This is a genomic window from Ruegeria sp. F11 (assembly GCF_056533855.1).
In genome coordinates, this window is record NZ_JBQFOW010000006.1 from 222016 (window position 1) to 278827 (window position 56812).

Genomic DNA, 56812 nt, shown 5'->3' on the forward strand with positions numbered 1-56812 from the left:
ACGCGCTATGCGTATGAGGATGTCGAAATCTTCGGGCATGAATTCAAGCGTGGGGACGAGGTTGCGTTGCTTCTGGGGGCTGCGAACCGCGACCCCGCAGTCTGGCCCGATCCGCACAGATTCGATCCCACGCGTCCGATCCAGACCAATAGCAGCTTTGGCGGTGGCCTGCATTTCTGCGTCGGCGCGCCTTTGGCACGGCTTGAGATGCGCATTGCCTTGCCCATGCTGTTTGAAAGATGCCCTGACCTGCGGCTGGCTGAGTCGCCCGAGTATTCAGACACCTACCATTTTCATGGGCTCACACGGCTGATGGCCGAAATCTGACCCTGCTTACCCCTCGACCAACGCGTTCAGGGGCAGCATTGTCGTGGATTTGATCTCTTCCATCGACAGCAGGGCCGTCACGTTGTGCACCCGCACCTCTGAGATTAGCGATTGGTAGAACTGGTCATAGGCCCGCGCGTTCTTGACCCGGACTTTCAGAATATAGTCGATGTCACCGGCCAGGCGGTGCGCCTCTTGCACTTCGGGGTGGTCGCGCAGGGCTTTTAGGAATCTTCGCTGCCAGTCCGCCTCATGCTCAGAGGTCCGGATTAGGACGAAAAATGTAGCCTCGAACCCCAGCGCCTCGGCGTCCAGCAAAACGGTCTGCTGGCCGATGATTCCGGCCCCTTTCAGCTTGCGGATACGATTCCAGACAGGTGTCTTGGAACTACCCACCCGAGCCGCTATTTCGTCCAGCGACTGACTGGCGTCACGCTGCAGTTCGGCCAGAATTTTCCGATCTGTGTCATCTATCCGCACCGCCATTCCAATTTCCTTTCCGTTTTGAAACCCATGTTCCATTTGGTGGATCTTTTGGAACAAATGTTCTTATTTATCCACATATATGGCGTGATACCGGGAATATTTCCTATATTGCAAGTCAAATAACACCACGTCTGCAACAAACATACTGCTGACGTATTCAATAAGGAGCTCGCCTGATGGCCCGCGCATTCACACCCAAAGTCGTGACGGCAAATGACCTGCTGGAAGGTGACGTGATCTACCAGACCGAGGATGATCGCTGGTCGCGCGACCTGTCGGACGCGGAATTGATCACGGACGAGGCCCATGCGCAGGTGCGTCTGCTGGATGCCGCGCGTCAGGCGAACAAGATCGTGGGGGCCTATCTGGCCGACGCCATCGCAGGCAAAAACGGCCCCGAGCCGACCCATTTCCGCGAGGATTTTCGCCGCAACGGGCCATCGAACTATGCCCACGGCAAGCAGGAAACAGAAACGCAGCCCCGGGCCTGACCTCTGGTCCTCTCTCTCCCCTTCAAGGCCCCATAGTTCGGGGCTGCAATTAAGGACAGCTAATCATGTATCGCTACTCCGAGTTCGACACAGCGTTTTTGGCAGAGCGCAACGCGCAGTTCCGTGCCCAGGTCGAGCGCCGCATTGACGGCTCGCTGACCGAGGATGAATTCAAACCCCTGCGCCTGATGAACGGCCTGTATCTGCAACTGCACGCGTACATGCTCCGGGTCGCAATCCCCTATGGCACCCTGTCAAGCGCGCAGATGCGCCAACTGGCCTTGCTGGCTGAGAAGTGGGACAAGGGTTATGGCCATTTCACCACCCGTCAGAACATCCAGTACAACTGGCCGAAGCTGAACGACGTGCCGGACATGCTGGACGCGCTGGCCGAGGTTGGTATGCATGCCATCCAGACCTCGGGCAACACCATTCGCAACGTGACCGCCGACCATTTCGCAGGGGCCGCAGCCGATGAGGTCGCCGACCCTCGCCCCTATGCCGAACTGCTGCGTCAGTGGTCGACCGACCACCCGGAATTCCAGTTCATGCCGCGCAAGTTCAAGATCGCCATCACCGGGTCCGAAAACGACCGTGCGGTGATCAAGGCGCATGACATCGGCCTGCAACTGGTTGAGCGTGACGGCGTTCTGGGTGCCCGCGTGATCGTTGGTGGCGGTCTGGGCCGTACGCCAATGATCGGCAAGGAACTGTCTGAATTCGTCGCCTTTGACGATCTGCTGGCCTATCTTGAGGCCACCGTGTCGGTCTGGAATCAGATCGGCCGCCGTGACAACAAGTACAAGGCGCGCATCAAGATCACCGTGCATGAGCACGGCATCGACGCCATCCGCGCCAAGGTCAACGAGCGTTTCCTGCAGGTTCGCCCGCAGTTCAAAGGCGCTGACATGGCCCTGTTGGACGAGATCAAGACGCACTTTGCCGCGCCCGATTTCCGCGAAGGCTCGGTCGCGTCGTTTGAAAGCGCCTATACCAACGATCCGGTTTTCCGTTCGTGGGTCGACACCAACATCGCACCGCACAAGAACGCGGACCACGCGATTGTCACGATCTCGATCAAGAAACACGGTGCAACGCCGGGTGATGCGACCGCTGAACAGATGCGCGTGATGGCCGGTCTGGCCGAAGAGTTCGCCTATGACGAACTGCGCATCAGCCACGAGCAGAACGTGATCCTGCCGCATGTCCACAAATCGGACCTGCCCGCGATCCACGCGAAGCTGAAGGAATACGAACTGGCCACTGCCAATATCGGCCTGATCAGCGACATCATTGCCTGCCCCGGCATGGATTACTGCGCGCTGGCGACAGCTCGCTCGATCCCGGTTGCGCAGGAAATCGCGACCCGGTTCGAGGACCTGAAGCTGGAGCACGATATCGGCCACCTGAAGATCAAGATCTCGGGCTGCATCAACGCGTGTGGTCACCACCACGTGGGCCATATCGGCATTCTCGGTCTGGATCGCGCAGGCGTCGAGAACTACCAGATCACGCTGGGCGGCGACGGCACCGAAAACGCAGCCATCGGCGACCGCACTGGTCCGGGCTTTGCCTATGACGAAATCGTGCCTGCCGTGGAACGCATCGTGGACACCTACCTGCAACAGCGTGATAGCGCTCAGGAAGAATTCCTGCAGACCTACCGCCGCGTCGGCATGGCCCCGTTCAAGGCGGCCCTCTACCCCGAGGCTCAGGCGAATGCCGCTTGACCTGATCCAGACGGAACTGGGCAAAGACCGCAGCGAACTGACCGAGAAGGTCGAAGCGCTGAACGCTCGGTTCCGGCACCACAGCGCGCATGATGTGATGCACGGTGCCATTGAAGAGATCGACGAATTGGCTCTGGTGTCCAGCTTTGGGGCGGAATCGGTGGTGTTGCTGCACATGGCCGCAGTGGTCGACAAGATGACCCCGGTGCTGTTCATCGACACCCAGATGCTGTTCACCGAAACGCTGGAATACCAGCAAGAGGTCAGCGAGCGTCTGGGACTGCGCAACGTCAAAATCATCCGCGCAGATGACGAAGACGTGCAGCGCGATGACCCCTATGGCGCGCTGCGTCTGCGGGACATGGATGCGTGCTGCAACCTGCGCAAGACGTTTCCGTTGCAGCAGGCTCTGGCCGGGTACGACGGCTGGATCACCGGGCGTAAACGATTTCAGGCTGGCAGTCGCGCCGCGCTTGATTTCTTCGAGGTCGAGGACGGCACAGGCCGGATCAAGGTCAATCCGCTGGCCCATTGGGCACCCGAGGACGTGCGCGCCTATATGGAAGAAAACAACCTGCCCCGGCACCCGCTGGTGGCCAAAGGGTATCCCTCGATCGGCTGTGCGCCCTGCACCTCGCCGGTCAAGGAAGGCGAAGACCCCCGCGCCGGACGCTGGCGCGATCAGAACAAGGAAGAATGCGGCATCCATTTTGTCGATGGCAAGATGGTGCGCGTTGGAGAGAAAACATGAACGTAATCGTATCGGATACCGGGTTCGCGCCCGATGACTGGACCGACGGCTTTGTCACGCTGGACGACGCCGCCAATGATGTGGTCGCGCTGGATGTGGCGTCGGACACGGACCCGGATGAATTGGTTGAACGGCTGGGCAGCGCGCAGATGGTGCGGGTGGACTTCCCGTCCTCGGCAGATGGGCGCGGTTTCACCATCGCCCGCGTTCTGCGCCTGAAAGGCTTTACTGGCCGCCTGCGGGCCAAGGGACATGTTCTGGCCGACCAATACGCGATGGCCCGGCGCAGCGGGTTTGATGAGGTTGAAATCGACGATGAACTAGCGACTCGCCAGCCCGAAGATCAGTGGCTGGCCCGCGCAAACTGGAAAGAAAACAACTATCAAGCCCGCTTGCGCGGCTGAAACCGCAATCGCCAGCTTGTGGAACAAAGGGGGCGATCTGTCCCCTTTTCATGACTTGAATCAAAGCTTAAACGGAGATGTCGGTTTACCAAGCCGACAGTGAAACGATGACAGAGATGACACCCGTGACCGAAGCAACCGCCGTTAAGGCCCCCGTTCTGCCGGACGCTCAGACCGTAACCGACGTAAAGCACTGGACCGACAGCCTGTTTTCCTTCAAGGTCTCGCGCCCTGCGTCGCTGCGGTTCCGCTCGGGTGAGTTCGTGATGATCGGTCTGCTGGGCGACAATGGCAAGCCGTTGCTGCGCGCCTATTCGATTGCCTCGCCGTCGTGGGATGAGGAGCTGGAGTTCTACTCGATCAAGGTGCAGGACGGCCCTCTGACCTCGAAACTGCAGCACATCAAGCCCGGCGATCAGATCATCCTGCGGCCTAAACCGGTCGGTACGCTCGTGCATGACGCGCTGCTGCCCGGCAAGCGCCTGTGGTTCTTCGCCACCGGTACCGGCTTTGCGCCCTTCGCCTCGCTGCTGCGCGAACCGCAGACCTATGAGGATTATGACGAGGTCATCATCACCCATACCTGCCGCGAAGTGGCGGAACTGGAATACGGTCGCCAGCTGATCGAAAACATCCGTCAGGATGAATTGCTGGCCGAACTGATTGGCCAAGGCTTTGCCGACAAGATCCGCTACTATCCGACCACCACACGGGAAGAAAGCCCGAAGATGGGCCGCATCACCGACCTGTTGAACGACGGCTCGGTCTTTGCCGAACTGGGCATCGAAGGTGGCATCAAGCCTGAAACCGACCGCGCGATGGTCTGCGGCTCGCTTGCCTTCAATCTGGATATCAAGGAAATCCTCGAAGGGTTTGGCCTGCGCGAAGGTGCCAATTCTGAGCCCAAGGAATTCGTGATCGAAAAGGCTTTTGTCGGCTGATCCCTAAAGCTGGCCGGGATTTCACACCCCGGTCAGCGATTTCCCGTCATAAATCAGGCTTTTTCATGTTTCCCTGAGCTTATGCTGCTTGAAACGCTCTGCGCACCGGTCTAAATTCCGGGCTCGAAATTCTGCAATCATCAAAGGAATGAACCCATAGCCCGCAGACCCCACAACGCGCCGCCGCAAAGAGATACCGGACCGCGCGTCAATGACAAAATCCGTGCCCCCGAAATTCGCCTGATCGGCGCTGAAGGTGAAAATGTCGGGGTGGTTCATCCCGCCAAAGCCATGCAACTTGCCGCAGATGCCGGCCTCGATCTGGTCGAGATTTCGCCCAACGCGAACCCGCCGGTCTGCAAGATCATGGACTTTGGCAAATACAAGTACGAACAGCAGAAACGCGAAAGCGAAGCCCGCAAGAAGCAAAAAGTCATCGAGGTGAAAGAGGTCAAATTCCGGCCCAACACCGACACCCATGACTATGACGTGAAGATGAAGAACGTCTTCAAGTTTCTGGAAAAGGGCGACAAGGTCAAAGTCACTCTGCGCTTCCGTGGTCGTGAGATGGCGCACCAGAATCTGGGCCGCGAGTTGCTGGAACGTGTGGCCGAAGACATCAAGGATCTGGGCAAGGTCGAGAACATGCCCAAGATGGAAGGCCGTCAGATGATCATGATGATCGGCCCGCTGCCGCAGAAGTAATCTGTTATCTCAGCGTGTTTGAAGGCTCCGCCGCTTTGGTCGGGGCCTTTTTCATGCACGGTCGTGTTTGTACCAATGGGCCGCATCACGGAAGTCAAACGCCAGCGAGATCAGGTCGACCACAAGCAGGATAGTCAGAGCGGCAGCATAGCCCGGGCTCAACTCTACGCCGCCCCGCAACAGAAAGGCCACCAACACCACCAGAGGCACCCAGAACACCAGATGCGGTAAAGACATCGCACGCGTCATCCCGCGCGCGGCGACCATGATGGGAATATTCGGCACCATTCCCATCAAGGAAAGCCCGGCCACCCACCAGCCGAAGGGCTGACCGACAAATGCCAGCGGCATGAGGTTCACCGGTACCAGAACGACGGCGACCCAGATTTGTACCCAAAGGGGCAGATCCCGGAAACTGCTCCAGATATCCCGCACCATGATCTTGACCTTCCGACCGTTGTTGCGCCCCAACCCTAGCGAGGTTGTTCCGCGCCGAAAGGTCAGTCACAGGATTGTCAGACCACGCTGTCAATTGCGCGGCCGAGTTTTGTGATCAGTTCGGCGATCTGCGCATCTTCAATGATGAATGGCGGGGCCAGCAGAATGTGGTCCCCATGTTTGCCATCCCGCGTGCCGGACATCGGATAGCAGATCAACCCTTCGGCGAAGGCCGCTTTCTTGATCTTGCCTGCAATACCGCGCGCAGGGTCAAACGGTGCCTTGCTATCCCGGTCCGCGACCAGTTCGATGCCTCGAAACAGACCTCGACCCCGAATGTCGCCCACATTCGGATGCTGGCCGAATGCGGATTCCAAAGCGGATTGCAGCTTTTCCCCCATCACACCCGCACGCGCAGGCAAATCGCGCCCGGTCAGTTCCCGCACCACCGCCAGCGCGGCGGCGGTCGCCACGGGATGGCCGATATAGGTGTGTCCGTGCTGGAAGAACCCCGAGCCGCTTTTGATCGCGTCGTAGATTTTCCCGGTGCACAGCATCGCCCCAATCGGCTGATAACCAGCCCCCAACCCCTTGGCGATGCACAGAATATCCGGTGCAACGCCATCATGATCGCAGGCAAACAAATGACCGGTACGCCCCATGCCGCACATGACTTCGTCCAGAATCAGCAGCACGCCGTACTGATCGCAGATTTCACGAATACGTTTGAAATACCCCTCAACCGCCGGAACAGCGCCCAGAGTTGCACCCACCACCGGCTCCGCCATGAAGGCCATGACTGTGTCGGGGCCCAGCCGCAGAATCTCGTCCTCCAACTCGTTGGCGACGCGTTGGCCGTAGTCAAAGCTGCTCTCGCCCTCGGGCTTTTCGGCGTATTCGTAGCATGGCGCGATATGGGTCATCTCGATCAGCATCGGCGCGAACTGCGCCCTGCGCCACGCGTTTCCCCCCGCCGACAAGGCCCCCAATGTATTGCCATGATAGCTCTGCCGTCGTGCGATCACATGCCGCCGCTCGGGCTGGCCGATCTCCAGAAAATACTGCCGCGCCAGCTTGATCGCCGCCTCGGTTGCCTCGGACCCGCCCGAGACGAAATACACCCGGTCCAAATCGCCGGGCGCATGTTCGATTAGCAAATCAGCCAACCCCTCGGCCGGTTCTGAGGTCATGAACCCGGTATGGGCAAAGGCGATTTGCCCGACCTGGTCCTGCACAGCGTGGATCACGGCGGGGTTGGAATGCCCCAGACAGGACACCGCCGCGTCGCCACAATCCAGATAGCGCTTGCCCTGCGCGTCAATCAGGTAACAGCCATCCCCCGCTGTCGCGACAGGCAGTTCAGATTTTGTATGACGCGGAAACACATGGCTCATTTCATCGTCCTTTCCAGAAGAGAGACCAAAGCGGCCACCGACGCCGCATTATCGACCCACGGCTGACCGTCGGGACCGGTCAGACTGTTTTCGAACCCTACGCGCACGTCCCCGCCACGCAAGGCGGCCTCGGCCAGACACAGATGTTCCTGCGGCCCAAAGGCGCAAACCATCCAAGGCGACGTTGACTGCTGGAACAGGTCAATATCCTGCGGCGCGGACTGCTGATTGGCCGTATATCGCCCCAGAACCAGCAGCCGATCTGTCTGATCGCTGCGCACTATCCCTGCTGTCTGCCAGTCGTCCAGCAATGCAGCATCGCTGGCATCATAGAGGATATGCTGAACCCGCGTCCCCTGCTCGGCGCACAGCCCATAGACCCGATCCGCCATGTCGGGCTGCCGCGCAACCTCGCGCACCGAGATCGACGCCCACTCAGGCCGCACGCCCTGCAGACACTGGAACTGAGCCTGCACCTCAAAGACACCAGCAGCCTCGGTCGTGATCTGCACATCTATCGCGGGGACGGCAGACTGTACCGCCGCGATTGTTTCCAGATACTGCCCAGCGTCCAGCGAATGCCGCCCCTGCGCATTGCGGATATGCAGATGCAGCCCGTTCGCGCCCGCCTCAGAGCAGCTTTGCGCCGCTTTCACAATTTCATCCAAAGAGATTGGAAGCGCCGCATGATCCGCATGCCCCCGCCGCGCCCCGTTCGGAGCGACCAGCACATATGGGCGGGTTCCAGTCTTCATTTGAGTCTCATCAGGGTCCGGCATGTGCCAATCTCCAGTTGCCTACGCCCATCTATCCGCCCCAGCCATGTTTTCTACTTGCCAAATTGAAAACATATGTTTTTCTTTAACCATGCCCACGACACCCAACCAGCTCACCGACCAGTTGCGGCGCGTCATTGATACCATGCCCGCCCAACTTCAGGCCGCCGCCAAATACATCGTCGACCACCCCGGCGATTTTGGCATGGACCCGATCCGTACCACAGCCAGCAAAATTGGCGTCAGCTCGAACGTCCTCGTCCGCCTGGCCCAGCGATTGGGGTTCGACAGTTTCGACGCGTTTCGCCGTCCGTTCCGAGCCGCCCTTGTCACCGACAGCGAAGACCGTCTTAGGCAGGACTGGATAACGCGCCTACGGTCCGAAAGCCCCTTTGGCGCGACACAGGCGGATTTCGCCCAGAACGAACTAAATGTGGTCGCCCGGTCGCTTCGGCAAATTGAACCGGACAAGCTGCAGCAAGCGATTGAGTGCATTCTCAACGCTCGCCGCTGCTTCGTTACTGCCACCCGCGCCAGCTATGCGCTGGCCTATTACTTTCACTACGCCGGCCGCATGGCCCACCCCGGATTGCACCTGATCCCCCGGCATATGGGCTCCGCAATTGACGACCTGCTGCAGGCGGACGAACAGGATTGCCTGCTGGCAGTCACGGTCAGCCCCTACTCTGCCGATACCATCCGGTCCATTCGATTCGCACGGGAGAAAGGTGCACAGATCATCTTGATCTCAGACAGCGACGTCATCGCGCCGGGCACCAAGGCCGACATCTCGTTCCAGATCAGCACACGGTCGCGGCATCACTTTTCAAGCTTCTCTGGTGCAATGGCCGTTCTGGAATGTATGCTGGGCCATCTCTTCGTTGCCGGGGGCGCAGAGGCGCGCGACCGTGTCGAGGACTACCAGAAAGCGCGCGAAGATACCGGGGCCTATTGGCAGCCGAGCAAGCCACCGCGGGTACGTCGCAAGTAAAAAGCCCTGGCTTGCCGGGGCTTTTTGACGATTGCCGTTGCGACTTACAAGCAAGCTTCAACCGCCCGCTTGGTCATGACACTGACCAAATGCGCGCGATAGTCCTTGCTGCCATGCAGGTCGCCGATCATGTTGGCGGAGTTAATGCTCAGCCCCATCAAAGCGTCAGCGCGGAACTCCGTGTTCAGTGCCTGCTCTGCCTCGGACCAGCGGAACACACCGTCCTCGCTGGCCCCTGTCACGGCCACACGCACGCCATCGGCAAAGCGCGCCACGTAAACACCCACCAATGCAAAGCGCGAAGCAGGCTGCAGGAACTTCTGATAGCTCGCCGCCTGCGGCACCGGGAAGCGGACCCAGGTGATGATCTCGCCCTCATCCAGCGCGGTCGAGAACATGCCCTCAAAGAATTCATCCGCCGCAATCTCGCGCTTGTTGGTCACGATAGTCGCGCCCGAGCCCAACACGCCCGCAGGATAACAGGCCGCCGGATCATTATTGGCCACCGAGCCGCCAATGGTGCCGCGGTTGCGCACCGCCGGATCGCCGATCTGCCCCGCCAAAGCCGCCAGCGCCGGATAAGACCTCGCTGCCTCACGCGCCACCGTTGCATGGGTCGTCGCCCCGCCCACCGAGACCGAGCCGTCATCCTCAACACAGACCCCGATCATCTCGGCAATCCCGCTCACGCTGACCAGCACTGATGGTGCCGCCAACCTCTGTTTCAGCGTCGGAATCAGCGTCTGACCGCCCCCCAACGCCTGCGCATCCTCCGACCCCAACGCGGCAACTGCGTCCGCAATGGTCGAGGGCTTCTCAAACTCGAAACTGTACATTTCGCATTTCCTTTCCGAAGAACAAGGATCCGTTCTTCATCTGGCTACAAATATCCCGGGGGTACGTGGGCTGGCCCCCGGTCCTCCCTATCCAACTCAGCTGTTCATCGCTGCCCAGACGCGCGACGGGCTCACCGGCATGTCGATGTGATCCACCGCCTTGCCGCCCGAGTTCAGCGCATCCAGCACCGCATTGACCACCGCAGGCGGTGAGCCAATGGCCCCGGCCTCACCACAGCCCTTCACACCCAAGGGGTTGTGCGTACACGGCGTCTGGCTGGAATGATCGACCCCATAGAAGGGCACATCATCGGCACGCGGCATGGCGTAATCCATGAACGACGCGCTCAGCAGTTGGCCATTCTCGTCATAGGCGCAGTTCTCCAGCATCGCCTGACCGATGCCCTGACCGATGCCGCCATGCACCTGGCCGTCCACGATCATCGGATTGACGATGTTGCCAAAGTCATCCGCCGCGGTGAACGCCTCGATGCTGACTTGACCGGTTTCCGGGTCGACCTCGACCTCGCAGGCATATGCCCCAGCCGGGAAGGTAAAGTTGGCCGGGTCGTAAAACGCGGTCTCCTCCAGCCCCGGCTCGACCTCCAGCGGGTAGTTGTGCGGCACATAGGCCGTCAGGGTCACATCACCCCAGGCCACCGACTTGTCAGTGCCCGCCACGCTGAACTGACCGTCCTTCAGCTCGATATCGGCCTCGGACGCCTCCAGCAGGTGGGCGGCGATCTTCTTGGCCTTGTCTATCACCTTCTCGGTCGCCTTCACCATGGCCGAGCCACAGACCGCCAGTGAGCGCGAGCCATAGGTGCCCATGCCAAACGGGATCTTCGAGGTGTCGCCATGCACGATCTCAACCATCGACTCGTCGATGCCAATCATGTCGGCCACAACCTGCGGGAAGGCGGTCTCATGCCCTTGCCCGTGGCTGTGCGCGCCTACCATGACGCTGATCGAGCCGGTGGCATTCACCCGCACGGTCGCCGCATCGTAAAGACCCGCACGGGCCCCCAGCATGCCAACGATGTTCGAGGGCGCAATGCCACACGCCTCGATATAGCAGTTGATGCCCAGACCTCGCAGCTTGCCCTTGGCCTCGCTTTCCGCACGGCGCGCGGAAAAGCCTGCCAAATCCGCGGCGGCCTCCAGCTTGTCCATCGTCCCGTTATAGTCGCCGGTGTCATAGGTCAGCGCCACCGGCGTGTCATAGGGGAACTGCGTGACAAAGTTCTGGCGGCGCAGGGCAATCGGATCGACGCCCAACTCGCGCGCGGCTTTATCTACGACACGCTCCAGCTGGAACGTCGCCTCGGGCCGGCCCGCGCCGCGATAGGCGTCCACCGGCACCGTGTTGGTGAACATCGCCTTCACATTCACCTGAATGACCGGCGTCTTGTAATTGCCCGCCATCAGCGTGCCGTGCAGCCATGTGGGCACGGAGCTTGAGAAGGTCGACAGATACGCCCCCAGATTGGCAAAGGTGTTGGTCCGCAGCCCGATGAAGTTATTGTCCGCATCCAGCGCTAGTTCGATTTTGCTAACATGATCCCGGCCATGGGCGTCCGACATGAACGCCTCGGACCGGCTGGAGGTCCACTTCACCGGCCGGTTGCAGGCCTTGGCGGCGAAGGTACAGAACGCCTCTTCCGCATAGTGGAAGATCTTGGTGCCAAAACCGCCGCCTACATCCGGGGCCACCACGCGGACCTTGTGCTCGGGCAGGCCCAGAACAAAGGCGCACATCAGCAGGCGGATCACATGCGGGTTCTGCGAGGTGGTAAAGAGCGTGTACTCATCCGTCCCACGCTTGTATTCCCCAACCGCCACGCGCGGCTCCATCGGGTTGGCGACCAGACGGTTGTTCACCAGATCCAGCGTGGTCACATGGGCCGCATTGGCGAAGACCTCGTTGACCTTGGCGTCATCGGCCTCACCCAGCTGCCAATCATAGCAGATGTTGTTCTTCAGATCGTCATGCACCAGCGTCGCGCCCTCTTGGGCTGCGGCCTTCATGTCGATCACTGCGGGCAGTTCTTCGATGTCCACCTCGATCGCCTCGGCCGCATCGCGCGCCTGTTCCAGGCTGTCGGCCACAACGGCGGCAATGGGATCGCCCACATGACGCACTTTACCCTGCGCCAGAATGGGATGCGGAGGCTCCTGCATCGGCGCGCCGTGCTTGTCCGTCACTTCCCAGCCGCAGGGCATGCCCCCCACGCCTTCAAAATCTTTGCCGGTGAACACCTTGACCACGCCCGGCATGGCTTCCGCCGCCGAGGTGTCTACGTTTTTCAAACGGCCATGCGCGATATCCGAGCGCAGGAAATGCACATAGGCCTGTCCGGCCACGTTGATGTCGTCGGTATAGTTGCCTGCTCCGGTCAGAAAGCGCACGTCCTCGCGCCGCTTGGAACTGGCTCCGATGCCACTGTCTTTGGGCATTGCTTGTTCTCCTCCCTGTGGATGCGCGTGCATCCTGTGTCAACCCACGGGCGTCTCCCCCGACGCCCGCAGCGGCATCATTCGGCAGCGATGCTGCCTACGTCCTGACCCGATGCGGCCATGATCGCCTTGACGATATTGTGGTAGCCCGTGCAACGGCACAGGTTGCCTTCCAGATACTTCCGGATTTCCGCTTCCGTCGGGCGCGGGTTATCTTTCAGCAGCGCCGCCGCACTCATCACCATGCCCGGCGTGCAGAACCCGCATTGAAGCCCGTGATGATCCTGAAATGCCTGCTGGATCACATTGAGCGAGCCATCGGCATTCGCTTGTCCTTCAATCGTGCCAACATCGGCCCCGTCGGCCTCGAGCGCCAGCATGTTGCAGGACTTCACTGCTTCGCCGTTCACGTGCACAACGCATGCACCGCATTGCGCCGTGTCACAGCCCACATGCGTCCCTGTCAGCGAAAGGTGGTCGCGCAGAAAGCTGGACAGCAACGTCCGGCCTTCGACATCACCGCTCACGGACTGGCCGTTCACGGTCATTGAGACCTGTGTCATAAGTTCCTCCCATTTCGTGTTTTTGCTTGCCCCGAGTTAAACACGGGAATTTTCGTTTGAGAACAGAAAATTTTGTTTGTTTTTCTTAAGGTTCACGCAACCAACCCCGACCATGTAGCGTACCAAGGCGTTACGGCAATTTGTTGGTGGATTACTTCCTTCTTTGGGCCCGAGGCTGCGGTCTGGTCGGTATCTCCTTTAGCAAACCACCCACGCCCATGCCCGCGATATCGATGGCGGTCGTTTCGATTCCGCACGCGACACGGGACAAAACCCAATCCGCGCCGTTCAAAGCCGGAGACCGCGCGCAGCCCGGCAAACCGATCACAGGGCGATCCGCAAGCTGGCCCAGAAACAACAGGTTCCCCGGGTCAACCGGCATGCCGAACCGATCCACGCGACCTCCGGCCAGACGGACCGCAGCGGGCGCGACATCGTTGACATCCGATGTTGCAGAGCCGGTTAAGATCATCGTCAGATCGCCGCTTGTGTCCGCGACAGCAGCCGACAGTGCATCGGTTCTGTGCGGTACGATTTTGACGTCGCTCAGCTCCATACCCAGCGCCTCTACCCGGCCCCGAATGGCGGCGATTCCCTTTTCATTGGGCGGCCCGCCGGGAATGTCGGTCACGATCAGACCGGCAGTCTGGTAGACCGGGCGGACAAGGCGAACTGAATCGCGGGCAAGCTCTGCGGCGCGCTGAACGTCGTCCTTTGGGACGGCATAGGAGATCACCTTGATCGTCGCGACCATACCCCCAGCACTCATCTGTTGGTACTGGGGGACCGTCGCGACCGTGATCATCGGGTTCACCTGATTGAACCGCTCGATTGCATCCACGTCGAAAACCGAGACGCCCGGCCCGTCGGCCAGCAGGTTTACCCTGCCTGTGAACGCTTCGGTCACGCGCAGATTGGCTGATGCGGCGTCGGGTGTCAGTGCTTCGGCCAGCAGGCGCGCGGCCTCATCCTCATGGCAATCGCCGGGTTCCAGCCGCGCCACTGTGACCTCGGCAATACCGGCATCTGAAAGATGCGCCACATGTTCAGGCGAAAGAGTCAGCCCCTTGCGCAGTTTCTTCCCACCCGCCGTCACCGAATGCGCGAGGATCGCGCCACCGGCATCTGCGACCGGCACCGGACCGAACTTCATGCCTTACCCCGCAGCACTGCCGTCATCTGCGCCAGAATGGCCACTGCAATCTCGGACGGGTCAGCGGCCCCGATGTCCAACCCGATGGGACCATGAATGCGCGCGATTTGGGCGTCACTGAACCCGGCGGATTTCATCCGATCCACACGCTTGGCATGGGTTCGGGTCGACCCCAGCGCGCCGATGTAGAACACGCCTGCCCCCAAAGCCGCCTGCAACGCAGGGTCGTCGAGCTTGGGATCGTGGGTCAGCAAGACCAGCGCCGTTCGCGTGTCCAAACCCAGGCGGGCAACGGCCTCATCCGGCCAGTCGGTCAGGATTTTCTCACCCGGAAACCGGTCATCCGACGCGAATGCTTCGCGCGGGTCCACGATGGCGGGATCATATCCGGCGATCCGCGCCATGGGCACCAAGGCTTGCGCGATATGAACCGCGCCGACGACGATCAGTCGCAGCGGAGGGTTATGTACGGCGACAAAGGTCTGCCCATCCTCTTCAAAACCGGACCGATCCATGCGCAGCCGGTCCTTGTAGGCGTTGCGCCGCAAAGCGCGATGGCCGGTTTCGATATTTACCTCATAGGCCAGAGGCTCGCGCGCCGCCCGCGCTTTGACGAGTTCAGCCAGCATCGGTTCGGGCAGAACCATTCCCACGGGCTCAACAAGCACGCGGATCGTCCCGCCACAGGCCAAACCCACGGCAAACGCGTCTTCGTCGCTGACGCCAAACTCCAACAAGCGCGCCTCACCCTCGTCGATGGCTTCCAGCGCCTCGACAATCACCGCGCCTTCGACGCATCCGCCCGAGACGGACCCTTCGATCCGGCCATCGCCGCCAATCACCAGTTGCGCGCCCACACGCCGTGGCGCACTGCCCCAGGTTTCAACCACGGTGGCAAGGGCAGCATCGCGCCCGGCGCGATACCAGTTCAACGCCGTTTCCGGACTGTTATCGAATCGTTCCATTGAACTCTCCCCGAGTCTTCCGATCCAACATAGGCAGGATTAACGCAATGAAAAGCGGACCAAGGTCCAGGCCGGGCAAACAAGGCCAGTGAATTCGGCGGCAAACGGCCCTTTTCACATTCACATACGCAAAGGATTGATTGTCACCTCACCCGGTTCTAGCCTGCGCTGGCAGCCGGATGATTACCGGACGCGCGCAAAGATCCCCCTTAATCGGAGACAAGACATTGAAACGCATTCTGACACTGGGAACGGCGATTGGCCTTGTGGCCTCGACCACCGCATGGGCTGACACATTCGAACGTTATGGTGAGGTCGAAGGCTGGAAAGTGTTCATCGACAACGAAAAGAAATCCTGCCTTATCGAGGCGGTGGACGATTCTGAAAACGTGGTGCAGATGGGCCTGACCGAAGATCGCGGCGTTGGCTATGTCGGCGTGTTCACCAAGGCCGAAACCAACATCAAGCGCGGCGAGAAAGAGGCCGTGGCGATCCTGCTGGGCGACAACATCTACGTCGGTGAGGCAACGGGGATGAAGGGCAACATAACCAAGGGCTATTCCGGCGGCTATGTGCTGTCAGATGACCCTCAGTTCGCGGATGACATTGCCAACAAGAAGGTGATGATCGTGTTTCCCGAGAAAGAGTTTGCGTTCACCGTTGATCTGACGGGTACCAAGAAAGCCATGGCCATGGCGCGTGAGTGCAACGAAAAGCAGCTTGGCTGAAGTTCAGGCAGAAAGCGCGGAGATCAGCCGCGCTTTCTCGCCCACGTCGTCGGTCCGCGAGATTACGGTCGCGAGATCTTCGAGCGATGCGATCGAGTGACCGGCGCGGAAGCTATCCACATGGGGCAGCATCGCCATCACGCCCTGCGCCTTTGGCGCGAAACCGTCCCAGCGCAGCAAGGGGTTGAGCCAGATCAGTCGGCGAGACGACAGGTACAGGCGCTCCATTGCCTTCGCCAGCGCCTCCGGCTCGCCCCGGTCCAGACCGTCTGAGATCAACAAGACGACCGCGCCCTGCCCCATGACACGCCGCGACCAGTCGCGGTTGAAGGCGTGCAGGCATTCGCCGATGCGGGTACCGCCCTCCCAATCCTGCGCTTCAGCCCCGGCGGCGGCCAACGCGGCATCCACGTCGCGCTGTTGCAGATGGCGGGTGATGTTGGTCAGGCGGGTGCCGAAGGTAAAGGCGTGCACCTTGGCCCAGCCCGCGCCCTTGGCATTCGAGACCGTATGCAGGAAATGCAGGATCAGGCGGCTGTACTGGCTCATTGATCCCGAGATGTCGCAAAGGACGACCAGATTGGGCCAGCGCGGTTTCGGCTTTTGCCGGGCGATATCCCGCAACTCTCCGCCCTGCCGCATGGCAGATCTCAGGGTGCGGGCACGGTCAATGCGATGGCCCAGATGGCTGGCTTGTCCCCTGCGCGACTCGATGGGCTTCACCGGCAGACTCAGTCGCGCTAAAAGGCGTTTGGCCTGCGCGATTTCCGCCGTGCTCATCTGTTCGAAGTCCAGACTGCGCAAGCGTTCCTCGGACGAGGCGGTTTGCAACGCGTCGATGTCCAGTTCTGTACCGCCTTCGTCTTCCGAGGGTTCGGGCAGGTCGCGCTCGACCCCGTCCAGCAACGCTTCGGCGGCGCGTTTTTCGCCAGCGTCGGCTTTACGTTCCTCCTGCACGCCGCGGATGGCGGGCAGCATCATGGACATCATGTGTTCCAGGTAGCGCGGGTCGCGCCAGTAGAGGCGAAAGACCTGCGAAAACACCGTGCGGTGTTCGGGGCGGTTCACGAAACAGGCGTGCAGGGTCCAGTAGAAGTCCCGCTTTTTGGTGAAACCTGCAGCTTGAACGGCGCGGATGGCGTCGACAACGCGGCCCGTGCCGATGGGAAGTCCGGCTTTGCGCAGAGCCCGTGCGAAATGGGTGATGTTTTGCGCCAGCTTCGGGTTGACGGGGATATCGAGCGGGAGTTGTTCTGCCATCAACCGTCATGGGGGCTCTGCCCCCATACCCCCGAAGTATTTTTGAACAGAAGAAGCATCAGGCGGGTTCGAGGTCAGCTTTGGCCTGATCCAGAATGCGTTTGGCCTCGGACCCTTGCAGTTTCTGGATGTCGTCCTGGTATTTGAGGATGGCACCCAGCGTGTCGCCGATCACCTCGGGGCTTAGGTTGATCACGTCGAGCGCCAGCAGGCATTTGGCCCAGTCGATCGTTTCGGCAACGCCGGGTTTCTTGAACAGGTCCTCGGTGCGCAAACGCTGGACAAAGGCGACCACCTCGCGGCTGAGCGCTTCAGCGGCTTCCGGCGCGCGGGCGTGGAGGATTTCGATCTCGCGGTCGAAATCGGGGTAGTCGACCCAATGATAAAGGCAGCGGCGTTTGAGAGCGTCGTGCACCTCGCGTGTGCGATTAGAGGTGACGATAACGACGGGCGGTTCCGGGGCTTTGACGGTGCCCAGTTCGGGGATCGTGACCTGAAAATCGCTGAGCGCTTCCAGCAGGAAGGCCTCAAACGGTTCATCGGTGCGGTCGAGCTCGTCGATCAGCAGGACAGGCGCGCCGTTTTCGTCGGGGCGCATGGCTTGCAGCAAGGGGCGTTCGATCAGGTAGTCGTCCGAGAAAAGTTCGGTTTGCAGCTTGCCGCGATCAGCCCCGCCCGAGGCCTCGGCGGTTCGGATCGCCACCATCTGCGCCGGAAAGTTCCATTCATAGACCGCCGAGGATGCATCCAACCCCTCGTAGCATTGCAGGCGGATCAGGCGGCGGTTCAGGCCGGCGGCCAGAGCTTTGGCTATCTCGGTTTTGCCGACGCCCGCCTCACCTTCTAGAAACAGCGGCCGCCCGAGTTTCAGTGACAGGAATACGACCGTCGCCAGCGCACGCCCGCAGACATAGCCTTGCGCACCCAGCATGGTTTGAACGGCGTCGATGGTGTTTGGCTGCGTCATGATGCTCTCCTCGGGCACAACAGGTCACGATGGCGCGCGCGCGTCAAGACCGGGCCTTTGCAGGGACTTACGACGTTCCGGTCGGTTGACAAGGGGCCGGGTTGAATTCAAGGCCTTTCACCACTGACCGCGCTGTGCTAGCCGGGGGCCATGACCGATACCCTGACGATCCGCCGCCCCGACGACTGGCACTTGCACCTGCGCGACGGCGCGATGTTGCAGGCCGTCCTGCCCGAAACCGCGCGTCATTTCGCCCGCGCGATCATCATGCCGAACCTTGTGCCCCCTGTTGTGACAGGTGCGCAGGCCGCGGCCTATCGCGAGCGTATCATGGCCGCTCTGCCCGACGGAATGACGTTCGAGCCGCTGATGACCCTGTATCTGACTGAAGACACCGACCCCGGTGACATGGCCGCCGCCCATGCCAGCGGTCTGGTCAAGGCGGTCAAGCTGTATCCGGCTGGAGCCACGACAAATTCACATTCGGGTGTGCGGGATTTCGACATGGTGCGGCCGGTGCTTGAGAAGATGGCCGAGATCGGCTTGCCGCTGTGCGTGCATGGTGAGGTCACGGATCTGGAGATCGACATCTTTGATCGCGAGGCGGTGTTCATCGACCGTGTGCTGGACCCAATCCGCAAGGCCACGCCGGGTCTGCGGGTGGTGATGGAGCACATCACGACCCGCGACGGGGTTGAGTACGTCAAAGCCAACGACACCGACCTAGGCGCGACGATCACGGCGCATCACCTGATCATCAACCGCAACCACATTCTGGTCGGTGGGATCAAACCGCACTACTACTGCCTGCCGGTCGCCAAGCGGGAAGAGCATCGGCTTGCGTTGCTGGCCGCTGCGACCGCGGGCGATGCAAGGTATTTCCTGGGCACGGACAGCGCGCCGCATACGGATGAAAACAAGGAAATGGCCTGTGGATGTGCCGGTTGTTTTACGGCGACCAACACCATGTCATTGCTGGCCGAGATGTTCGACCGAGAGGGCGCGTTGGACAAGTTGGAAGGCTTTGCCTCGCTGAACGGTCCGGAGTTTTATCGCATGCCAGTGAACGACGAGACACTGACCCTGACCAAGGGCGATCCGGTCGCATATCCGGCCAAGATCGAGACCGGGGACGGGCCGGTCACGGTATTTGATCCGGGCTTCCCGCTGCACTGGCGTGTGTCTTAACCCGACAGCATTTTGGCCAGATCGCGGGCGCGGCCTCCGGTGCGGAGCATCGACCAGATCGCGTCAGCTTCATTGCCTCCGATCAGCTTGGCGGCCTTGCCACGCACGCGATCCTCGCGATCCGCAAGCGACATGGGGGCCAGCAGGTCATGGGTCGCCTCAAGGCGCGCGCCGTCGCGGCGTAGCAGGGACACGTGCGCCTGCGTCTCAGACAGGCTTTCGTCCGCCTCAACCGTTATGCGGTCCCGCAGGGACTGAATGCGCGGGTTGGCGCAGTTTTTTTCCGAATAGCTGCTTGGTAAGGCGGTATCGAACCCCAAAGCCTGCATGGCGATCACCGTGCGGTACGAGAATTTGGCCCCCAGCCCGGTGGTCGGAGACATCTGATTGCAGACGCTCATCCAGCGCGGATGGGTTTTGATCTTGATCTCGGCCACTTCGGGTTCTGCGATATCCAGTTCCCGCGCGGCCTCCAGCGCCGCATGCAATCCGTGGCAGCAGGCGTGGAATTTATGGCTAACGGATTCGAACAGCCAGTCCTCGCCCAGCCCATCCAGCGCGGCATCTACATCTTGGGCCCCCTTATGGGTGGCCCCAAAGCCATACTGCCCCTCAAGCGCATCGGCGTTTGGTTCGAAACCGCGCTGAATCAACGCGGCGGCCTCGACCCCGGCGGATGCGGCGAGACCGGCGTTGTAGGGTTTTCCCATCGTGCCGAATTGGGCCTTCAAACCCGCCGCGCGCGTAGCGGTTAGGCCCAGAACCTGCCGCATCTGATCAGCGTTGAACCCAAGTATTCGCCCCACGGCAACCGCCGAGCCAAAAGCCCCTGCGGTGGCAGTCTGGTGAAAACCGGCCTGATAGTGGCCACGTCCGAGCCACAGACCGATGCGGATCGAGACCTCCATCCCGACCAAAGCCGCCTCAAGGAAATCGACGAGGATCCGGTCGTCCCATTCGCTGACGGCCAGCGTGGCGGGTAAAACGGCGACCGACGGGTGGCCGATATGGGCAAAGTGGGTGTCGTCATAATCCAGCGCGTGCGATACTGTGCCATTCACCAGCGCCGCCGTGCGCAAAGGCGCGGCCCCGTGCCCGAACAGATGCGCCTGCGGGGTTCCGCCTTCGTCCAGTACCATCTGACGCACGGTGATTGAGACGGGTTCAGCTTCCCCGGCCCGCCCCACGGCGATCCAGTCCAGCGCGGACAGGGATGTCACGACCCGCGCCTGAGCAGAGGTCGAAACAGGACCCGCAGCAAAGGCGGCCAAAGATGTGGTCAAATCACTCATAAGGCGCAGTCTAGCGCGCGCCAAAAGCTGGTAAAGACTTAGCTGTAAAGATCGGCGGCCCGGGCTTCGAACGCGCGGACGATCCGTTGCATGGCCTCGTTGAAGACAACGCCGATGATGCCCTGCAGAATGGCGTTTTTAAATTCGAAATCCACGTGGAACGAGATGTTGCAACCGCCATCCGGCGCGTCCTCGAACTGCCAGTCGGATTTCATGTATTTGAACGGGCCGTCCAGATACTCGGTGTCGATTTTCTTTTGGCCGGGGAACAGAGTCACCCGGCTGCCGAAGCGCTCGCGGAAGACTTTGAAGGAAATGACCAGATCGGCCTCCATCACCTGCGCGTCGCCCGCGTCATAAGTTCGGCGAATGCGGGCAGCCGCGCACCAGGGCAGGAACTGTGGGTATTTCGCCACGTCGGCCACCAATTCATACATCTGCTGGGCGGTGTATGGCAGGTGGCGTGTTTCCGAATGGATAGGCATGGCGATCAGGCATTTACAGGTGACAATGGCGCGTCATGTCGTATGTTGCGCGCCAAAGATCAAGGGGGCTGTGATGAGTGACCGCGCATATGTGATAGATGAGATGATCTCGGCCAAGGCTATCGCCGCCCGGATCGAGGAGTTGTGCCGGGAAATCACGGGTGAGTTCGGCGGCACCGACAAGCTGGTTGTCGTCGGTCTGTTGCGGGGCAGCTTTGTCTTTATCGCCGATCTGGTGCGCGAGTTGGACCTGCCGATCGAGGTGGATTTTCTTGAGGCGTCCTCTTACGGCGATTCGATGGAGAGCAGCCGGGAAGTGCGTATTCTCAAGGACTTGCGCGGCGCAATTGAAGGGCGAGATGTGCTGGTTGTCGAGGATATTGTCGATACTGGCCACACGCTGAACCACGTCACGAACCTGCTGCGCAGCCGCAAACCGGCCCGTCTGAAATCCATCGCTCTGCTGGATAAACCCAGCCGTCGCGAGGTCGATTTCCGCTCGGACTGGATCGGGTTTGAGATTCCGGATGAATTTGTCGTGGGGTACGGCATCGACTACGCGCAGCGAAATCGCAACCTGCCTTTCATCGGCAAGGTCAGATTTACCGAGGAATAGATGGACCCTCGCCACCTGATCCGCATGTCCCGATGGGCCCGGAACCCGCCCTCGGAAAGACGGGTGCTGTTGGTGATTTGCGCGATAGTGATCTGCCTGATGATCGCCGGGGTCGAATACATGGGATGGTGGCCGGACTGGGCGACCGGAGAAGAAATCCGCGCACCGCGCTGATTTTGCTAACCTAAAACCTGTCGGATGGCGGACAGAAACACCCCGGTCCCGATGGGAATAAGCGCGTCGGGGAAGTCGTAATCCGGGTTGTGCAATTGCGGATGGTCGCGCCCCGCGCCAAGCCAGAACATCGCCGTTTTGGCTCCCTTGCCGAATTGCCCGAAATCCTCGGAGAACCTTTGCGGGTCCGAGGTCAGGGTGCAGGGAACATCTCGGTCGGCGCAGGCGTCGGCCAGAATGCTCACAGCCTCGGGGTGATTGGTGCAGGCCTCGAACACATCGTCGTAGGTGATGTCGAAAGTCAGCGTCTCGGCCTTGGCGACCCGGGCAACCAGCGCTTCGGCATCGGCAATCAGCGCGGTCATGCGGGCGTCCGACACGGTGCGCAGCGTGACCCAGAGTTCGGCTTTTCCGGGGGCAACGCCAAAGGTCCGCTCTCCCAAACCGGCATGGGTCACGGTGGTCAGGGCATAGTCTTGACCCAGCGGTCCACCCTGCCCCAAATCACTTAGACCGGGGACGAGTTGCGACAGCGCCCCCGCCGGAGACACCCCATCCTGCGGCGCCGCCGCGTGGGACGTCTTGCCGGTCAACCCAATCCGCATCCCGCGCGACGCGCAGTTGGTTGCCGCTTGGCACAGTTCCACCGCACCCATGTCCAACCCCGGCAGATTGTGCAGGGAAAACACATAGTCGGGGGCAATCTGGGTAAATTTCGGATCGGCGCGAAAGGCGATGGCCCCTTTCCCGGTTTCTTCAGCGGGTTGAAAGATCAGGACCACGCGCCCGGTCTTGGGGCGGGCCTTGCCCAACGCCTCGGCCACTCCGAGTACCATCGTCATATGGCCGTCATGTCCGCACAGATGCCCCTTGCCGGGGATGCGGGACACATAAGGCGCGACCGAAATCTCCTGAATCGGCAACCCGTCCAATTCACACCGGATACCCACGCTCGGGCCACTTTGCCCGCTTTCGAAAACCGCAGCTACGCCATGCCCGCCAATTCCGGTCAGGACCAGATCAGCACCGGCGCGCTGCAAAAGACCGGCAACGCGCGCGGCGGTTTGTTCTTCAAAACCAGAAAGTTCGGGCTGCTGGTGCAGTTCGTGGCGCAGGCCGGTCAGCCGAGCAATTGCGTTAGGCGTCACGCCTGCCCCAGCTTCTCTTGCCGTGCGGCGCGCAGCCGGGCGAAGTCATCGCCTGCATGGTAAGACGACCGCGTCAGAGGCGTGGCCGAAACCATCAGGAAGCCTTTGCCATAGGCGGCCTTTTCGTACGACGCAAACTCTTCGGGTGTCACGAAACGGTCAACGCCGTGATGCTTGGGCGTCGGCTGCAGGTACTGGCCGATGGTCAGAAAGTCGATATCGGCGGCGCGCATGTCGTCCATCACTTGGCGGACCTGCTGTTCATCCTCTCCCAGACCGACCATGATCCCGGATTTGGTGAAGATCGACGGGTCCTGTTCCTTGACCCGCTGCAACAGGCGCAGCGAGTGGAAATACCGCGCGCCGGGGCGAACTTGGGGGTACAGGCCCGGGATGGTTTCAAGGTTGTGGTTGAACACGTCCGGCTTCGCCTCGACAACCGTTTCCAGAACCGAAGGATCGCATTTCAGGAAGTCCGGCGTGAGGATTTCGATTGTCGTTTTGGGCGAACGGTGCCGGATCGCGCGGATGGTCTGAGCGAAGTGATCCGCGCCGCCATCCTCAAGATCGTCGCGGTCGACCGAGGTGATCACCACATGGTTAAGGCCCAGCTTCTCAACCGCATGCGCAACCCGGCCCGGTTCGAACACGTCAAGCGCATCTGGGCGGCCTGTGGCGATGTTGCAGAAGGTGCAGCCGCGCGTACAAATCTCGCCCATGATCATCATGGTGGCGTGTCCCTGGCTCCAGCACTCGCCCACATTGGGGCATCCCGCTTCTTCGCAGACCGTCACCAGATTGTTGTCGCGCATGATCCGGCGCGTGTCGGCATAGCCTTTGCCGCCGGGGGCCTTGACCCGAATCCAGTTCGGCTTTTTCGGCTGCGCATTGTCCGGGCGATGCGCTTTTTCCGGGTGGCGTTGCTCGGGAATCTTGAGGTCTCGCACGGGCAGTTTTCCTGACTTTGGGTCAACTTTGGGTTCCCTTAACATAAACACATCGCTTCACGTACACCAGTGACGCATAGCCGCTATGCAGAGAGGCCGTGCAGGCGCGGTGAAATCATCGCTAAAAATCTTAATTTAAATAATTTTCTTAATCGTTTGAGTAAAAGAAAAGGAACTTTGCGGATGCAGCATATCTGCGATTGAAGGCCTTTTATTGCTGTTTTAAGTCACGTCCAAACACCACTGAATCACAGGAGCTTGTACATGAAATCCGACACCAAACTGCCTGACGTGACCTTCCACACCCGCGTGCGCGATGACGCGATCGAGGGGCCCAACCCCTTCCGCTGGGAAGACAAGACAACTGCCGACTATTTTGCTGGCAAGCGCGTGATCCTGTTCTCGCTGCCGGGTGCGTTCACACCCACATGCTCGACGTACCAGTTGCCGGGTTTTGAGAATGGGTATGCCGATTTCACCGCCAAAGGCATTGATGAAATCTACTGCATGTCCGTCAATGACAGCTTCGTCATGAACAAATGGGCGCAGGATCAGGGCCTGAAGAACGTCAAGGTGATCCCCGATGGGTCGGGCGAGTTCACCCGCAAGATGGGTATGCTGGTCGACAAGGACAATCTGGGTTTCGGCATGCGTTCCTGGCGGTATGCGGCCATCGTCAACAACGGCGTTGTCGAGGCATGGTTCGAAGAGCCCGGCCTAATGGATAACTGCCCAGAGGACCCCTATGGCGTGTCCTCGCCGGAGACCCTGATGAAGCATCTGGAACAGGCGGTTGAGCCTGAACTGGCCTGAGCCTTATCGACCAAAGGCCCGCGTTCAGCGGGCCTTTTTCATGTGCGGGTGGCGGCTACGATCTCTTCGCCGACATCCCGGATCACCTGCGCCAGCCGGTCCGTCCATTCGTCGTCACCAGTTGACGCCCGACGCACAAGACCAACCGTCCGCGCGGGCTGAGGCGCACCGAACCGCAGCAGCTTTAAGCCCGAAACGGCCTCGGATTCCGACCGCGCCGCCAGTTCGGGCATCAGGGTCAGGCCGAAGCCCTCGGCGACAAGGCGAGACAAGGTGGCCAGGGACGATGCCCCCATGTTGATCTGCCCGCTGCTGCGATCTTGCCCGCAGACCTCAAGCGCCTGATCGGTCAGGCAATGGCCGTCTTCCAATAGCATCAGTTGCGCTGATTTCAGGTCCAGAGGCCGCAAAACATCCGGGCTGCTGGTCAGTTTCTTCAAACGCGCCGCGCTGCCCGCGATCAGGAAGTGGTCCTGGAACAGCGGGATTTCGCGAAACTCTGACCCACCGGCAGGCAGAGCCAATACGGCGGCATCAATCTCACCGCCCTGCAGCAGCGACAGCAGGGTTTCAGTCCGCGCCTCGCGGATTTGGACCCGCAGTGACACGTCCCCTGCCCGCAATCCGGCCAGAACGCCGGGCAGCAGGTAAGGCGCGATGGTCGGAATGATTCCGATCGACAAGGACCGATGACCGCCGGAATGATCCCGCGCGAACTGATCCAGCCGGTCCGCAGCCCCCAGCACCTTCCGCGCATGGTCCAGAACATCGCGCCCCAGCGGCGTCAGCAGGATGTCACGGGCCTGACGTTCGAACAGAACGCCGCCCAGAACTTCTTCCAGCGTTTTGATCTGAACTGACAGCGCCGGTTGTGAGACATGGCAGGCCTGCGCCGCGCGTCCAAAGTTGCGGTGTTCGGCAACGGCTCGGAAATACTGCAATTGGCGGAGCGTGAAATTCATAACCATTGATTATCACTTCCAGCGCCAATCGCAAGGCAACCTAATCGCCGGATCAACCGATCATGCGATCCATCTCAGTCTGTTCTTGATAGTGGCGCTTGAGGCGCTGCAAGGCGATGCGCAACACAATCTTGCCCGACCGCGCCGACCATCCCATGCGCTTTTCCGCAAGCTCCAGCCCCTCAAGGTAGCAACAACACCGCAGGGCCACATCGCTCAACCCCGGTCCGAGGTCGGATAAGGCGCGCGACACCCGATCCCGCGCGTTCGAGGACCCGCGCCCGCCGTGCGATTCACTGTCGAAATTGCCTCGCCCGCCCGCGGTCAGGAATCTGTCCCAGTTCTGCGCGACCTGAGGGCCAATCTGCGCAAGCTCAAAGTCTTCGCGCAGGCGCTCACCGGCGCTGACCAGCGTTTCATCCAGAAACGGTTTCCCATCCCGATCCCGCCTGCGCGCCAAAGCGATCAGAGGGCTTTCCGCAGCGCTATACCGAATACGCCGCGCCCGATCGTTCTGGGGCACTAACCCTTGCGGCTGGAACGGCGTCTGGGCGTCCGCCATGCCGAATTCGTTCCGGCTGCGCGCTTTGTTTTCGGCCTTGGCCACCAACTGGCTCAGCGCCGTCCGGCCCGAAGATGAAATCCTGTACCGGGAAATGCGCCCCGGATTGTCGCAAGAAATCCAGTCCTGCAGCGCCAAAGCCTGCGCGATGTGACAATCGACAACGGCGGTTTTCGTGGCCCCGGCCTTGCCCGTGTCGCGCACGACTACGGCCTTGTCCATATCCTCGGCCACAGCCAGAACCGACCCGGTCTCGCACAGGCGGCGCAGAACGCGCAGCGCTTCGCGGTCGAACTGTTCCTCTACGTCTTCGGGCTGGCAGGAATAGTCCGGCTGCTTTTCTGCCAGCGAAAAATGCGTTTCGGCCAGCGATTGCAAAGCAGCATCTACAAGCGGGTCGTCACGCCGCATTTCGATACGACGAATTTGTCTGAGGATGGTCGATGCATGGCACCCCGCCGATCTTGCGATATCGCGGATCGACCGACCGGCCTCGGTATGCGCGAGATACCTCTGCGCGCCTTCTGGAACCCACGCCGGAATGGTGAAAGCCATGTTATTTTCCATATTTATTTGCCCTCGTCGACAAAACAGACTGCCTCTTTTCGCCCTCGGAATTTGGGTTAACCAAATCTAACTAGAGTTGCTTTCGTTACTCGTTCGTTAACCCCGAAGCGCTGAAGCCAGATTTGATTCAAAAAGATAAACAGTCATGAAACCATCGTTCGGCACGAAGCATAATGGCGCAACACCCGCTTAGGTTGTGTAACAAGCAGGCTGTCAATCAAACGAATACAGGACACCTGAAATGCAAGACCTGATGACCATGCTCACAGCGCTCCGCCGCCCACGTCTGTTGGCACGCGCGGCAAAATTCGGAGCGCAAGACTATAATCGGGATCGGCATTTGCAGCGTATTCTAGGATACGGCGCGTTACCCGGTACCGGGGCAGCATTGGTCCAGTTGATGGAGCTTGAGCGAGAGGCGAATGACCTGAGAAAAGAAGAAGATGCCGCCTATTCACTGGTGCGGCATCTGGATTTGCTGATCGCATTGTTGGGCGAGGCGCAACTATATCAGGCCAGCCGCGCCGCGCAGTATCAATAGTTAGGTAAACGCATCCGGCATCGAGGCCTTCTTCTCGGCGATATACGCCTCGAGCGCGGCGTTGATTTCGGGGTCGAGCTGGGGCTGCTGGTAGTTGGCCAGCAGATGCTCGACCCGCGAGGATGCCAGCGCACGCGTATCGCGCGAGCCTTCCTCCTGCCAGGTTTCGAACGGTTTGTAGTCCAGCAAGTCGGTTTTCCAGAACGCTTCCTTGAAGTTCGCCTGCGTATGGGCGCAGCCAAGATAGTGACCACCCGGCCCGACCTCGCGGATCGCATCCATGGCCTGCGCATTCTCATCATGCGCCACGCCTTTGGCCAGACCGTGCAGAATTCCAAGCTGGTCGGCATCCATGACGAACTTTTCGAAATCGGCCACCAGACCTCCTTCGAGCCAGCCGCAGGAATGCAGCATGAAGTTCACGCCCGCCATCAGGCCCATGTTCAGCGAGTTCGCGGTTTCATAGGCCGCCTGAGCGTCCGGCAGCTTCGAACCGCAGAACGATCCAGCAGATCGGAACGGCAGGTTCAGGCGCCGCGCAAGCTGGCCTGCGCCGTATGTGATATGCGACGCCTCTGGCGTTCCAAATGTCGGTGCCCCTGAGTTCATGTCGATCGAGGTCACAAACGCTCCGAAGATTGCCGGAGCACCCGGGCGAATGATCTGGCTGTACGCCACACCTGCCAACACCTCGGCCAGAACTTGTGTCAGGGTCCCGGCAACCGAAACCGGTGCCATCGCACCGCCCACGATGAACGGCGAGATGATGCAGGCTTGATTGTTGCGCGCGTATACCTCAAGCGAGCCCATCATCACGTCGTCGAAGGTCAGCGGCGAGTTGATGTTGGTGAGCGAGGTCATCACCGTATTGTTCTGAACGAACTCTTTGCCAAACAGAATCTCGCACATCTCAACCGAATCCTGCGCCCGGCTGGGATCGGTGACCGAGCCCATGAACGGCTTGTCCGACAGCGTCATATGCGCCTTCAGCATGTCCAAATGGCGCTTGTTCACTGGAATATCGGTCGGTTCACATACGGTCCCACCCGAATGGTGCAGCCATTTCGACATGTAGGCCAGTTTCACGAACTTGTTGAAATCGTCCATGGTCGCATAACGGCGGCCACCTTGCGCATCGCGCACGAACGGAGGGCCGTAGACAGGGGCCAGAACCAGATTGCGCCCACCGATTTCAACCGATTTCTCGGGGTTGCGCGCGTGTTGCGTAAACTGGCTGGGGGCCGTTTTGATCAGCTCTCGCGCCAGACCGCGCGGGATGCGCACGCGCTCTCCATCGATGTCCGCACCAGCGTCGCGCCACCGTTCCAGCGCGGCCGGATTGTCAACGAAGTTGACGCCGATCTCTTCCAGAACGGTTTCCGCGTTGTGTTCGATGATCTCAAGCGCTTCTTCGTTGAGGATCTCGAAGTTCGGAATATTCCGCTGAATGTACTTTGCGGTTTCGATGCGGACTGCCGTGCGCTCGGCCCGGCGGGCGGCGCCACCGCCGCCTCTCGCCCTGCGCCGGGTGTTTGCCTCTGCCATGAGAAAATCCCGTCTGAGTGTTTAGGTTGAGCGTTGTGTTACAAGATTGCGCAATCCTAACGCATCTGGATTACGGCGCTCTAGTGGTAAAAGCGACACGGGACCGACGTATCGGCGCTTATTTTCCCTTTCCGCAGAAATCGGTCCTTTTCGGCGTAACGACATCTGCGTGGCGCTTGATGTAGATCTCTTTTCCGGCCCGCGCATGCCCTCGGCAAACTGGCGCCATCCACTTATCGTAGTCCGTTCGCCCGTCTGTGGATCGCATAGCAACCGCAAGGCTTGCACTTTTCCCACATTCCATCGCGACGCATCTTTGACGACCGCTGCCGCTGACATTTCTGTAGTGCTGAAAAAAACTTGGACACCCGCATTTGGGTTTGCCCGACAGTGCGATCACCTTCATCCGAAAATAATTTTGACGGTTCAGCCGGTATGTCGCAGTCTTGCATTCCTCGCGCGCTTTGTCGTCAACAGCCCAACGATCCTTGGCAATGAAAAACGCCGCCTTGAACCGGGGGTTGTTGTGTTTTTCGCACATCGGAATGATGAAGGACTGCCCGTAGGGTTTGGGAATGAACTCTCCCTTCTTATTCTTCTTCGCCTCGTCGATTTTCACGAACCGAACGTGGGCCCCATGCTTTCCCGGCTTAGAGCAGCCCATGTAAAAGCAGGCCGGGTCGCGCTTTTCATTTCCAGTGTAGATTTTCCAGTGGTTCAGCCATGATCCGCAGCCGCATTTGGGTCGCTTTGACGACCCTTCGTGGTTCTGCACAGGATGCCGGTCTTTGTAGACCTTCTGAGTTCCGCCAAGGCCATAGCCGGTATGTTCGGGCATAACGCGCTACCTAAATATCAACTAAACACTGCCCACAGTGTAACAAATTCTACAGGTCTATGCATCTTCGGCAAAACCCTTGCGCTGGTGTGGCAGGCGTCTTAAAGCGACCGCATGACCCAAGACACCCACGACCGCCTTCTGATCATCGACTTCGGCAGCCAGGTGACGCAGCTAATCGCACGCCGCCTGCGCGAACTGAACGTCTATTGCGAAATTCACCCCTATCAGAATGTCACGATGGATTTCGTGCGAGAGATGTCTCCGCGCGCCGTGATCTTCTCGGGTGGTCCCGACAGCGTGACGCGCGAGGGTTCGCCGCGCGCGCCGCAAGGAATTTTCGACCTCGGCATACCGATCCTGGGCATCTGTTATGGCCAGCAGGTGATGATGCACCAACTGGGCGGCAAGGTCGAAAGTGGCCACGGCACCGCCGAATTCGGACGCGCCTTTGTTACCCCGAAGGAAAAGCTGGATATTCTGGATGGCTGGTTCGCTGACGGCGATGAGCAGGTCTGGATGAGTCACGGCGATCACGTCAGCAAAATCGCTCCGGGCTTTGAGGTGTATGGCACCTCGCCCAACGCGCCCTACGCGATCACCGCAGACCCGAACCGGCATTTCTATGCGGTTCAGTTTCACCCCGAGGTGCACCACACCCCCAAGGGCGCGAAACTGTATGAAAACTTCGTAAGGCTCGCCGGGTTCCAGGGCGACTGGACCATGGGTGCCTATCGCGAAGAGATGATCCGCAAGATCCGCGAACAGGTCGGCGACAAAAAGGTGATCTGCGGGTTGTCCGGCGGCGTCGACAGCTCGGTCGCGGCGATCCTGATTCACGAGGCCATCGGCGATCAGTTGACCTGCGTCTTTGTCGACCATGGCCTGCTGCGCAAGAACGAAGCCACCGAAGTCGTTGGCATGTTCCGCGACAACTACAACATCCAACTGATCCACGCGGATGAAAGCGAACTGTTCCTTGGCGAACTGGATGGCCAAAGCGATCCCGAGACCAAGCGAAAGATCATCGGCAAGCTGTTCATTGACGTGTTCCAGAAACACGCCGACACCATCGAAGGGGCCGAGTTCCTGGCGCAGGGCACGCTCTACCCCGATGTGATCGAGTCGGTTTCCTTCTCGGGCGGCCCCTCGGTGACGATCAAATCGCACCACAATGTTGGTGGCCTACCGGAAAAGATGGGCCTGAAACTCGTCGAACCCCTGCGCGAGCTGTTCAAGGATGAGGTCCGCGCACTGGGCCGCGAACTGGGCCTGCCCCAAAGCTTCATCGGCCGCCACCCCTTCCCCGGCCCCGGCCTGGCGATCCGCTGCCCCGGCGAGATCACCCGCGAAAAGCTGGAAATCCTGCGCGAGGCGGACGCGATCTATATCGACCAGATTCGCAAACACGGCCTCTATGACGATATCTGGCAGGCTTTTGTGGCGATTCTGCCGGTCCGAACTGTCGGTGTGATGGGCGATGGGCGGACTTACGACTATGCCTGCGCCCTGCGTGCCGTGACGTCAGTTGATGGCATGACCGCCGACTATTACCCGTTCAGCCATGAATTCCTTGGCGAAACGTCCACCCGGATCATTAACGAGATCAAAGGCATCAACCGATGCACCTATGACATCACCTCAAAACCACCGGGCACGATTGAGTGGGAATGACAGGAAAGCCGGTTCACGACCGGCTTTTTTATATTTATCAATGAGATAAACCAACCCACGAGGCGCACTTGAACGGCAACCAGTCTCATGTCTTCAAGGCAGCCGTTTGGATGACCGGCGCGATTGCGTCGTTTTCATCCATGGCAGTCGCAGGGCGAGAACTGAGCCTGAATCACGACACGTTCGAGATCATGATGTACCGCAGTTTTGTGGGCGTTCTGATTGTGTCTCTGGTGCTCACCGCAACCGGAAAATGGCATCAGGTTTCCACCGAACGGATGGGCTTGCACGTGGTTCGAAACGTGGTGCATTTCGCCGGGCAGAACCTGTGGTTCTACGCCGTTGCCGTCATCCCGCTGGCACAGGTCTTTGCGCTGGAATTCACCAACCCGATCTGGGTGATCCTGCTTTCTCCGCTGTTTCTAAAAGAACGCCTGACGGCCCTACGCGTTACGGCTGCCCTGATCGGTTTCCTCGGCATCCTGATCGTCACCCGCCCGGGGGCCGTGCCCCTTAACCTCGGCGTCGCAACCGCTGCCGCGTCCGCGATTTTCTTCGCATTAACAACTATTACCACAAAACAGCTCACCCAAACCGCCAGCACCGGCTGCATCCTTTTCTGGCTGACGGTGATCCAGGCCATTCTCGGCGTCGCCGCAGCCGGAATTGACGGCCAGATCGCTTTGCCGAACCCTCAGACCGCGCCCTACCTGCTGCTTGTCGGGCTGGCGGGGCTGCTGGCGCACTACTGTATCACCAACGCGCTGGCGATCGCGCCTGCCACCGTTGTTGTCCCATTCGATTTCGCGAGGCTACCAACAATCGCGGTTGTCGGCATGCTGCTGTACGGTGAACCAATCGACAACTGGACGCTTCTTGGGGCCGCCGTGATCTTTGCAGGTATCTTTTTGAACGTCTGGTCCGAAAATCGTAACAGTTTGGCAACAGTCCCCCGCGATACTCATCACAAGTAACGCACGGTCACTGGTTGACGATAAAGTAAACGCGAAGAAAGTATCGAGCACCACAATTCAGCAGGGCAACGCGGACACACTCAATCCACCACCATCCGCACCTGCGAAGGACAACGAGGGAGGAATAAATGAAAAGAGCGCTACTTTCAGCGTGCGCACTTTGTGTGGGGTCAACTGCGGCGCAGGCAGGCGGCCTGGATCGAACAGGTCAGCCCATCACTCTGATCTTTGAAGAGGGTAACTACGCCGAGTTTTCGATATCGCGGACAAACCCGGACGTCACAGGCGATGACCTGACGAATCAGAACCCGTTCGGCACACCCTCGGGCAACATTGCTGGCGACTTCAACCAGGTTGGGGCTGGCGTGAAGTACGATATCAATGAGCAGCTTTCCGTGTCGTTCCTCTATGATCAGCCTTTTGGATCGGACATCCGTTACCCGCTTCCATCCGGCAATCCGACGCAACCCGGCTCGCTTCTTCTGGGCGGGACCGAGGCGTTTGCGGATTCAGACAGTTACACCGGCATCCTCCGCTACAAATTCAACGACAACTGGAGCGTTCACGGCGGACTTCGCTATCAGCGCCTTGACGGTAATATCCGGCTGCAAGGCTTGGCCTATGGACCCTTTGACAGCTATGAAATCGACGTGGCACGCGATGGAGCTTTCGGCTGGGTCGTCGGTGCTGCCTACGAGATTCCCGACATCGCATTGCGTGTGGCGCTAACCTATCAGTCGGAAATCGAACACGACTTCTCCACGACGGAAAACTCGCCCCTGTTCCCGGCAACCATTAATGGCACGCAGGAGGTAAAAACTCCTGAGTCGGTCAATCTGGATTTCCAATCCGGCGTTGCAAAGAACACACTTCTGTTCGGTAATATCCGCTGGGCCAATCATAGCGTCACTCAGCTGAGCACCACTGCTGTTGGACCACTTCCCAGCGTTGAGCTGATCGATCTGACCAACACCATCACCTTCAACCTTGGTGTTGCGCACCGGCTGAACGAAAACTGGGCTGCTTCTGTCGCTTTGGGCTATGAACAGGAAGACGGAGACGACCTTGTTTCGCCACTGGCCCCGACCAACGGTTTCAAGAGCATTAGCGTTGGCCTGCAATACACCCACGAAAACATCAGAATCAGTGGCGGCGTTCGTTACACTGATCTGGGTGATGCGTTTGCCGAAACCGGCACACCAGATGTTGCGCGAGCCGACTTCCGGGACAACGACGCTGTAAGTTTTGGCCTTCGGGTTGGCTTCAGCTTCTGAACAAAAACAATAACCTGATCTGGAAATCTAAGCCCGCCGGCTCTCGGCGGGTTTTTTTTGAATTCGCACGATCCGGGTCGCGTATGACCCGCAAAATGCGTCAATTGGGTTCATGACAGTTCAAAAAACACTCTCCCCCCGCGCATGGTCCGAGCTTTTGCTGCTTGGCCTGATCTGGGGTGCCTCGTTTGTGGCGATCCGGATCGCGCTTGATAGCATTCCGGTCATGACATCCGTTTTGCACCGCACCTTTTGGGCGATGCTGGCTCTTTGGCTGGTCGTTTGGGCGAGACGGTTGGAAATTCCACGAGACCCACGAATTTGGGCTGCTTTCCTAGTGATGGGACTTTTGAACAACGTCATCCCGTTCTCACTGATGGCATGGGGTCAGTTGTACATCGATACAGGGCTGACTGCGATCCTGAACGCTGCGACGGCTGTGTTTGGCGTTCTGGTGGCCGCCCTGTTTTTCAAAGACGAACGCCTGACCAAACCGCGTCTTTTTGGGGTCGCCTTGGGGTTTCTGGGGGTCTCCATTGCAATTGGCCTCGGAAACTTCGCCAGTTTCAACCTGCAAAGCACCGCTCAACTAGCCATTTTAGCCGGTACGATCTCTTACGCCTTCGCAGCCGCCTGGGCGCGGGCCACCTTGTCCGAACTTCCCCCGCAGGTTGCTGCCGCTGGCATGCTGACCGGGTCCACACTTTTGACCCTCCCCATAGCCCTGATGGTGGACGGAGTGCCCAGCTTTAACCTGCCAGTCGAGACGTGGCTCGCAATTGGCTACTATGCAATCGTCGCAACCGCCGGGGCCTATCTGCTGTACTACCGGGTGTTGGCGATGGCTGGCAGCGGCAACTTGATGCTGGTGACGCTTGTTATCCCGCCCATTGCCATCGTTCTTGGCGCCCTTCTGCGGGATGAAGCGCTGAAACCCAGCGCCTATCTCGGATTTGCCGTCCTCGCGATTGGCCTGCTGATCCTGAACCGATCCGGCAGACGCGATTGACGCCGCCCCCTGCCCGATTTAGCAAAGGCAAAAAAGGGACAGCGGACCATGATCTACAGCTCAGCTCAGGACTGGCGCGATGCGGCGCGGAAGAAGGTGCTGTTTTTCGGCATGTCGGGTCTGGGCAAAACCTATGTGTCGAACATCCTGCGGGACTCGGGCAACTGGTTTCACTACTCGATCGACTACCGCATCGGCACCCGCTATATGGGCGAATACATCACCGACAACGCCAAGGCAGAGGCGATGAAGGTTCCGTTTCTGCGCGAGTTGCTGCTGTCGGATTCGATCTATATCGGCTCTAATATCTCGTTCAACAACCTGACACCTGTGGCAGCGTATCTTGGAAAGCCCGGCGACCCTGCGAAGGGCGGTCTTGAGATGCCCGAGTATCGCCGCCGACAGGAACAGTTCCGTCTGGCCGAGATTAACGCCTTGCTGGATACCGGCTATTTCATCGACCGCGCGCAACGCCTGTACCAGTACCCTCATTTCATTTGCGACACCGGCGGTTCGATTTGTGAGTGGGTGGATCCCGACGATCCCAAAGACAAAATCCTGTCCAACCTGTCGGAACAAACGCTTATGATCTGGCTTCAGGGGGACGAGGATCACACCTCGGAATTGATCCGGCGGTTCGACAAGGCTCCTAAGCCGATGTCCTATCAGGCCGAATTCTTGACCCACGTGTGGACAGAATACCTGGACCAGCATGGTTGCGCCGAAGCCGACGTCGACCCTAACGCCTTTATTCGCTGGACCTACGCGCAGGCACTGGCCCATCGCAAACCCAGATACGAGGCGATGGCGCGAAACTGGGGCGTCACGATCACAGCGAAAGACATCGGAAAGGTCCGGGACGCGGGCGATTTCGATGAGTTGATCGAACGCACCCTTGAGACCCGCCGCAATTGCGCCTAACTGTCAGTTTTCCCTGAACTCTTCAAAAGCTTGAACCCATGCCTATCAAGATCCCCTCAGACCTGCCCGCCTTTGACGTCCTGACCAACGAGGGCGTCATGGTCATGGCTGAGGATCAGGCTATGCGGCAGGACATCCGCCCCCTGCGGATCGGGTTGCTGAATCTGATGCCCAAGAAGATTCAGACCGAAAACCAGTTCGCGCGCCTGATCGGAGCGACGCCGCTGCAGATCGATCTGACTCTGATCCGCATGACCGAGCACCGGACGCGCAACACCGCCGCCGAGCACATGGCCGAGTTCTATCGTCCTTTCCAAGAGGTAAAGGACGAAAAGTTCGACGGGCTGATCATCACCGGCGCCCCAATCGAACATCTGGAATTCCCCGATGTCACCTATTGGGACGAAATGACCGAGGTCTTCGACTGGACCCAGACCAACGTGCATTCCACCTTTGGCGTCTGCTGGGGGGGAATGGCGATGATCAACCATTTCCACGGCGTCAAAAAGCATATGCTGGACGGAAAGGCGTTCGGGTGTTTCCGGCATCGGAACCTCAAACCCGCCTCGCCGTTTCTGCGTGGGTTCTCGGACGATTGCGTCATTCCCGTCAGCCGGTGGACCGAGATGAAACAGCATGAGATCGACGCCGCGACCGGCCTGACCACCTTGCTCGGCAGTGACGACGTCGGGCCCTGTCTGGTCGAGGATAAAAGCCACCGTGCGCTCTATATCTTCAATCACTTCGAATATGACAGCGACACGCTGAAACAGGAGTATGACCGGGACGTTGAAAATGGTACTCCGATCAATGTGCCGATGAACTATTATCCCGACGATGATCCGTCCCAGTCACCACAGAACCGGTGGCGCAGTCATGCGCACCTGCTGTACGGTAACTGGATCAGTGAAATCTACGGAACAACTCCATATGACATCACCCGCATTGGCATGGATACAACCGATCTGAGGGCCTGATATAAAATGATGCGCGCCGGTGTCATACTGTTGATCCTTTTGGTTGTGCTCTGGGGCATATCGCTCTGGCGTGCGGCGCGTCTGGAAGCGCAGGCCGAGGCCGCCTTTCCGCCCGAGGGCCAAATCCTCGACGTGGATGGCATTGCGGTTCATGCGGTTGTTATGGGTGAAGGGCCGGATGTGGTGCTGATCCACGGCTCCAGCGGGAACACTCGCGATATGACCTTTGCGCTTGCGCCGATACTGGCCGAGAACTACCGGGTCATCGTGTTCGACCGCCCCGGCCTTGGCTATTCGGCCAGCTTCAACCCCGACGGTGAGACGATCATCGAACAGGCCGACATCCTGCAACGGGCCGCTGCCCAGTTGGGGGCCGAAAAGCCCATTGTGGCGGGGCAAAGCTATGGCGGGTCGGTCTCGCTGGCCTGGGCGGTCACGCGGCCCGACAACATCTCGGCCCTGGTGCTGATCGCTGCGGCGGCGATCCCGTGGGAGACTCCGCTGGACGGGTTCAACCGGATGGCCTCAACCTCGACCGGCAATGCGCTCGCCTTGCCGATTGTGGCGTCCTATGTCCCCGATTGGTTTGTCGACAAGGCGCTGGATAACGTGTTTGCCCCGCAAAAAACGCCCGAGGGCTATGCCGAACATTTTGGCCCGGAACTGACCATGCGTCCGGCCTCGATGCACGCAAACGCCAAGCAACGGGCAAACCTGCTGGACGAAGTTGCCGCGCTGCAGCCGCGGTACGGTGAGATTTCGGTTCCGACCGAAATCGTGCATGGCACCTCAGACGACACCGTCAGTCTGGACTGGCATTCGACGCGGCTGATCGAACAGATCCCCGACGCGGAACTGATCGAACTGCCGGGCATCGGCCATATGCCGCAGGTCGTTGCCGCGCCCGAGGTTGCAGCCGCCATTGACCGGGCGGCGGAGCGCGCGGGTTTGCGTTAACCTCCAGCTTAATCCATAGTAAATTATGGATTTTATCGCGAGGTAGAACATGGCCCGGTCCGCAAAAGGTTCCATCCAAAAGTACTTTGACAAGGACGCCCCCAAAAGCGTGCGCGAGGAAATCGAAAACGCGAAAAAGGGGGATATCGTTAACCCGACCTACCCATACTCGGAAAAGATGAAGACCAAAGAGTATGAGCAGCAGATCGAGGCGTTGCAGATCGAACTGGTCAAGATGCAGGCCTGGGTCAAGGAAACGGGCCAGCGTGTCGCCATCCTGTTCGAAGGCCGCGATGCAGCTGGCAAGGGCGGCACGATCAAGCGGTTCCGGGAAAACCTGAACCCGCGCGGCGCGCGCAATGTGGCGCTGAGCAAACCCTCGGATGCCGAACGCTCGCAATGGTATTTTCAGCGCTATATCCAGCACCTGCCATCGGCGGGTGAGATCGTGTTCTTCGACCGCAGTTGGTACAACCGAGGCGTGGTGGAAAATGTCTTCGGCTTCTGCACCTCCGAAGAGCGGGAGCGCTTTTTCCGGCAGGTCAACCCGCTGGAAACCGGTCTGACCAATGATGGCATCCGGCTGTTCAAGTTCTGGCTCAATGTCGGGCGTGCAGAACAGCTCAACCGGTTTCTGGCACGGGAAACGGACCCTTTGAAACAGTGGAAGTTAAGCCCCATCGACGTTGCCGGGCTGAACAAGTGGGACGAATACACCCAGTCGATTTCAGAGACCCTGACCCGCTCGCACACGGAAAACTGCCCCTGGACCATCGTGCGCTCTGACGACAAAAAACGCGCCCGTATTGCTGCGATCCGCACCGTTTTGCATGGGCTGGACTATGACGAGAAAGACAAAAAAGCGCTGGGCGACATTGATCAGACCATCTGCGGCGGGCCGGAGATTTGGGATTCCTGAGCGCCGCGACGGGTCATTTGACACACCGAAGCCGCATTTTTGCCACCGGGAAGCCCCTGATCTGAACTAAGCCTCATCCTCAAAAAGCAAACACGCAGACAGGTGCTTTTGATGATCGAGGAAGTTATCGCCGCCCTACGGCACCCTTTCGAGCTGTTCTTTGATCCAACGAACCGCTTGTCGTTGCTGCATTTGGCAACCGCGCTTGCAGCGGCGATTTTCGTTTTCTACCGCACACGCAAGATGCGCGACGGAAAAAGCCTGCTGAACTGGTTGCTGCCATGGGATGTCCTGTCGCACAAATCCGCCAAGGCCGATTACGTGATGTTCTTTGTGAACAAGTCGCTGGTTGCGGCCATCTATGCCTCGATCCTTGTTCAGGTGCCCTTCTGGTACAACATGGTCGAAAAAGTCATGGGCCCGGCCCCCGCGGCCCCGGCTGAGACGTCCTGGACCGTTTCCGCCATCTACACCATTGTCGCCGTTCTTGCCTTTGACGGCGCCCTTTGGCTGGGGCACTACATCTTCCACAAAGTCCCGTTTCTGTGGGAGTTCCACAAGGTCCACCACTCGGCCGAGGTCATGACCCCCCTCACCGCATCCCGTATGCATCCTGTGGAAGAGGTGTTTGCATCATTGCTGAGCGGGCTTGTGGTCGGCGTAACCGTGGCCCTGCTTGACCAGTATTTCGGGTCTGGTGCCAGCGGCTTTACGCTGTTTGGGCTGAACATCATCGTGTTCGTCTTTTTCATCGCCGCCTTCAACCTGCGGCACAGCCATGTATGGCTACAATATCCCAACTGGGTGCAGCACATCTTTGTCAGCCCTGCGCAGCACCAAATCCACCACTCCAAAGCGCGGCGGCACTGGGATAAGAACATGGGTTTCATCTTTGCCTTCTGGGACTGGACCGCTGGCACGCTGTATTCCCCCAAGACCAATGAAAACGTGGAATACGGCCTGGGCAATGGCGAGGATGGTACGTGGAACAGCCCCATGGCCCTGTATTTCCGCCCCTTCAAAAACGCCTATGCGCTTTTCAAGAAGGACCCACGCGGGGCATTCGTGAGCTCAGCAGAGCAAACCGACGTTGTTTCAGAGGGCACGCCGCCGAAACCAGCGGAAAGCAACTGACCCATACGTCAGGAAAATACCGCGCAACCGTTGGACGAAGGCGGCCTGATACTCTATCTCTTTGGTCTCAATACTCTTTAGCGCAAAGGTGCCTGAGGCCGGGATGACGAAACGCGGGTATCACCACGGAAACCTGAAACAAGCCCTGATCGAGGCCGCGTTGTCGCTGGTCGAAGAAAAGGGCCCGACCGGCTTCACCCTGTCCGAAGCCGCCAAAACCGCCGGTGTCACCCCCGCTGCCGTCTATCGCCACTATCACGGGCGCGAGGACCTGATCGCCGAGGCCGCCCGTCAGGGGTTCGAGATGTTCGCCGACCTGATGCAATACGCCTATGACAAAGGCCAGCCCTCGGCCCTAGCTGCGTTCGAGGCAACCGGGCGCGCCTATTTGGCCTTCGCGCGCAAGAACCCGGGCCATTACATCGCGATGTTCGAAAGTGGCATCTCACTGAACCGCACCCCCGAACTGTCGATGGCCGCGAACCGTGCCAAAAGCGTGCTGGAAAAGGCCGCCGCCGACCTGTCACAACACATCCCCCCCGAAAAGCGTCCGCCTGCGTCGATGTTCAGCGCGCATATCTGGGCGATGAGCCATGGGGTTGTCGAACTGTTCGCCCGCAATACGGGCGCGACCTCTCCCTTCCCGCCCGAAGACCTGCTGGAAAGCGGAATTGGCATTTACCTAAGAGGGCTGGGTCTGGTTCCGCAGGACGACTGACCGGCGCTAGAGAAACCGGTTGCCCGTCGGAACGCTCAGACCCGAGGTGACATTGATCAGGTTCATCTCGCCCATACCCTTGATATCGACTGGGCCAATATCGGAAACCTGAAACTCGTCGATCAGAGCATATTTCATCTCTTCCGGGGCGACGATGTGCATCGGGTTGGCAAAGACCTGCAGGCGCGAGGCGATGTTCACCGCCGGGCCGAACACGTCGTAGACGTATTTCTGAATACCAACGACCGATCCCACAGCCGCCCCCATTCCCAACCCGACCCGGGCCTGCCATTTGTGCGGATGGCTTTCGTTGCGCCGCTCGAGGTAGCGCAGGAACCGAACCGCGCAATGGGCCACCGCCGTAGCATGGTCCGGTGTGGCATCCGGCATGCCCGAGACCGCAAGGTACGCGTCGCCAATGGTCTTGATCCGCTCACATCCGAACTGCTCCACGATGCGATCAAACGCGGTGAAAATATCGTTCAACTCGCTCAGCGTAACGGTCGGGTCCGTCTTGGCGGCAAAGTCGGTGAAGCCGACGAAATCCAGCATGACAACGGAAACCTGATCATAGAGCTGCGGAGTGACGACACCGAAGGTCTTGAATTCTTCGTACACCGCTCTCGGCATGAGATTCAGCAGCAGCCGCTCGACCCGTTCCTTTTCGCGCTCCAACTCTCGGGTGTTCCGTTCCACCATGGTCGAGTAGCTGTCGATCATGCTCTCCAACTCGCGGATGCGGGTGATGTTCTGGCATTCGATGATAAGAACCTGCTCGGACAAGCCGTTTGCCAGCGACACGGCAACCGCAAAAACCAGCGTACGGCGCTTGGGTTTGATCTGCAGTTCCACCGAGTAGCGCAGGCCGGATTGCTTCACATCCTCCAGCTCTCTTGCGTCGAGATCCGGCAGGAGATCCCGCAAAGTCTGTCCCTCGGTCGGGGTTCCGAACCATTCCGCGAACGGACCGTTGTGGAATACAAACTGCAGATCAGACGCCCTCACCACAGCCACGCCGACGCCAATCGCGCGCAGCAACTGTTCATTTATGGCAGCAATGCTCATGCGGCAGTCTTTGCAACGATGATCAGCCGTTTCGATTCAATCGCGCGAAGCGCCAGCTTAACGTCTTCGTCAGACATCCCATGATCGGCCAAAGCTTGACCGAACAGTTCGGCCATTTCATCGAAATGATCGTGCGATATGTTCAGGTGCCTATGCACCGCTTCGATCCGGTCATCACTGAAAGACGCAGGCCCGCCGACCAGCGACGACACGAACTTGGTCTGGTGATCGATAAGACGCGGCATATCTATTTCTTCGAAATAGACCCCGATCTCATCAGAATCCAACGCCATTTCGTAAAATGACATCACAACGCGGCTGATCGTTTTGAAGCCGCCATATTTATCGTAAATCGTCTGTGACACACCAAAACCCGGGTATAACCTTTGAATAACACCACAACACTATATCAACTTGATATTTTTGTTAACGCTAATAAGTCCCAGGCGAAAATTTGTGGGAAACGGCTGGAAAACTCCGGCTTTGCCTAGAAAAATGGCATCCTTACACCTGCAAATCATCCGCACAGGGAACGTAGCCCACATACCCGCCCTGCTCTAGCAGTTTGGCCTGACCGCCCATTCGCCAACGCAGCTTTTGCTGCGCCGACTGCAACTCGCGCCGGGCTCGGAACCAAAGCGGACCTTTGTCGAGCCCCGTATTGGTCGCAACGTCTGTCTCTCGCTCGCCGCTTTTAACCAGATCGGCCGCGCCATCCTGTTGCTTGGACAAAACCATCTGCACGCAGACCGCTGGAAAGACTTGGTACATCCGCCAATCAGGGCGTGGGATCGTTACAAAATCATCGATGTGATCCGAGTACTGCCGAGACCAGTCCAGCAGCTTGCGGCAGCCTTCCTTGGACAGGATGTAAGCCCCGGCGCTTGGAACCATTTCCAGCACTTCCCGCACCGGAACGCCCGATATCTTCTGCACAGGACCAAATCTGCGCGATTTCGGCGCGTAGTCGAGTTTGACGTAGTCGTAACCGGACCCGTCCTGCAACAAGGCCTGAATGACCTCCCCGGCGCGGGCGGACATTTCAGCATCGTCTTCGAAAACCGCAGCGGCTTGCATGTCATTGTCCAGAGCAAGCTGCCAGACGGCGCGATGGCTTTCGAAACAGGCAACCTCAGAGGTGACAAGGCCCCAGCGGCTGCCGGTTCCGGGAACATATCGGTTCTGATCAAGTGCACCGGGCTTGCGCCCATCAATGGCGCTAAATCGGGTGGCGCCGGACAGGCCGATCTTGGCAAACTCGGCTTCCATGAAGTCCTTTCGTTCCGGAACGCGGTCCAGATTGATGTAGAAGACCCCGGTACCCGGTTTCAGTTCGTGCTGGCCCAAATTCAGTCCTTTCCTGAAGCTCGGCCAGATAGGCGAAGCGGTAGCCCGAAATCAACCCCGTGCGCTTGGCAGATCAGCCAGCCAACCGAGCGCGCCGCCGGGCGATGGATTGGCGAAACGCCCAATCGCTGATCAGCGTCAGCGGCAGCAAAACCCGCTCGCCCAACCCGTCGATGACGACCAGACGATCGTCGCGTTCCTGGGCACGCACAATGTTTTCGAACCCCATGTCGCCAACCACAATCCGACCGCGTTCGAGATCATCCAGAAGCTCGATAACCTCTTCCCGCAAGCGCTTTCTCTTCGCCGGATCATTGGCGGCGGCCTTCATCTCGGCATGAACGGACGGTGCAAGATTGCCGTCCGGACCCGTCATTTTCTCGACGACCAGCGCGGGGCCGAGTGATGTCGGCTCGTACCCCATGAAGCGGGCCAGCCGTTCAATCTCGGGGCATCCACGATGGAGGGCCGCCAGATATTCGTTTGCTTCGCGCTGCCACTGACGCAGATTGCCATAGCGACGTTCGGAATACCGGCGGATGAAGTGGTCGCGCTTGGGCTCGTCGCATCGCACTTTCAACAGCGCGCCCTCAAGTTCGGGGTGTTGAAAAATCTTGTAGTTTTGACTTTCACGCAGCGGCGTAAGGCCTTCTAATTCTATCATTTTCCAAATTTTATCCTTGCTGCGGAAGCGCAGAACTTCATATCGGCCTTTAATATAAAGCCGTCATAAGAATGTTACAATGCGATCGGAGTGCGCCGCTTTACACGATGCCGACACTTTCTTTCATCGCCCTGTACAAACGAAAAGCCAGCAAGACTACGAACCTGTGGTCACTCGAGACCGCTTTCCAGCACTCGAAAGTCATTCTCAAGCCAGCGGTATCTGGAATTGATTGGATCGCAATAGTTCTGCTTGATCAGCTTGCTCAGCGCCTTGTGAATAAGCCTGGATGTCGAGGCCGGGTAAACATCGGTTGTGAACAGCGAAAGCGTGCGCACAAAATTGCGCCCCGGAAAGGGTAGCGCTTTGACGCTGTCGTGGAACCTCCGCGCGCGCCCGAAGCTGGCGACTGTGGTGACCGCCCAGCCTCCGCCCTCGGCGACCAGTCCGACGATTGATTGATTGCATTCCAGTTCGAACCGGTTTGGCAGGCTGAACTTGCTGCGGGTTAGTTGGACCTCGATCTGCTTTCCAATCGTATAGTCGCGGGAATACCGTAGGAAAGGAAGATCGGCGTCCGATTTCAGTACGTCCTCGACCGTGCCGCTATAGGCCTCGGGCAGGATGACGATGAAGGGGTCGCGCAACAACGGGTATTCGACCAAACCATCCGTCTTGTCCGCAGGGCGCGTTGCCACCCCGGCATCCAGTTTGTGTTCCTGTAGCTTGGCGATGATCTCGTGGCTGGGGCGCGTGAAATGGCGGAAATTGCAGCGCGGCAGCGCGTGCGCCAGAAAGCGGAACAGCTCGGGCGCGACCTGATTGTCGAAGTCATCAATCAGCGCCAGCCGCAACACCGTTGCGTGCTTCCAGTTTCCGGACCGTATTTCAGCCTCACCCCTTTTCAAAACCGTCAGACCCTCGCGTACATAGCGCGAGAACACCTCTCCGGCCGGGGTCAGCCCCATCGGTCTGCGGCCGTGATCCACCAGTTCCACCCGCAACGCGGTTTCCAGACTGCGCAGGTGGTTGGACACGGTGCTGATGGACAGACCGGTTTCAGCGGCGACTTTTTGAATGGACCCCGATTTGGCGATCAACTGAAAAACTTCCAGCCAGCGAAGGCTCAGAGATTTCGACACGTGCGCTGTTTCCTCTGCTTCCGTTCTTTCGAAAAAATCGAAACAGAGAATCGCCGTTTCGGCAAGCCTTAGCTGCGCACCCGGATCATTTCTGGGTCATATGGCGATGCCGCGATCACCGTGGCTTGGGTTAGCGCACCACACATGTCGATCTGCGTTTCCGTGCCTGGCTGGGCCAAGTCCGGATCGACAAAGGCATAAGCCAGGTTCATCCCGATTCTGTGCCCCCAATCGCCAGAGGTGACCGTTCCAACCACCTTATCCCCAATCATGACCGACGCGCCGGGATGCGCCGGGGCAGTTTGGTTGTCTACTTGCAGTGTCACCAACGGTTTCCGCGGCCCAGCCTGTTGTCTGTCCAGCAGGGCTTGCCGCCCGACAAAGTCGCCTTTGTCCAACTTCACGAACCTGTCCAGTCCTGTCTCATAGGGGTCGAACTCGGTGATCAGGTCTGCCTTCCAATGCAGATAGCCCTTTTCCATTCTCATGGACTCAACCGCCCGCGCCCCGAACAGTTTCAAATCGGTGGATGCACCTGCCTTCCGAAGGGCAAGATACGCCGCATAGAGCGATGCATTCGGGACATGGATTTCATAGGCCAACTCGCCGGAAAAGCTGACACCCATGACTGTGGCCGGAGCGATTCCCACGAAGCATTCACGGACACTCAGCCACGGGAATGCCTCAGCCGACCAGTCGCCCCGCGCGCACGCCGTCAGGACGTTCCGCGCGTTGGGGCCTGCAAGGACAAGGATCGTTTGATCATCCGTCAGGCTTCGTAGATGCACGTCTTCGTCAGGCTGTAAGTGCTGCGTCAGCCAGTCCATGTCATGATATTCGCTGGCCGCCGCCGATCCGTACCAAACCCGTTCTGGCCCCCGGTCGCTGGCTGGCAGATTGGCGATGGTCGCTTCGGCCTTGACCATTCCCTGATGGTTCAACATGTAGCCCAGCCCGACACGCCCCGCGCGCGTCGGGACGTTGCCGCAAAACATGCGATCCAGAAATTTGTGACGATCCGCGCCGGTGATTTCGATCCGGTTGAACCCGTTGACCTCGGCCAGTCCCACATTGGTCTGCACATTGCGGACTTCAGCCGCCACAAGATCAAAAGCTTCGTCAAAATCGAAACTCAGGGACGGATGGAAATCCGGGTCGGGCTTGATGTACTCGACCCGCTCCCACCCATTGACCACCGTGAATTCGGCACCTTCGGCTGCCAGAACCGGGGTCAGAGGTGTGGTTTTTGCCGGTCGGCCAGCGGGTCGGTGTTCATGCGGGAAATGGAACCGGAACTCGTTCTGATAGTCTTCAATGGCCTTCAGCGCTGTCAGTTCCACGTTGGCGTGCCCGGTGAAGCGGCGCGGGTCGAGGCACCAAGTGTCGTAACACGCCTCGCCATGCACGATCTGCTGGGCCAGCAACCATCCATGGCCCCCTCCCTCGCCCAGGCCAGCGCGCAACCCGATGATACAAAACGCGTTTCGCTTGCCAGGGATCGGACCCACCAAAGGAGCCCCGTCAATTGTGTAGGTGATTGGGCCATTGACGATGGTGTGTATACCGACCTCCATCAGCGCAGGCATCCGCGCGAAGGCCCCTTCCAGCACGTCCGTTACGCGATCCAGATCATCCGGGCACAGAGCGTTCACAAAATTCGGGTCAATCCCGTCCATGCCCCAGGTCTTGCAATCCTGTTCATAGAACCCGACCAGCAGCCCGTTCTTTTCCTGACGGCAGTAATAATCGCTGATCGGGCAGCGCAGCAGCGGCATACGGTGACCGGCCTCGCGAATGGCTGGGATCTCTTCGGTCAGGAAATACTGGTGCTCCATCGAGGCAACCGGATGGTGTACGCCCATCATCGCGCCGACCTCATTGACGCGATAACCGCCGGCGTTAACGACAATGTCGCAGTCAATGTCGCCATGTTCGGTCTGTACGGTCCACGTGTCATCACCGTGCTGCACCAGACCTGTAACGGGTGTGTTGCGATACACCTCGGCCCCGGCTTTCCGCGCTCGCCGTGCCAATGCCTGACACAGTTGGGCCGGGTCAATGTCCCCATCCAGCGGGTCCCACAAGCCGCCAATCAGGTTGTCGGTGGAGATCAACGGATGACGGCGGGCGCATTCCTCGGCATCTATCACCTCAAAATGCACATCCATGCCCCGCGCCATCGAGGCGAAGTGGCGATAACCCTGCATCTGGGCCTCGGTATTCGCCAGACGGATGCCTCCATCACCGTGGTGATAGTTGATGGGGTAATCCGGGTCGTCGGCCAGTTCCTTGTACAGCTGGATCGAATGCGTTTTCAGCCCGACCATCGTCTGGTTCATACCGAAATTCGTGACCTGTGCTGCTGAATGCCACGTCGTACCAGACGTCAGTTCGTTCCGCTCTACCAGAACAACGTCAGACCAGCCCTCCTGCGTCAGATGGTACAGGGTCGAACACCCGGCGATACCCCCACCGATGACAACGACCTTGGTACGTGATTTCATCCGCCCGGCTCCTTTATCCCTATTCAATTCTTGAAGAAAAAGGGGCCGCCCCAGCAACGCGGGTTTTGTGGGTTTGGAAAAATCGAATCTCTGGTTTCAGAAATCGAAAACCGTGTTTGCGCTTTTGCCCGTTTGGATTGTTGACATTTAACATCGCACAAAACCCATGCCGGAGAGCCCCAAGATGTCATCAGAAGGCAGCAGAAGAAGCGGCCGCCGCGCCCGTATCGCGCAGCGCGCGGCCAAGCCGGAATTTGATCCCTGCCCTCCGGGCCAGCGCGGCGGGGCCTTCCGCCCTTTGGCCGAAGCTGAGATCGCCCTGATCCACGACACCGCGCTGAGGCTGCTGGAAACGCTGGGCATGGGAAACGTGCCAGAGCGCTTGCGCCGAGACCTGCTGGCGGGCGGAGCGCACGCAGGCGAACGGGACCGGCTGCTGTTCCCGCGCGGAATGGTCGAAAACGCGATTGGATCGGCGGCTAAAACCTTTGTGTTTCATGGACGGGATGAAAGCCGTTCGATCGAAGTGGGCGGTGATCGAGTGTTCTTCGGAACCGGCGGCGCGGCAGTTCAAACGCTGGACATCGAGACGGGCCTCTACCGTCCTGCCACGTTGACCGATCTGCACGATTTCACGCGCCTTCAGGACGTTCTGGACAACGTCAGCTGGTTCACGCGGTGCTGCGTCGCGACCGACGTACCGGACGTTTTCGAGCTGGATCTGAACACGGTCTACGCTTTGGTACGGAACACGACAAAACCCATCGCGACTTCATTCACGCTGGCCGAACACGTCGCCCCGATTGTTGAGATGCTGGACATCGTCGCAGGCGGTCCGGGCGCATTTTCCCAACGCCCGTTTCTGAAAGCCCATATCAGCCCGGTGATCTCACCCTTGCGCTATGGCGAGGACGCGGTGGATGTCGTTTACGAATGCGTCCAACATAACATCCCGATGTCCTGCATCACGGCGGCGCAGGCCGGGGCGACGGCACCTGCGACTCTGGCCGGATTTCTTGCGCAGTCGTTGGCGGAAACACTGGCCAGCCTCGTTATGGTCAACACAATCCAACCGGGCTTTCCGATGATCTTTTCCAACTGGCCCTTCATCGTTGACCTCAGAACCGGAGCGTTCGCGGGTGGTAGCGGAGAGACCGCGATCCTGAATGCCGCCTCGGCGCAGATCATCAATTGGCTGGGATTGCCCTCGGGCGTTGCGGCGTCGATGACGGATGCCAAGGCAATCGACGCGCAGTATGGGGCTGAGAAAGGGATGACCTCGCTGGCTGCCGCCTTGGCCGGAGGTAATCTGATCTACGAAAGCTCGGGCATGACCGCCTCGCTACTGGGCGCGAGTTTCGAGGCTTTCGTGCTGGACAATGAGATGCACTCGCACACCTATCGCGCCCTGCGCGGCATTGAAGTAACCGAAGAGAACCTTGGCTTCGACGCGATTTGCCAATCCGTACTGGGCGACGGTCATTTCCTTGGCAGTTCCCACACTTACGCCGCGATGGAGCGAGACTACTTTTACCCCTCGCTCGCTGATCGCAACGAACCCCGAACATGGGAACAGGATGGTGCCAAAGACGCCTGGACCACGGCCCGTGACCGTGTGCACGAGATTTTGGCCACACATCGCCCCGAATACCTGACGCCTGAGCAGGACGCGGAAATCCGTAAGAGATTCCGGATTTTGGCCTGACAGAATTGCGAACCTCCCCTTGCACGCATGCAAGTAGAGGATAGGCTCAGCACCAAATATGACGGAGTGGGACAGATGGCAGACGATTTCTTTCAACCGGTTTCGGCCATGGAACTGGCGCGTTTTGCAGGTGTTCCGACCTTTATGCGCCTACCCCAATTGTCGTCGGACCACGTCCGGTTTGGCGATGTCGATATTGGACTGATCGGCCTGCCCTGGGATGGGGGCACGACGAACCGCCCCGGCGCGCGGCATGGGCCGCGACAACTGCGCGATTACTCCACAATGATCCGCGCCATGAATCCAGCCTCGGGCGTGAAACCGTTTTCGCTGGTTAACTGCGCCGATCTAGGGGATGTTGCGCCCAATCCGGTTGATATCGGCGATACTCTGCAGCGAATAACCACGTTTTACGGCGATTTAGTGCAACGCAACATTGTACCGTTAACCGCCGGGGGCGACCATCTGACAACGCTGCCGGTCCTGCGCGCGCTCGCCGCTGATGGCCCGCTGGGCCTTATCCAATTCGACAGCCACACAGATCTGAACGACAGCTATTTCGGAGGTCACAAATTCACCCACGGCACCCCCTTCCGCCGCGCGGTCGAGGAAGGACTAGTCGATCCCAAACGCTTCGTTCAGGTCGGCATCCGGGGCACCGCATATGGCACCGAAGATCTTGAATGGGGCGAAGCGCAGGGCATTCGCATTATCCATATCGAAGAATTCTTTGACCGTGGTATCGACGATGTAATGACCGAGGTTCGCCAGATCGTCGGCTCGGGCCCCACCTATTGCACTTACGACATCGACTTTGTCGATCCAACCTTTGCGCCCGGTACTGGCACGCCGGAAATCGGCGGTCCCAACAGCTATCAGGCACAGCAAGTCATTCGCGCAATGTCCGGGCTGAACCTTGTCGGCGCGGATCTGGTCGAGGTCGCCCCGCCTTTCGATCCGGCAGGTGGAACGGCCTGGCTGGGCATTTCACTGATGTTCGAACTGCTCTGCGTGCTGGCCGAAGCCATCGATGCGCGCCGGGCTACTTAGCGGCCACGTTCTCGGCAATCATCGAGATCATCTCGAACATAGCCGCAGCCGCCGTCAGGGCGGTAATGTTGTTCGGGCTGTCCTTGGTGGGCATCATGCAGACAACGTCCCCACCCACGATATTCAGGCCGCGCGCCGCGCGCAGGATGCCCACCGCATCGTCAATATCGAAGCCTTTTTCGCCGGGTTCCAGATTGGACACCGCAGGCGCAACCGTGGGGTCGAGGCAATCCAGATCAAAGGTGATATAGACCGGGCGATCCCCAAGAACATCCCGCGTCTGGTCGATCACATCCTCAAGCCCCCGCTGGCGAAATTCGCGCATCGTGACGATGTTGTAGCCGTAGTCGTATGAGGGCTGCAGCCAGTCCAGACTGCGCGGGTGTCCCCTGAGCCCGATTTGCATGGAACGGGTCGGGTCCACCTGACCCTGATCCGCTAGATAGGCCCCCCAATGGGCTGCGGATTTCTTGGCCCCCAGAAAGTGATCGACCTTGGTGAACACATCCGTATGGGCATCGAGATGCAGAAAGCTGACCGGTTCGCCGCCTGCTAGCTTTCCACCTCCTAAGGCCTGCACGATCCCACCGGTGATTGAATGATCGCCTCCAATCGAAACCGGACGCGCGCCAGCCTCGTCGATGTCTTTGTAGAACGCGGTGATGCGTTCGATGCAGTCTTCATTGTCATTGGCACGGGGAAACGGCACGTCGCCCACATCGGCAATCTTTGCGCTGTTCCACGGGTCGAGTTCAAACACCGAATGCACCCGCCGCTGCACGGCCGAGACATGGCGCAAGGCCCTTGGCCCCAGATGTTGGTCGCGTTCGGTTGTGCCGTTGCCAGTGGAATGCGGAACACCGACTAGCGCGATATCCTGCCCCTGCGGCCCTGTATTCGGGCAGCGGAACAAGGTGGGCACGCCCCACCAATACAGGTTGTCCATCATGGACTGCTCGTAACGATCCGTCATGCCCTGCCCCTTCAACGAAAAACGCCCCCGGCAGGACCGGAGGCGCTGATGCCATTAAACTTTCTCGTCTTCTCGCCGGAAGGCCCCCTGAACGATGCGGTCGATAACCATTGCGCAGAACAGGATGGCGAACCCACCCAACAGGCCCGGACCCTTGGCAGCGTATTGCAGCGCCTCAAGGATTTCCTTGCCCAGCCCGCCGCCCCCGATGAGCGAGATGATCACCACCATCGACAGACACATCAGGATCGTCTGGTTCACCCCGGTCATGATCGACGGCAGGGCCAGCGGGATTTCAACGTCCTTCAGCAATTGCCATTTCGAGGCACCAAAGGCCACGGCAGCCTCTTTGATACTATCCGGCACGCCCTTCATCCCCAAAGCCGTCAGGCGGATCACCGGCGGCATCCCGAAGATGATCGTCGCCAGAATCCCCGGCGGGTTGCCAGTGCCGAAAAAGGCGATGATCGGGATCAGGTACACAAAGGCGGGCAACGTCTGCATCAGGTCCAGAACCGGTTCCGCCGCTCGATAGGCGCGCTGGGATTTGCCGAACCAGATGCCCAGCGGAATGCCAAAGACCACGCACAGCAGCACCGCTGCACCCACCAGCGCGACTGTCTCCATCGCCACGTCCCAATAGCCAAGCAGCGCGATATAGGCCAACGACGACGCGGTAAAGATCGCGACCCGAGGTCCCGCGGCACGCCACGCGGTGACACAGATCACCAGCATTACAACCGGCCAGGGTGAGCCGATCAGCGCAATCGTCAGCGCATCCAGGACCGAGCGGACACCCGCAACGATCCCATCAAAGATGTCGCCACCTGCCAGTGCGGCGGCGTCAATCTGCGCCTCCATCCACGACGCGAGAGTAGAGTACAAAGTCCCACCACCGTCGCCCAGGAAAATCTCGGACACCTCTTTTTCGGGGAATGCGTCCAACAATGGAAGCGAGGCGTTTATGGTGAATTTGTACACGATCAACGGACCGATCGCCGCGATCAGAACAGCGCCCAGCACGATGTTGCGGGTGGAGCGACCGCTTTCGACGCGCGCCGGGTCAACTCGCCATTTCGAGTACTGCTTTTCATACACCCGGTCCGCGTAAAAGCCCTGTACCAACTTGAATACCACCAGCATCAGCAGGCCGGTGATCAGAATTCCGGATGCCTCGGACTGCGCGGCTAATGCCCTTTCCAGACTGGTGTCCGCCGCCTTTTGGATATTCTCGGCCATCCGCGTAAATCGGTCGATATCGGATTGCTCGGTGGCCGCAGCAGCGCGATTCAGGAACTCTTGCGCCCGTTCCTGCTGAGTGGCTGCCCGATCTGCGAATTCAGCGCCCGGGTTGCCCCATAAGCCGCGCCCGATCTGGACCCAGGCGATGATTTCAAGGATCAGAAACGTCCAGAACATCCCCCATACAGCGCGGGACGCAGACCAGAACGGTCCCAGTACTGCCGCCCACATATTGAACGTGTTCGGAACCGCACTGGTGGCGTCGTGGATCTTGTGGAAAGAGTTGACGTAGTAGTCCCCGTTGGGACCGGTGAATTCGTGGATCGACCGGTCCAGTGCGTCGCGGTCAACTTCGATATCCGAGGCGGCAGTGACCTGGATTTCTGCGGTCATGTCAGTCATTCTTGCTTGCCTCCCTGAATTCCGCGCAGCAGGCGCGGCTTGGTCACAACGCCCACATCGGCCCCGGCATCGGTGATGACGACGGGCATGTCGGTGTTCACGGCCAAATCAATAAGCTGATCCAGATCCGCCGCCTCGTCGGCGCGCGGCGCGCCCTCCAGCGGGCCGGAATAACTGGCGACAGGCTCCATGATCGAATGCGCCTTAACAAGTTTCAGCTTCGAGATGCCCTGAACAAATTCGCGCACATAGTCGTCGGCGGGGTTCATCACGATATCCTCGGGCGTGCCGATCTGAACGATGACACCGTCTTTCATGATCGCGATCCGGTGGCCGATGCGAATGGCCTCATCCAGATCGTGGGTAATGAACAGGGTCGTTTTCTTGAGCTGCGCCACTAGTGCCTTGAACTGGTCCTGAAGCTGCAGGCGGATCAACGGGTCGAGTGCCGAGAACGGCTCGTCCATCAGCAGAACCTCGGGGTCCGAGGCCAGCGCGCGGGCGATGCCCACGCGTTGCTGCATCCCGCCAGACAGCTCCTTGGGCAAGCGGTCCTCGTAGCCGGTCAGGTTCACCAACCCAAGCGCATGGTCCGAAACGGCCCAACGTTTGGATTTGGAAACTTTGCGGATTTCCAGCGGGTAAGCCACGTTGTCTCGAACCGAGCGGTGCGGCATCAGCGCCATGTGCTGAAACACCATGCCGATTTGCTGGGCGCGAATGCGCCGCAACTCGGTCTCGGAAATCTTCGACACATCATGGCCGAGGATTTCGATCTTGCCTGCCGTCGGCTCGATCAACCGGTTTACGTGGCGCACCAATGTCGACTTGCCCGAGCCCGAAAGGCCCATAATACAGAAGATCTCACCACGCGAGACCTCAAAGCTGGCATCCTGCACGCCCACTACGCAGCCGTATTGTTCCAGGACCTGCGGCTTGGTGAGCCCCTCTTTCAGGACCGCCTCCATCGCCTCGGGCGCGCGGTTGCCGAAGATTTTCCAGACATGTTCGAGTTTTACGACAGATTCGTCCATTTGCCCCCCAATAAGGCGCTTTTTTGCCAGGCAGATAGGAAAAGGGCCGCGGCGAGCTGTCGCCACGGCCCCGAATGCTGGGTCAGTTGGTCAGCCAGCCGATGACGGTGTCTTCGTTCTCAGACACCCATTGCCGGGCGAAATCCGCCGCTTCGACATTGTCCACGGCCAAGGCCTTACCCATCGCGCTCAGGTCGTCACCCTTCATCTGATAGTTGCGGAACAGGGCTGCCACCTCGGGATGAGCTTCTTCCAGTTCCTTGGCATAGTGAAGGTGCAACGTGGCCCCGTTCCAGGCGGTCGAAGCCTCGGACTTGGACAGCCAATCCGGGTCGTCGGTCGGCTGCACGATGGTCCAAGTAGCCGGATCATGGGCTGGCTCTTCCAGAACGGTCAGGTCCTGCGTCACGAAGATGTAATGCGGGCTGTAGCAGAATCCGATCCACGGCTCTTCCGCCTTGGTCGCATTGGCGAGATTGGCATAAGCGATGGTTTCTTCATACTCGGTCATGTCGAAGAGTTGATCATAACCATATGACTTTGCGCGAATCTTTTCGACGACGGTCGAGGCCCATCCGGGCGCACCGATCCAGACCTCGGGCGTGCCATTTCCGTCAGTATCGAAGATCGCGATCTTGTCGGGATCGCTGAGGTCGTCGATGGACTTGATGTCATGCTTCTCGGCGATGTAGGTCGGAACGCACATGCCCTGCTCGGCCTGAACCGGGTTGCCGTTCATCACGACGGTGCCGTTATCCTTGACGTAGGTGTCGTGCAGGTTCTGCTGGTTCGGCATCCAGACCTCGGGGTGGACATGCATCGATCCGCTATCCATCGCCTCGAACACAATCGGGTTTGTGCCGTTCTGAAGCTCTACATCCAGGCCCAGGTTTTCTTCGATCACAAGCTCAAGGATATGCGCCGTTGCATTGACCGAGGCCCAGTTCGGAACCCCGATTACAATGTCAGCCGCAACCGCCGGCATGGCGACCGCCATCGAAGCGCCACCCAATAGCATCGATAGTTTGTTCATTCGATTTCTCCATGTTGAACATCTTAAGCGCACCAGACAGATCCGTTCGCCCGATGGCGCGCTTTGGTTCTTAGTCGGCTGACACTTTTGGTTATGCTTGTGTTTCGTGTCTTGCGTTGCCAACTAAACGCTTAAAGTGAAGCATGCACGAGCCACCGCCATCAAGCGCCACGTGATTGAAACCCCGTATATGCGAAATTCATGGAACGGAGTTTCGGTTTATTGGGAAATCTTGGGCTTTACCGGTCAATGCCTGTGCATGGCCGGTCGTCTGACACTCAAGGTATCGACTTGGCGACGCCCACCGCCGCAGCAAGTTTCCTGGCCGAATACAAGAATATGGCGGAGAGACAGGGATTCGAACCCTGGAGACGGTTTCCCGCCTACACACTTTCCAGGCGTGCGCCTTCGACCACTCGGCCACCTCTCCGTGCCGGCGATATTTGGACTATCCCCTAAGGATTTGCAAGAGGGGAATGGGGTGAAATTCGACCTTTGCCGGTTGGGTCGCAAACACCCCTAAACCTCATCCCCATCGCCGTCAGGCAGGTCAGTTTCTGTCATGTCGACGGGCCGCGACGCAGGCGGCTTCGCCTGATCGCTTTCAGGCTCGGCAGGCGGTTTCGGGGGCGGCACCGGGCCGTGCAACACTTCGGGGTTCCGCAACCAGACGTCCCGCTGGGCGAACGGGATTTCAATACCTTCCTCAACGAAACGCTTGTTGATTTCGTGGTTCATGTCGGACTTGACCGACAAGACCCAGTTCACATCCCGCAGGATCGCCCGGATCTCAAAATCCAGCGAATCCGCGCCAAAGCCCTGAAACACAACGCTCGGGGCCGGGTTGGCCAGCACCATCGGATGGCTGTTGGCCACCTCTCCCAGAATTTTCTCGACCCGTCGGGTGTCTGTGCCATACGCAACGCCAACCGGTACGATTACGCGCCCGATGGTGTTGCCCCGGGTGTAGTTCGTCACGACACCGCTTATCAGGTCCGAGTTCGGGACGATGACATCCGTTCTGTCAAAGGTTTCAATCCGGGTCGACCGGACCGAGATGTCGCGCACGTAACCCATCATCCCGTTCACGTCGATCCAGTCGCCTTTCGAGATCGGACGCTCGACCAGCAGGATGATGCCCGAGACAAAGTTCGACACGATAGTCTGCAGGCCAAAGCCGATACCAACGGACAGGGCACCGGCAACGATGGCCAGCGACGACAGATCGAACCCGGCCACCACGATCGCGGACAGGGCCGCTAGGAAAACACCGACATAACCGGTGCCCGCCACGATCGCGTTTTGCCCACCCGGATCAATTTTGGTTTTTGGCAGCAGCGAGTTGCGCAACCCGCTTTGCAGCAACCGCGTCAGCCCGTAACCGATGGCAAATATCACCACGAAGGTGAAGAAATTGCTTGGTGAGATGGTGACGCCGCCGATATCGAACCCCAGCAACAGCCGCGACCAAGCCTCGGACAGGTCGGTTTGCCGCGCGCCCCAATACAGAGCCAGAACGGGCAACGCCAAAATCGCCATCGCAAATCCGATGAGCACGGCAAACAGTGACTCTTTCGCCGCCTCCCCCTGCCCGCTGATCCACCCGTAGACCGCCGTCAGGAACCGCTGCACGATCACCAGCGCGGCGATCAGGACCAGAGACTTGACCGCCGGGTAAACGATGGCTTCGGCGGCATTCGTATAGCCCACAACAGCCAAAATCGGGCTGACAATGCCAAGCAGGAACAAGGCGCGGCGCAGGAACTCGATCAACTGGCCCAGCCCCGCACCGCGCGCTGCGGCGGGCTCATCGGTATCGGCTGGAGCCTCGGAACTGCGGACCTTGCGGACCCGCAGCAGGACCAGCGCGGTGGCAACAGTGACCGGGAACCCCACAACCGCGCGTGTTGCATCAGAGATGTTTTCGATCTGCTCGAACAGGTTCACCAGTTCATGCAGGATCAGCAGTGCCGCCAGCAGGTCAAGGTAGACCCGTATCTCGGCCACGCGCTTTGCGCTCAGACGTTTGAACCCCTGCGCCTGTTGCAGCACA

Annotated in this window: 56 protein-coding genes and 1 tRNA gene (2 of these 57 running past the window's edge); 26 read left to right on the forward strand and 31 right to left on the reverse strand. The window is 59.3% G+C overall.

Annotated features, from left to right (window positions below):
- Positions 1–327: the 3' portion of a cytochrome P450 gene (locus ACR0NJ_RS10195; protein WP_480817082.1), read on the forward strand. The gene continues 855 nt to the left of window position 1, outside the view; the window shows 327 of its 1182 coding nt (coding positions 856–1182); the start codon falls outside the window, past its left edge; it ends in the stop codon at positions 325–327.
- Positions 328–333: 6 nt separating this feature from the next.
- Here the strand turns inward: ACR0NJ_RS10195 and ACR0NJ_RS10200 are convergent, their stop codons facing one another.
- Positions 334–813 carry an Lrp/AsnC family transcriptional regulator gene (locus ACR0NJ_RS10200; RefSeq protein ID WP_480817014.1) on the reverse strand — a complete coding sequence of 160 codons (480 nt, stop codon included), beginning with the start codon at positions 811–813 and terminating at the stop codon, positions 334–336.
- A gap of 176 nt (positions 814–989) precedes the next feature.
- On the opposite strand from ACR0NJ_RS10200, the gene ACR0NJ_RS10205 reads away from it, so the two are divergent.
- From ACR0NJ_RS10205 to infC, 6 genes are all read left to right on the forward strand, one after another.
- Positions 990–1304 carry a DUF2849 domain-containing protein gene (locus tag ACR0NJ_RS10205; protein ID WP_480817015.1) on the forward strand — a complete coding sequence of 105 codons (315 nt, stop codon included), beginning with the start codon at positions 990–992 and terminating at the stop codon, positions 1302–1304.
- A 65-nt stretch (positions 1305–1369) separates the two neighbouring features.
- Positions 1370–3034, forward strand: a complete 1665-nt coding sequence (locus ACR0NJ_RS10210; RefSeq protein WP_480817016.1) for a nitrite/sulfite reductase — start codon at positions 1370–1372, stop codon at positions 3032–3034.
- Entirely contained in the window at positions 3024–3785 is a 762-nt protein-coding gene (locus ACR0NJ_RS10215) for a phosphoadenylyl-sulfate reductase (RefSeq protein ID WP_480817017.1), read from the forward strand. The genes ACR0NJ_RS10210 and ACR0NJ_RS10215 overlap by 11 nt, the downstream gene beginning before the upstream one ends.
- A complete protein-coding gene (locus tag ACR0NJ_RS10220) occupies positions 3782–4189 on the forward strand; it encodes a DUF934 domain-containing protein (protein ID WP_480817018.1) in 408 nt (135 codons plus the stop codon). The genes ACR0NJ_RS10215 and ACR0NJ_RS10220 overlap by 4 nt, the downstream gene beginning before the upstream one ends.
- A 107-nt stretch (positions 4190–4296) precedes the next feature.
- Positions 4297–5130, forward strand: coding sequence for a ferredoxin--NADP reductase (locus ACR0NJ_RS10225; protein ID WP_480817019.1), 834 nt, complete (start codon positions 4297–4299; stop codon positions 5128–5130).
- Positions 5131–5373: 243 nt separating this feature from the next.
- Positions 5374–5835 (forward strand): translation initiation factor IF-3, encoded by a 462-nt coding sequence (gene infC / locus ACR0NJ_RS10230; protein ID WP_480817083.1) that lies wholly within the window; start codon positions 5374–5376, stop codon positions 5833–5835.
- A 51-nt stretch (positions 5836–5886) separates the two neighbouring features.
- Here infC and ACR0NJ_RS10235 read toward each other — a convergent pair whose 3' ends face one another.
- The 3 genes from ACR0NJ_RS10235 to ACR0NJ_RS10245 form a co-directional block, all read right to left on the reverse strand.
- On the reverse strand, positions 5887–6273 hold the full coding sequence (locus ACR0NJ_RS10235) for a hypothetical protein (protein ID WP_480817020.1): 387 nt from the start codon (positions 6271–6273) through the stop codon (positions 5887–5889).
- 77 nt (positions 6274–6350) lie between these two features.
- Positions 6351–7667: an aspartate aminotransferase family protein gene (locus tag ACR0NJ_RS10240; protein ID WP_480817021.1), complete on the reverse strand. Its 1317-nt coding sequence runs from the start codon at positions 7665–7667 to the stop codon at positions 6351–6353.
- Positions 7664–8422: a beta-keto acid cleavage family enzyme gene (locus ACR0NJ_RS10245; protein WP_480817022.1), complete on the reverse strand. Its 759-nt coding sequence runs from the start codon at positions 8420–8422 to the stop codon at positions 7664–7666. Before ACR0NJ_RS10245 ends, ACR0NJ_RS10240 begins: the two co-directional genes overlap by 4 nt.
- A 112-nt stretch (positions 8423–8534) precedes the next feature.
- Between ACR0NJ_RS10245 and ACR0NJ_RS10250 the strand changes: the two genes are divergently transcribed.
- Positions 8535–9434, forward strand: coding sequence for a MurR/RpiR family transcriptional regulator (locus ACR0NJ_RS10250; protein WP_480817023.1), 900 nt, complete (start codon positions 8535–8537; stop codon positions 9432–9434).
- A 44-nt stretch (positions 9435–9478) separates the two neighbouring features.
- Here ACR0NJ_RS10250 and ACR0NJ_RS10255 read toward each other — a convergent pair whose 3' ends face one another.
- The 5 genes from ACR0NJ_RS10255 to ACR0NJ_RS10275 form a co-directional block, all read right to left on the reverse strand.
- Positions 9479–10270 (reverse strand): FAD binding domain-containing protein, encoded by a 792-nt coding sequence (locus ACR0NJ_RS10255; RefSeq protein ID WP_480817024.1) that lies wholly within the window; start codon positions 10268–10270, stop codon positions 9479–9481.
- Positions 10271–10366: 96 nt separating this feature from the next.
- Positions 10367–12727 carry a xanthine dehydrogenase family protein molybdopterin-binding subunit gene (locus ACR0NJ_RS10260; protein WP_480817025.1) on the reverse strand — a complete coding sequence of 787 codons (2361 nt, stop codon included), beginning with the start codon at positions 12725–12727 and terminating at the stop codon, positions 10367–10369.
- Between the two features lie 77 nt (positions 12728–12804).
- Complete coding sequence (locus tag ACR0NJ_RS10265) at positions 12805–13290, reverse strand: (2Fe-2S)-binding protein (RefSeq protein ID WP_480817026.1); 486 nt, start codon at positions 13288–13290, stop codon at positions 12805–12807.
- A 151-nt stretch (positions 13291–13441) separates the two neighbouring features.
- Positions 13442–14443 (reverse strand): molybdopterin-binding protein, encoded by a 1002-nt coding sequence (locus ACR0NJ_RS10270; protein ID WP_480817027.1) that lies wholly within the window; start codon positions 14441–14443, stop codon positions 13442–13444.
- The gene (locus ACR0NJ_RS10275; protein ID WP_480817028.1) at positions 14440–15408 is read right to left on the reverse strand and encodes an XdhC family protein; all 969 of its coding nucleotides are present in this window, start codon (positions 15406–15408) and stop codon (positions 14440–14442) included. The genes ACR0NJ_RS10270 and ACR0NJ_RS10275 overlap by 4 nt, the downstream gene beginning before the upstream one ends.
- A 227-nt stretch (positions 15409–15635) precedes the next feature.
- Here ACR0NJ_RS10275 and ACR0NJ_RS10280 point away from each other — a divergent pair, with 227 nt between their 5' ends.
- The gene (locus tag ACR0NJ_RS10280) at positions 15636–16136 is read left to right on the forward strand and encodes a hypothetical protein (RefSeq protein ID WP_480817029.1); all 501 of its coding nucleotides are present in this window, start codon (positions 15636–15638) and stop codon (positions 16134–16136) included.
- Positions 16137–16139: 3 nt separating this feature from the next.
- On the opposite strand, the gene ACR0NJ_RS10285 is transcribed toward ACR0NJ_RS10280, so the two are convergent.
- Positions 16140–17396 (reverse strand): vWA domain-containing protein, encoded by a 1257-nt coding sequence (locus ACR0NJ_RS10285; RefSeq protein ID WP_480817030.1) that lies wholly within the window; start codon positions 17394–17396, stop codon positions 16140–16142.
- A gap of 58 nt (positions 17397–17454) precedes the next feature.
- Positions 17455–18363 (reverse strand): AAA family ATPase, encoded by a 909-nt coding sequence (locus ACR0NJ_RS10290; RefSeq protein ID WP_480817031.1) that lies wholly within the window; start codon positions 18361–18363, stop codon positions 17455–17457.
- A gap of 150 nt (positions 18364–18513) precedes the next feature.
- Between ACR0NJ_RS10290 and pyrC the strand changes: the two genes are divergently transcribed.
- Complete coding sequence (gene pyrC / locus ACR0NJ_RS10295) at positions 18514–19551, forward strand: dihydroorotase (protein WP_480817032.1); 1038 nt, start codon at positions 18514–18516, stop codon at positions 19549–19551.
- On the opposite strand, the gene ACR0NJ_RS10300 is transcribed toward pyrC, so the two are convergent.
- Entirely contained in the window at positions 19548–20843 is a 1296-nt protein-coding gene (locus ACR0NJ_RS10300) for an MmgE/PrpD family protein (protein WP_480817033.1), read from the reverse strand. The genes pyrC and ACR0NJ_RS10300 overlap by 4 nt on opposite strands.
- A gap of 38 nt (positions 20844–20881) precedes the next feature.
- The gene (locus ACR0NJ_RS10305) at positions 20882–21328 is read right to left on the reverse strand and encodes a type II toxin-antitoxin system RatA family toxin (protein ID WP_480817034.1); all 447 of its coding nucleotides are present in this window, start codon (positions 21326–21328) and stop codon (positions 20882–20884) included.
- 73 nt (positions 21329–21401) lie between these two features.
- Between ACR0NJ_RS10305 and hpt the strand changes: the two genes are divergently transcribed.
- Both hpt and ACR0NJ_RS10315 read left to right on the forward strand, forming a co-directional pair.
- Positions 21402–21944, forward strand: coding sequence for a hypoxanthine phosphoribosyltransferase (gene hpt, locus ACR0NJ_RS10310; RefSeq protein ID WP_480817035.1), 543 nt, complete (start codon positions 21402–21404; stop codon positions 21942–21944).
- Positions 21945–22118 carry a hypothetical protein gene (locus tag ACR0NJ_RS10315; RefSeq protein WP_480817036.1) on the forward strand — a complete coding sequence of 58 codons (174 nt, stop codon included), beginning with the start codon at positions 21945–21947 and terminating at the stop codon, positions 22116–22118.
- A gap of 5 nt (positions 22119–22123) precedes the next feature.
- Here the strand turns inward: ACR0NJ_RS10315 and ACR0NJ_RS10320 are convergent, their stop codons facing one another.
- Together ACR0NJ_RS10320 and lipA are read right to left on the reverse strand one after the other, a co-directional pair.
- The gene (locus ACR0NJ_RS10320; protein WP_480817037.1) at positions 22124–23266 is read right to left on the reverse strand and encodes an amidohydrolase; all 1143 of its coding nucleotides are present in this window, start codon (positions 23264–23266) and stop codon (positions 22124–22126) included.
- Positions 23263–24213, reverse strand: coding sequence for a lipoyl synthase (gene lipA / locus ACR0NJ_RS10325; RefSeq protein ID WP_480817038.1), 951 nt, complete (start codon positions 24211–24213; stop codon positions 23263–23265). Before lipA ends, ACR0NJ_RS10320 begins: the two co-directional genes overlap by 4 nt.
- Before the next feature lie 264 nt (positions 24214–24477).
- On the opposite strand from lipA, the gene ACR0NJ_RS10330 reads away from it, so the two are divergent.
- The gene (locus ACR0NJ_RS10330) at positions 24478–25026 is read left to right on the forward strand and encodes a redoxin family protein (protein ID WP_480817039.1); all 549 of its coding nucleotides are present in this window, start codon (positions 24478–24480) and stop codon (positions 25024–25026) included.
- Positions 25027–25064: 38 nt separating this feature from the next.
- On the opposite strand, the gene ACR0NJ_RS10335 is transcribed toward ACR0NJ_RS10330, so the two are convergent.
- Positions 25065–25988, reverse strand: coding sequence for a LysR substrate-binding domain-containing protein (locus ACR0NJ_RS10335; RefSeq protein WP_480817040.1), 924 nt, complete (start codon positions 25986–25988; stop codon positions 25065–25067).
- 52 nt (positions 25989–26040) lie between these two features.
- The gene (locus ACR0NJ_RS10340; protein WP_480817041.1) at positions 26041–27117 is read right to left on the reverse strand and encodes a DUF6456 domain-containing protein; all 1077 of its coding nucleotides are present in this window, start codon (positions 27115–27117) and stop codon (positions 26041–26043) included.
- Between the two features lie 241 nt (positions 27118–27358).
- Here ACR0NJ_RS10340 and ACR0NJ_RS10345 point away from each other — a divergent pair, with 241 nt between their 5' ends.
- Positions 27359–27658 carry a DUF6477 family protein gene (locus tag ACR0NJ_RS10345; RefSeq protein ID WP_480817042.1) on the forward strand — a complete coding sequence of 100 codons (300 nt, stop codon included), beginning with the start codon at positions 27359–27361 and terminating at the stop codon, positions 27656–27658.
- Here ACR0NJ_RS10345 and ACR0NJ_RS10350 read toward each other — a convergent pair whose 3' ends face one another.
- Together ACR0NJ_RS10350 and ACR0NJ_RS10355 are read right to left on the reverse strand one after the other, a co-directional pair.
- Positions 27659–29203 (reverse strand): trimethylamine methyltransferase family protein, encoded by a 1545-nt coding sequence (locus ACR0NJ_RS10350; protein WP_480817043.1) that lies wholly within the window; start codon positions 29201–29203, stop codon positions 27659–27661.
- 118 nt (positions 29204–29321) lie between these two features.
- Complete coding sequence (locus ACR0NJ_RS10355; RefSeq protein ID WP_480817044.1) at positions 29322–30041, reverse strand: hypothetical protein; 720 nt, start codon at positions 30039–30041, stop codon at positions 29322–29324.
- A gap of 114 nt (positions 30042–30155) precedes the next feature.
- On the opposite strand from ACR0NJ_RS10355, the gene guaA reads away from it, so the two are divergent.
- The 10 genes from guaA (at position 30156) to ACR0NJ_RS10405 (ending at position 40598) form a co-directional block, all read left to right on the forward strand.
- Positions 30156–31715, forward strand: coding sequence for a glutamine-hydrolyzing GMP synthase (gene guaA / locus ACR0NJ_RS10360; RefSeq protein WP_480817045.1), 1560 nt, complete (start codon positions 30156–30158; stop codon positions 31713–31715).
- A 110-nt stretch (positions 31716–31825) separates the two neighbouring features.
- Complete coding sequence (locus tag ACR0NJ_RS10365; RefSeq protein WP_480817084.1) at positions 31826–32689, forward strand: DMT family transporter; 864 nt, start codon at positions 31826–31828, stop codon at positions 32687–32689.
- A gap of 128 nt (positions 32690–32817) precedes the next feature.
- Positions 32818–33963 carry an OmpP1/FadL family transporter gene (locus ACR0NJ_RS10370; protein ID WP_480817046.1) on the forward strand — a complete coding sequence of 382 codons (1146 nt, stop codon included), beginning with the start codon at positions 32818–32820 and terminating at the stop codon, positions 33961–33963.
- A gap of 112 nt (positions 33964–34075) precedes the next feature.
- Positions 34076–34972 (forward strand): DMT family transporter, encoded by an 897-nt coding sequence (locus ACR0NJ_RS10375; protein ID WP_480817047.1) that lies wholly within the window; start codon positions 34076–34078, stop codon positions 34970–34972.
- Between the two features lie 48 nt (positions 34973–35020).
- Positions 35021–35893, forward strand: a complete 873-nt coding sequence (locus ACR0NJ_RS10380) for an ATPase (protein ID WP_480817048.1) — start codon at positions 35021–35023, stop codon at positions 35891–35893.
- Between the two features lie 38 nt (positions 35894–35931).
- Complete coding sequence (gene metA, locus ACR0NJ_RS10385) at positions 35932–36870, forward strand: homoserine O-acetyltransferase MetA (RefSeq protein ID WP_480817049.1); 939 nt, start codon at positions 35932–35934, stop codon at positions 36868–36870.
- A 6-nt stretch (positions 36871–36876) separates the two neighbouring features.
- Positions 36877–37827 carry an alpha/beta fold hydrolase gene (locus ACR0NJ_RS10390; protein ID WP_480817050.1) on the forward strand — a complete coding sequence of 317 codons (951 nt, stop codon included), beginning with the start codon at positions 36877–36879 and terminating at the stop codon, positions 37825–37827.
- A gap of 49 nt (positions 37828–37876) precedes the next feature.
- On the forward strand, positions 37877–38746 hold the full coding sequence (gene ppk2 / locus ACR0NJ_RS10395; RefSeq protein ID WP_480817051.1) for a polyphosphate kinase 2: 870 nt from the start codon (positions 37877–37879) through the stop codon (positions 38744–38746).
- A gap of 111 nt (positions 38747–38857) precedes the next feature.
- Positions 38858–39880, forward strand: coding sequence for a sterol desaturase family protein (locus tag ACR0NJ_RS10400; RefSeq protein ID WP_480817052.1), 1023 nt, complete (start codon positions 38858–38860; stop codon positions 39878–39880).
- 103 nt (positions 39881–39983) lie between these two features.
- The gene (locus ACR0NJ_RS10405; RefSeq protein WP_480817053.1) at positions 39984–40598 is read left to right on the forward strand and encodes a TetR/AcrR family transcriptional regulator; all 615 of its coding nucleotides are present in this window, start codon (positions 39984–39986) and stop codon (positions 40596–40598) included.
- A 6-nt stretch (positions 40599–40604) separates the two neighbouring features.
- Here ACR0NJ_RS10405 and ACR0NJ_RS10410 read toward each other — a convergent pair whose 3' ends face one another.
- The 6 genes from ACR0NJ_RS10410 to ACR0NJ_RS10435 form a co-directional block, all read right to left on the reverse strand.
- Positions 40605–41663, reverse strand: coding sequence for an adenylate/guanylate cyclase domain-containing protein (locus ACR0NJ_RS10410; RefSeq protein ID WP_480817054.1), 1059 nt, complete (start codon positions 41661–41663; stop codon positions 40605–40607).
- On the reverse strand, positions 41660–42028 hold the full coding sequence (locus ACR0NJ_RS10415; protein WP_480817055.1) for a group I truncated hemoglobin: 369 nt from the start codon (positions 42026–42028) through the stop codon (positions 41660–41662). The genes ACR0NJ_RS10410 and ACR0NJ_RS10415 overlap by 4 nt, the downstream gene beginning before the upstream one ends.
- 139 nt (positions 42029–42167) lie before the next feature.
- On the reverse strand, positions 42168–43010 hold the full coding sequence (locus tag ACR0NJ_RS10420) for a glycosyltransferase family 25 protein (protein ID WP_480817056.1): 843 nt from the start codon (positions 43008–43010) through the stop codon (positions 42168–42170).
- Positions 43011–43083: 73 nt separating this feature from the next.
- Positions 43084–43674: a YrbL family protein gene (locus ACR0NJ_RS10425; protein ID WP_480817057.1), complete on the reverse strand. Its 591-nt coding sequence runs from the start codon at positions 43672–43674 to the stop codon at positions 43084–43086.
- 170 nt (positions 43675–43844) lie between these two features.
- A complete protein-coding gene (locus ACR0NJ_RS10430; RefSeq protein ID WP_480817058.1) occupies positions 43845–44816 on the reverse strand; it encodes a LysR family transcriptional regulator in 972 nt (323 codons plus the stop codon).
- Between the two features lie 68 nt (positions 44817–44884).
- Positions 44885–47320 carry a GcvT family protein gene (locus ACR0NJ_RS10435; protein WP_480817059.1) on the reverse strand — a complete coding sequence of 812 codons (2436 nt, stop codon included), beginning with the start codon at positions 47318–47320 and terminating at the stop codon, positions 44885–44887.
- A gap of 184 nt (positions 47321–47504) precedes the next feature.
- Here ACR0NJ_RS10435 and ACR0NJ_RS10440 point away from each other — a divergent pair, with 184 nt between their 5' ends.
- The gene (locus ACR0NJ_RS10440) at positions 47505–49025 is read left to right on the forward strand and encodes a trimethylamine methyltransferase family protein (RefSeq protein ID WP_480817060.1); all 1521 of its coding nucleotides are present in this window, start codon (positions 47505–47507) and stop codon (positions 49023–49025) included.
- Between the two features lie 75 nt (positions 49026–49100).
- Positions 49101–50075, forward strand: coding sequence for an agmatinase (locus tag ACR0NJ_RS10445; RefSeq protein WP_480817061.1), 975 nt, complete (start codon positions 49101–49103; stop codon positions 50073–50075).
- Here ACR0NJ_RS10445 and ACR0NJ_RS10450 read toward each other — a convergent pair.
- The 6 genes from ACR0NJ_RS10450 to ACR0NJ_RS10475 form a co-directional block, all read right to left on the reverse strand.
- Positions 50068–51048 carry an arginase family protein gene (locus ACR0NJ_RS10450; RefSeq protein WP_480817062.1) on the reverse strand — a complete coding sequence of 327 codons (981 nt, stop codon included), beginning with the start codon at positions 51046–51048 and terminating at the stop codon, positions 50068–50070. The two genes, ACR0NJ_RS10445 and ACR0NJ_RS10450, sit on opposite strands and share 8 nt — an antisense overlap.
- 54 nt (positions 51049–51102) lie before the next feature.
- Positions 51103–52692: an ABC transporter permease gene (locus ACR0NJ_RS10455; RefSeq protein ID WP_480817063.1), complete on the reverse strand. Its 1590-nt coding sequence runs from the start codon at positions 52690–52692 to the stop codon at positions 51103–51105.
- The gene (locus ACR0NJ_RS10460) at positions 52689–53726 is read right to left on the reverse strand and encodes a quaternary amine ABC transporter ATP-binding protein (RefSeq protein WP_480817064.1); all 1038 of its coding nucleotides are present in this window, start codon (positions 53724–53726) and stop codon (positions 52689–52691) included. The genes ACR0NJ_RS10455 and ACR0NJ_RS10460 overlap by 4 nt, the downstream gene beginning before the upstream one ends.
- An 82-nt stretch (positions 53727–53808) precedes the next feature.
- The gene (locus tag ACR0NJ_RS10465) at positions 53809–54759 is read right to left on the reverse strand and encodes an ABC transporter substrate-binding protein (protein WP_480817065.1); all 951 of its coding nucleotides are present in this window, start codon (positions 54757–54759) and stop codon (positions 53809–53811) included.
- Between the two features lie 340 nt (positions 54760–55099).
- Positions 55100–55189 (reverse strand) — tRNA-Ser (locus ACR0NJ_RS10470).
- An 89-nt stretch (positions 55190–55278) separates the two neighbouring features.
- Positions 55279–56812: the 3' portion of a DUF3772 domain-containing protein gene (locus ACR0NJ_RS10475; protein ID WP_480817066.1), read on the reverse strand. Its footprint extends 899 nt past the window's final position; only the last 1534 of its 2433 coding nucleotides appear in the window; the start codon falls outside the window, past its right edge — the gene reads right to left on this strand; it ends in the stop codon at positions 55279–55281.

Excerpts from the sequence above, each read along its gene's own strand:
- ACR0NJ_RS10410 (WP_480817054.1), bottom strand. The coding sequence starts at position 41,663 with ATGAGCATTGCTGCCATAAATGAACAGTTGCTGCGCGCGATTGGCGTC.
- ACR0NJ_RS10255 (WP_480817024.1), bottom strand. The coding sequence starts at position 10,270 with ATGTACAGTTTCGAGTTTGAGAAGCCCTCGACCATTGCGGACGCAGTT.
- ACR0NJ_RS10305 (WP_480817034.1), bottom strand. The coding sequence starts at position 21,328 with ATGCCTATCCATTCGGAAACACGCCACCTGCCATACACCGCCCAGCAG.
- ACR0NJ_RS10380 (WP_480817048.1), top strand. The coding sequence starts at position 35,021 with ATGATCTACAGCTCAGCTCAGGACTGGCGCGATGCGGCGCGGAAGAAG.
- ACR0NJ_RS10445 (WP_480817061.1), top strand. The coding sequence starts at position 49,101 with ATGGCAGACGATTTCTTTCAACCGGTTTCGGCCATGGAACTGGCGCGT.
- ACR0NJ_RS10425 (WP_480817057.1), bottom strand. The coding sequence starts at position 43,674 with ATGATAGAATTAGAAGGCCTTACGCCGCTGCGTGAAAGTCAAAACTAC.
- ACR0NJ_RS10330 (WP_480817039.1), top strand. The coding sequence starts at position 24,478 with ATGAAATCCGACACCAAACTGCCTGACGTGACCTTCCACACCCGCGTG.
- ACR0NJ_RS10270 (WP_480817027.1), bottom strand. The coding sequence starts at position 14,443 with ATGAAGTTCGGTCCGGTGCCGGTCGCAGATGCCGGTGGCGCGATCCTC.
- hpt (WP_480817035.1), top strand. The coding sequence starts at position 21,402 with ATGAGTGACCGCGCATATGTGATAGATGAGATGATCTCGGCCAAGGCT.
- ACR0NJ_RS10245 (WP_480817022.1), bottom strand. The coding sequence starts at position 8,422 with ATGAAGACTGGAACCCGCCCATATGTGCTGGTCGCTCCGAACGGGGCG.
- ACR0NJ_RS10300 (WP_480817033.1), bottom strand. The coding sequence starts at position 20,843 with ATGAGTGATTTGACCACATCTTTGGCCGCCTTTGCTGCGGGTCCTGTT.
- ACR0NJ_RS10400 (WP_480817052.1), top strand. The coding sequence starts at position 38,858 with ATGATCGAGGAAGTTATCGCCGCCCTACGGCACCCTTTCGAGCTGTTC.
- ACR0NJ_RS10370 (WP_480817046.1), top strand. The coding sequence starts at position 32,818 with ATGAAAAGAGCGCTACTTTCAGCGTGCGCACTTTGTGTGGGGTCAACT.
- ACR0NJ_RS10390 (WP_480817050.1), top strand. The coding sequence starts at position 36,877 with ATGATGCGCGCCGGTGTCATACTGTTGATCCTTTTGGTTGTGCTCTGG.
- ACR0NJ_RS10355 (WP_480817044.1), bottom strand. The coding sequence starts at position 30,041 with ATGCCCGAACATACCGGCTATGGCCTTGGCGGAACTCAGAAGGTCTAC.
- metA (WP_480817049.1), top strand. The coding sequence starts at position 35,932 with ATGCCTATCAAGATCCCCTCAGACCTGCCCGCCTTTGACGTCCTGACC.
- ACR0NJ_RS10405 (WP_480817053.1), top strand. The coding sequence starts at position 39,984 with ATGACGAAACGCGGGTATCACCACGGAAACCTGAAACAAGCCCTGATC.
- ACR0NJ_RS10285 (WP_480817030.1), bottom strand. The coding sequence starts at position 17,396 with ATGGCAGAACAACTCCCGCTCGATATCCCCGTCAACCCGAAGCTGGCG.
- ACR0NJ_RS10220 (WP_480817018.1), top strand. The coding sequence starts at position 3,782 with ATGAACGTAATCGTATCGGATACCGGGTTCGCGCCCGATGACTGGACC.
- ACR0NJ_RS10465 (WP_480817065.1), bottom strand. The coding sequence starts at position 54,759 with ATGAACAAACTATCGATGCTATTGGGTGGCGCTTCGATGGCGGTCGCC.
- ACR0NJ_RS10435 (WP_480817059.1), bottom strand. The coding sequence starts at position 47,320 with ATGAAATCACGTACCAAGGTCGTTGTCATCGGTGGGGGTATCGCCGGG.
- ACR0NJ_RS10265 (WP_480817026.1), bottom strand. The coding sequence starts at position 13,290 with ATGACACAGGTCTCAATGACCGTGAACGGCCAGTCCGTGAGCGGTGAT.
- ACR0NJ_RS10365 (WP_480817084.1), top strand. The coding sequence starts at position 31,826 with ATGACCGGCGCGATTGCGTCGTTTTCATCCATGGCAGTCGCAGGGCGA.
- ACR0NJ_RS10200 (WP_480817014.1), bottom strand. The coding sequence starts at position 813 with ATGGCGGTGCGGATAGATGACACAGATCGGAAAATTCTGGCCGAACTG.
- ACR0NJ_RS10240 (WP_480817021.1), bottom strand. The coding sequence starts at position 7,667 with ATGAGCCATGTGTTTCCGCGTCATACAAAATCTGAACTGCCTGTCGCG.
- ACR0NJ_RS10225 (WP_480817019.1), top strand. The coding sequence starts at position 4,297 with ATGACAGAGATGACACCCGTGACCGAAGCAACCGCCGTTAAGGCCCCC.
- ACR0NJ_RS10205 (WP_480817015.1), top strand. The coding sequence starts at position 990 with ATGGCCCGCGCATTCACACCCAAAGTCGTGACGGCAAATGACCTGCTG.
- ACR0NJ_RS10260 (WP_480817025.1), bottom strand. The coding sequence starts at position 12,727 with ATGCCCAAAGACAGTGGCATCGGAGCCAGTTCCAAGCGGCGCGAGGAC.
- ACR0NJ_RS10340 (WP_480817041.1), bottom strand. The coding sequence starts at position 27,117 with ATGGAAAATAACATGGCTTTCACCATTCCGGCGTGGGTTCCAGAAGGC.
- ppk2 (WP_480817051.1), top strand. The coding sequence starts at position 37,877 with ATGGCCCGGTCCGCAAAAGGTTCCATCCAAAAGTACTTTGACAAGGAC.
- ACR0NJ_RS10235 (WP_480817020.1), bottom strand. The coding sequence starts at position 6,273 with ATGGTGCGGGATATCTGGAGCAGTTTCCGGGATCTGCCCCTTTGGGTA.
- ACR0NJ_RS10345 (WP_480817042.1), top strand. The coding sequence starts at position 27,359 with ATGCAAGACCTGATGACCATGCTCACAGCGCTCCGCCGCCCACGTCTG.
- ACR0NJ_RS10450 (WP_480817062.1), bottom strand. The coding sequence starts at position 51,048 with ATGACGGATCGTTACGAGCAGTCCATGATGGACAACCTGTATTGGTGG.
- ACR0NJ_RS10315 (WP_480817036.1), top strand. The coding sequence starts at position 21,945 with ATGGACCCTCGCCACCTGATCCGCATGTCCCGATGGGCCCGGAACCCG.
- ACR0NJ_RS10350 (WP_480817043.1), bottom strand. The coding sequence starts at position 29,203 with ATGGCAGAGGCAAACACCCGGCGCAGGGCGAGAGGCGGCGGTGGCGCC.
- ACR0NJ_RS10335 (WP_480817040.1), bottom strand. The coding sequence starts at position 25,988 with ATGAATTTCACGCTCCGCCAATTGCAGTATTTCCGAGCCGTTGCCGAA.
- ACR0NJ_RS10210 (WP_480817016.1), top strand. The coding sequence starts at position 1,370 with ATGTATCGCTACTCCGAGTTCGACACAGCGTTTTTGGCAGAGCGCAAC.
- ACR0NJ_RS10275 (WP_480817028.1), bottom strand. The coding sequence starts at position 15,408 with ATGGAACGATTCGATAACAGTCCGGAAACGGCGTTGAACTGGTATCGC.
- ACR0NJ_RS10215 (WP_480817017.1), top strand. The coding sequence starts at position 3,024 with ATGCCGCTTGACCTGATCCAGACGGAACTGGGCAAAGACCGCAGCGAA.
- ACR0NJ_RS10375 (WP_480817047.1), top strand. The coding sequence starts at position 34,076 with ATGACAGTTCAAAAAACACTCTCCCCCCGCGCATGGTCCGAGCTTTTG.
- ACR0NJ_RS10460 (WP_480817064.1), bottom strand. The coding sequence starts at position 53,726 with ATGGACGAATCTGTCGTAAAACTCGAACATGTCTGGAAAATCTTCGGC.
- ACR0NJ_RS10250 (WP_480817023.1), top strand. The coding sequence starts at position 8,535 with ATGCCCACGACACCCAACCAGCTCACCGACCAGTTGCGGCGCGTCATT.
- pyrC (WP_480817032.1), top strand. The coding sequence starts at position 18,514 with ATGACCGATACCCTGACGATCCGCCGCCCCGACGACTGGCACTTGCAC.
- ACR0NJ_RS10290 (WP_480817031.1), bottom strand. The coding sequence starts at position 18,363 with ATGACGCAGCCAAACACCATCGACGCCGTTCAAACCATGCTGGGTGCG.
- guaA (WP_480817045.1), top strand. The coding sequence starts at position 30,156 with ATGACCCAAGACACCCACGACCGCCTTCTGATCATCGACTTCGGCAGC.
- ACR0NJ_RS10455 (WP_480817063.1), bottom strand. The coding sequence starts at position 52,692 with ATGACTGACATGACCGCAGAAATCCAGGTCACTGCCGCCTCGGATATC.
- ACR0NJ_RS10440 (WP_480817060.1), top strand. The coding sequence starts at position 47,505 with ATGTCATCAGAAGGCAGCAGAAGAAGCGGCCGCCGCGCCCGTATCGCG.